This is a genomic window from Frankia sp. Mgl5, from assembly GCF_023242985.1.
GTDB lineage: Bacteria > Actinomycetota > Actinomycetes > Frankiales > Frankiaceae > Parafrankia > Parafrankia soli.
Map to the genome: position 1 here is coordinate 1 of NZ_JALKFY010000679.1, position 52,747 is coordinate 52,747.

The 52,747-nt window shown below is 73.5% G+C and carries 47 protein-coding genes; 24 read left to right on the forward strand and 23 right to left on the reverse strand.

The window, feature by feature from the left end:
- Together MXD62_RS23775 and MXD62_RS23780 are read left to right on the forward strand one after the other, a co-directional pair.
- Positions 1 to 2,265 (forward strand): pyruvate dehydrogenase (locus tag MXD62_RS23775; protein ID WP_248831678.1); only part of this gene is annotated, 2,265 nt, incomplete at its 5' end.
- A gap of 226 nt (positions 2,266 to 2,491) precedes the next feature.
- Positions 2,492 to 3,223: a DUF5701 family protein gene (locus MXD62_RS23780; protein ID WP_248831679.1), complete on the forward strand. Its 732-nt coding sequence runs from the start codon at positions 2,492 to 2,494 to the stop codon at positions 3,221 to 3,223.
- Between the two features lie 232 nt (positions 3,224 to 3,455).
- Here MXD62_RS23780 and fabI read toward each other — a convergent pair whose 3' ends face one another.
- The 3 genes from fabI to MXD62_RS23795 form a co-directional block, all read right to left on the reverse strand.
- Positions 3,456 to 4,229, reverse strand: coding sequence for an enoyl-ACP reductase FabI (fabI, locus tag MXD62_RS23785; RefSeq protein WP_020459827.1), 774 nt, complete (start codon positions 4,227 to 4,229; stop codon positions 3,456 to 3,458).
- Between the two features lie 102 nt (positions 4,230 to 4,331).
- A complete protein-coding gene (locus tag MXD62_RS23790) occupies positions 4,332 to 5,546 on the reverse strand; it encodes a cation:proton antiporter (protein ID WP_248831680.1) in 1,215 nt (404 codons plus the stop codon).
- 24 nt (positions 5,547 to 5,570) lie between these two features.
- Complete coding sequence (locus MXD62_RS23795; RefSeq protein WP_248831718.1) at positions 5,571 to 6,053, reverse strand: cation:proton antiporter regulatory subunit; 483 nt, start codon at positions 6,051 to 6,053, stop codon at positions 5,571 to 5,573.
- A gap of 611 nt (positions 6,054 to 6,664) precedes the next feature.
- Between MXD62_RS23795 and MXD62_RS23800 the strand changes: the two genes are divergently transcribed.
- The gene (locus MXD62_RS23800; protein ID WP_248831681.1) at positions 6,665 to 7,243 is read left to right on the forward strand and encodes a PGPGW domain-containing protein; all 579 of its coding nucleotides are present in this window, start codon (positions 6,665 to 6,667) and stop codon (positions 7,241 to 7,243) included.
- Here MXD62_RS23800 and MXD62_RS23805 read toward each other — a convergent pair.
- Complete coding sequence (locus tag MXD62_RS23805) at positions 7,227 to 7,628, reverse strand: hypothetical protein (RefSeq protein WP_248831682.1); 402 nt, start codon at positions 7,626 to 7,628, stop codon at positions 7,227 to 7,229. The genes MXD62_RS23800 and MXD62_RS23805 overlap by 17 nt on opposite strands.
- 159 nt (positions 7,629 to 7,787) lie before the next feature.
- On the opposite strand from MXD62_RS23805, the gene MXD62_RS23810 reads away from it, so the two are divergent.
- Both MXD62_RS23810 and MXD62_RS23815 read left to right on the forward strand, forming a co-directional pair.
- Entirely contained in the window at positions 7,788 to 9,677 is a 1,890-nt protein-coding gene (locus tag MXD62_RS23810; protein ID WP_112104868.1) for a glycoside hydrolase family 15 protein, read from the forward strand.
- Between the two features lie 73 nt (positions 9,678 to 9,750).
- A complete protein-coding gene (locus MXD62_RS23815) occupies positions 9,751 to 11,034 on the forward strand; it encodes an L-2-hydroxyglutarate oxidase (protein ID WP_248831683.1) in 1,284 nt (427 codons plus the stop codon).
- 3 nt (positions 11,035 to 11,037) lie between these two features.
- On the opposite strand, the gene MXD62_RS23820 is transcribed toward MXD62_RS23815, so the two are convergent.
- A complete protein-coding gene (locus tag MXD62_RS23820; RefSeq protein ID WP_248831684.1) occupies positions 11,038 to 12,048 on the reverse strand; it encodes a 2-dehydropantoate 2-reductase in 1,011 nt (336 codons plus the stop codon).
- 113 nt (positions 12,049 to 12,161) lie between these two features.
- Here MXD62_RS23820 and MXD62_RS23825 point away from each other — a divergent pair, with 113 nt between their 5' ends.
- Entirely contained in the window at positions 12,162 to 13,442 is a 1,281-nt protein-coding gene (locus tag MXD62_RS23825; RefSeq protein WP_248831685.1) for an aminotransferase class V-fold PLP-dependent enzyme, read from the forward strand.
- Between the two features lie 482 nt (positions 13,443 to 13,924).
- Positions 13,925 to 14,560, forward strand: coding sequence for a response regulator transcription factor (locus MXD62_RS23830; protein ID WP_020459817.1), 636 nt, complete (start codon positions 13,925 to 13,927; stop codon positions 14,558 to 14,560).
- A 534-nt stretch (positions 14,561 to 15,094) separates the two neighbouring features.
- On the opposite strand, the gene MXD62_RS23835 is transcribed toward MXD62_RS23830, so the two are convergent.
- Both MXD62_RS23835 and MXD62_RS23840 read right to left on the reverse strand, forming a co-directional pair.
- On the reverse strand, positions 15,095 to 16,027 hold the full coding sequence (locus MXD62_RS23835; RefSeq protein WP_248831686.1) for a hypothetical protein: 933 nt from the start codon (positions 16,025 to 16,027) through the stop codon (positions 15,095 to 15,097).
- A 122-nt stretch (positions 16,028 to 16,149) separates the two neighbouring features.
- Entirely contained in the window at positions 16,150 to 17,112 is a 963-nt protein-coding gene (locus MXD62_RS23840) for a hypothetical protein (protein ID WP_248831687.1), read from the reverse strand.
- A 19-nt stretch (positions 17,113 to 17,131) separates the two neighbouring features.
- On the opposite strand from MXD62_RS23840, the gene MXD62_RS23845 reads away from it, so the two are divergent.
- Together MXD62_RS23845 and MXD62_RS23850 are read left to right on the forward strand one after the other, a co-directional pair.
- A complete protein-coding gene (locus MXD62_RS23845; RefSeq protein WP_248831688.1) occupies positions 17,132 to 19,567 on the forward strand; it encodes a hypothetical protein in 2,436 nt (811 codons plus the stop codon).
- 603 nt (positions 19,568 to 20,170) lie between these two features.
- Positions 20,171 to 20,671 (forward strand): pyridoxamine 5'-phosphate oxidase family protein, encoded by a 501-nt coding sequence (locus MXD62_RS23850; protein WP_020459813.1) that lies wholly within the window; start codon positions 20,171 to 20,173, stop codon positions 20,669 to 20,671.
- A 320-nt stretch (positions 20,672 to 20,991) separates the two neighbouring features.
- Here the strand turns inward: MXD62_RS23850 and pyk are convergent, their stop codons facing one another.
- Positions 20,992 to 22,350: a pyruvate kinase gene (gene pyk, locus MXD62_RS23855; RefSeq protein WP_248831689.1), complete on the reverse strand. Its 1,359-nt coding sequence runs from the start codon at positions 22,348 to 22,350 to the stop codon at positions 20,992 to 20,994.
- A gap of 184 nt (positions 22,351 to 22,534) precedes the next feature.
- Between pyk and MXD62_RS23860 the strand changes: the two genes are divergently transcribed.
- Positions 22,535 to 22,870 (forward strand): hypothetical protein, encoded by a 336-nt coding sequence (locus tag MXD62_RS23860; protein WP_020459811.1) that lies wholly within the window; start codon positions 22,535 to 22,537, stop codon positions 22,868 to 22,870.
- 7 nt (positions 22,871 to 22,877) lie between these two features.
- Here the strand turns inward: MXD62_RS23860 and MXD62_RS23865 are convergent, their stop codons facing one another.
- From MXD62_RS23865 to MXD62_RS23875, 3 genes are all read right to left on the reverse strand, one after another.
- Positions 22,878 to 24,986, reverse strand: coding sequence for an ABC transporter ATP-binding protein (locus MXD62_RS23865; protein ID WP_248831690.1), 2,109 nt, complete (start codon positions 24,984 to 24,986; stop codon positions 22,878 to 22,880).
- 55 nt (positions 24,987 to 25,041) lie between these two features.
- The gene (locus MXD62_RS23870; RefSeq protein WP_248831691.1) at positions 25,042 to 25,776 is read right to left on the reverse strand and encodes an enoyl-CoA hydratase/isomerase family protein; all 735 of its coding nucleotides are present in this window, start codon (positions 25,774 to 25,776) and stop codon (positions 25,042 to 25,044) included.
- Between the two features lie 104 nt (positions 25,777 to 25,880).
- On the reverse strand, positions 25,881 to 26,099 hold the full coding sequence (locus MXD62_RS23875; protein ID WP_020459808.1) for a helix-turn-helix domain-containing protein: 219 nt from the start codon (positions 26,097 to 26,099) through the stop codon (positions 25,881 to 25,883).
- Positions 26,100 to 26,452: 353 nt separating this feature from the next.
- Between MXD62_RS23875 and MXD62_RS23880 the strand changes: the two genes are divergently transcribed.
- Positions 26,453 to 27,949: a hypothetical protein gene (locus MXD62_RS23880; protein ID WP_248831692.1), complete on the forward strand. Its 1,497-nt coding sequence runs from the start codon at positions 26,453 to 26,455 to the stop codon at positions 27,947 to 27,949.
- A gap of 95 nt (positions 27,950 to 28,044) precedes the next feature.
- Here MXD62_RS23880 and MXD62_RS23885 read toward each other — a convergent pair whose 3' ends face one another.
- Both MXD62_RS23885 and MXD62_RS23890 read right to left on the reverse strand, forming a co-directional pair.
- Positions 28,045 to 28,998 carry a cation diffusion facilitator family transporter gene (locus MXD62_RS23885; RefSeq protein ID WP_248831693.1) on the reverse strand — a complete coding sequence of 318 codons (954 nt, stop codon included), beginning with the start codon at positions 28,996 to 28,998 and terminating at the stop codon, positions 28,045 to 28,047.
- Positions 28,999 to 29,111: 113 nt separating this feature from the next.
- Positions 29,112 to 30,725, reverse strand: a complete 1,614-nt coding sequence (locus tag MXD62_RS23890) for an ABC-F family ATP-binding cassette domain-containing protein (RefSeq protein ID WP_071062576.1) — start codon at positions 30,723 to 30,725, stop codon at positions 29,112 to 29,114.
- A 286-nt stretch (positions 30,726 to 31,011) separates the two neighbouring features.
- Between MXD62_RS23890 and MXD62_RS23895 the strand changes: the two genes are divergently transcribed.
- The gene (locus MXD62_RS23895; protein ID WP_248831694.1) at positions 31,012 to 31,566 is read left to right on the forward strand and encodes an HdeD family acid-resistance protein; all 555 of its coding nucleotides are present in this window, start codon (positions 31,012 to 31,014) and stop codon (positions 31,564 to 31,566) included.
- An 87-nt stretch (positions 31,567 to 31,653) separates the two neighbouring features.
- On the opposite strand, the gene MXD62_RS23900 is transcribed toward MXD62_RS23895, so the two are convergent.
- From MXD62_RS23900 to MXD62_RS23910, 3 genes are all read right to left on the reverse strand, one after another.
- Positions 31,654 to 32,385 (reverse strand): tyrosine-protein phosphatase, encoded by a 732-nt coding sequence (locus tag MXD62_RS23900; RefSeq protein WP_248831695.1) that lies wholly within the window; start codon positions 32,383 to 32,385, stop codon positions 31,654 to 31,656.
- A gap of 109 nt (positions 32,386 to 32,494) precedes the next feature.
- Positions 32,495 to 33,508 (reverse strand): SOS response-associated peptidase, encoded by a 1,014-nt coding sequence (locus MXD62_RS23905; RefSeq protein WP_248831696.1) that lies wholly within the window; start codon positions 33,506 to 33,508, stop codon positions 32,495 to 32,497.
- Positions 33,509 to 33,663: 155 nt separating this feature from the next.
- Positions 33,664 to 34,419 (reverse strand): M50 family metallopeptidase, encoded by a 756-nt coding sequence (locus tag MXD62_RS23910; protein WP_020459800.1) that lies wholly within the window; start codon positions 34,417 to 34,419, stop codon positions 33,664 to 33,666.
- A gap of 230 nt (positions 34,420 to 34,649) precedes the next feature.
- Here MXD62_RS23910 and MXD62_RS23915 point away from each other — a divergent pair, with 230 nt between their 5' ends.
- The 4 genes from MXD62_RS23915 to MXD62_RS23930 all read left to right on the forward strand — a co-directional run bounded on the left by MXD62_RS23915 (position 34,650) and on the right by MXD62_RS23930 (position 38,118).
- A complete protein-coding gene (locus MXD62_RS23915) occupies positions 34,650 to 35,372 on the forward strand; it encodes a lysophospholipid acyltransferase family protein (RefSeq protein WP_248831697.1) in 723 nt (240 codons plus the stop codon).
- Positions 35,373 to 35,431: 59 nt separating this feature from the next.
- Complete coding sequence (add, locus tag MXD62_RS23920) at positions 35,432 to 36,520, forward strand: adenosine deaminase (RefSeq protein WP_248831698.1); 1,089 nt, start codon at positions 35,432 to 35,434, stop codon at positions 36,518 to 36,520.
- Positions 36,521 to 36,663: 143 nt separating this feature from the next.
- The gene (locus tag MXD62_RS23925; RefSeq protein WP_248831699.1) at positions 36,664 to 37,293 is read left to right on the forward strand and encodes a hypothetical protein; all 630 of its coding nucleotides are present in this window, start codon (positions 36,664 to 36,666) and stop codon (positions 37,291 to 37,293) included.
- A gap of 87 nt (positions 37,294 to 37,380) precedes the next feature.
- Entirely contained in the window at positions 37,381 to 38,118 is a 738-nt protein-coding gene (locus tag MXD62_RS23930; RefSeq protein WP_248831700.1) for a hypothetical protein, read from the forward strand.
- Between the two features lie 40 nt (positions 38,119 to 38,158).
- Here the strand turns inward: MXD62_RS23930 and MXD62_RS23935 are convergent, their stop codons facing one another.
- The gene (locus MXD62_RS23935) at positions 38,159 to 39,532 is read right to left on the reverse strand and encodes a cation:proton antiporter (protein ID WP_248831701.1); all 1,374 of its coding nucleotides are present in this window, start codon (positions 39,530 to 39,532) and stop codon (positions 38,159 to 38,161) included.
- A 182-nt stretch (positions 39,533 to 39,714) separates the two neighbouring features.
- The gene (locus tag MXD62_RS23940) at positions 39,715 to 40,977 is read right to left on the reverse strand and encodes an alkane 1-monooxygenase (RefSeq protein WP_248831702.1); all 1,263 of its coding nucleotides are present in this window, start codon (positions 40,975 to 40,977) and stop codon (positions 39,715 to 39,717) included.
- Positions 40,978 to 41,244: 267 nt separating this feature from the next.
- Between MXD62_RS23940 and MXD62_RS23945 the strand changes: the two genes are divergently transcribed.
- The 4 genes from MXD62_RS23945 (at position 41,245) to MXD62_RS23960 (ending at position 44,885) form a co-directional block, all read left to right on the forward strand.
- Positions 41,245 to 41,544, forward strand: a complete 300-nt coding sequence (locus MXD62_RS23945) for a hypothetical protein (protein WP_248831703.1) — start codon at positions 41,245 to 41,247, stop codon at positions 41,542 to 41,544.
- A 57-nt stretch (positions 41,545 to 41,601) separates the two neighbouring features.
- Positions 41,602 to 42,522 (forward strand): AEC family transporter, encoded by a 921-nt coding sequence (locus MXD62_RS23950; RefSeq protein WP_248831704.1) that lies wholly within the window; start codon positions 41,602 to 41,604, stop codon positions 42,520 to 42,522.
- 240 nt (positions 42,523 to 42,762) lie between these two features.
- Entirely contained in the window at positions 42,763 to 43,674 is a 912-nt protein-coding gene (locus MXD62_RS23955) for a 3-hydroxybutyryl-CoA dehydrogenase (RefSeq protein WP_308301314.1), read from the forward strand.
- A 47-nt stretch (positions 43,675 to 43,721) separates the two neighbouring features.
- Positions 43,722 to 44,885 (forward strand): acyl-CoA dehydrogenase family protein, encoded by a 1,164-nt coding sequence (locus MXD62_RS23960; protein ID WP_248831705.1) that lies wholly within the window; start codon positions 43,722 to 43,724, stop codon positions 44,883 to 44,885.
- A 483-nt stretch (positions 44,886 to 45,368) separates the two neighbouring features.
- Here MXD62_RS23960 and MXD62_RS23965 read toward each other — a convergent pair whose 3' ends face one another.
- The 3 genes from MXD62_RS23965 to MXD62_RS23975 all read right to left on the reverse strand — a co-directional run bounded on the left by MXD62_RS23965 (position 45,369) and on the right by MXD62_RS23975 (position 46,373).
- The gene (locus MXD62_RS23965) at positions 45,369 to 45,683 is read right to left on the reverse strand and encodes a hypothetical protein (protein WP_248831706.1); all 315 of its coding nucleotides are present in this window, start codon (positions 45,681 to 45,683) and stop codon (positions 45,369 to 45,371) included.
- 152 nt (positions 45,684 to 45,835) lie between these two features.
- Positions 45,836 to 46,129, reverse strand: coding sequence for a hypothetical protein (locus MXD62_RS23970; protein ID WP_248831707.1), 294 nt, complete (start codon positions 46,127 to 46,129; stop codon positions 45,836 to 45,838).
- A 52-nt stretch (positions 46,130 to 46,181) separates the two neighbouring features.
- Positions 46,182 to 46,373, reverse strand: a complete 192-nt coding sequence (locus tag MXD62_RS23975; RefSeq protein ID WP_248831708.1) for a hypothetical protein — start codon at positions 46,371 to 46,373, stop codon at positions 46,182 to 46,184.
- A gap of 484 nt (positions 46,374 to 46,857) precedes the next feature.
- Here MXD62_RS23975 and MXD62_RS23980 point away from each other — a divergent pair, with 484 nt between their 5' ends.
- Both MXD62_RS23980 and MXD62_RS23985 read left to right on the forward strand, forming a co-directional pair.
- Positions 46,858 to 48,966: an NACHT domain-containing protein gene (locus MXD62_RS23980; RefSeq protein ID WP_248831709.1), complete on the forward strand. Its 2,109-nt coding sequence runs from the start codon at positions 46,858 to 46,860 to the stop codon at positions 48,964 to 48,966.
- Positions 48,967 to 49,159: 193 nt separating this feature from the next.
- Positions 49,160 to 49,867 (forward strand): metal-dependent hydrolase, encoded by a 708-nt coding sequence (locus MXD62_RS23985; RefSeq protein WP_248831710.1) that lies wholly within the window; start codon positions 49,160 to 49,162, stop codon positions 49,865 to 49,867.
- A 42-nt stretch (positions 49,868 to 49,909) separates the two neighbouring features.
- Here the strand turns inward: MXD62_RS23985 and MXD62_RS23990 are convergent, their stop codons facing one another.
- Positions 49,910 to 50,641, reverse strand: coding sequence for an alpha/beta fold hydrolase (locus tag MXD62_RS23990; protein WP_248831711.1), 732 nt, complete (start codon positions 50,639 to 50,641; stop codon positions 49,910 to 49,912).
- 137 nt (positions 50,642 to 50,778) lie between these two features.
- On the opposite strand from MXD62_RS23990, the gene MXD62_RS23995 reads away from it, so the two are divergent.
- A complete protein-coding gene (locus tag MXD62_RS23995; protein WP_248831712.1) occupies positions 50,779 to 51,264 on the forward strand; it encodes a TIGR03668 family PPOX class F420-dependent oxidoreductase in 486 nt (161 codons plus the stop codon).
- A gap of 73 nt (positions 51,265 to 51,337) precedes the next feature.
- Entirely contained in the window at positions 51,338 to 51,880 is a 543-nt protein-coding gene (locus MXD62_RS24000) for a hypothetical protein (RefSeq protein ID WP_248831713.1), read from the forward strand.
- Between the two features lie 163 nt (positions 51,881 to 52,043).
- Here the strand turns inward: MXD62_RS24000 and MXD62_RS24005 are convergent.
- On the reverse strand, positions 52,044 to 52,747 hold a 704-nt coding region (locus MXD62_RS24005; RefSeq protein WP_248831714.1), incomplete at its 5' end, for a hypothetical protein.

The following is a 52,747-nucleotide window of genomic DNA, read 5'->3' on the forward strand; positions in this document are numbered from 1 at the left end:
GACGGCGCCGCCGCGGCGGCGCCGTCCACCCGGCGGCCACCGCGCGTGACCGGGGCCGGCAACGTCGGGCCGAACGGGACCATCTGGTCGGCGCTGGCCAGCCGCTTCGCGGGTGAGCGCTTCGACCGTGCCCCGAGCGGCCGTCAGATCTGCCTGATCGATTTCGCGGAGCTGCGTGACTCCGCGGTCTGGGAGGCCGTGACCGACGAGCGGGTCTCCCACCTGGGCGAGCTGTTCTGGGTGGTCCTGGTGACCGGCGGCGCGCCGGCCGACTCCGGTGCGCCGGGGACGCCAGCCGGCCCCGGCCCGGGCGGGCCGCCCGGTGGCGTCGGCGGGCCGGCCCGGGCGGCGCGGATGTTCGAGGCCGCCGGCTGGCAGGTGCTGACCCTGCGCTACGGCCGCCGGCTCGCCGCCCTGTTCCGGGCCCCCGGCGGCGCGGCGCTGCGGGCCCGGCTGGACGCGATGTCGCCCGCCGAGTACCTCACTCTGCTCCAACTGGACGGGACCGAGCTGCGGCGCCGGCTCGCCGGTCCGGGAGCCTCCGGGGCCGGTGTCGACCGGCTGCTCGACGGACTGAGCGACGAGCAGATCCACGATGCGCTGCGCGATCTGGGCGGCCACGACCTCGCGCTGATCATCGACGCGTTCGACGAGGTCGAGGCCGGGCGACCGACCGTCCTGTTCGCCTACACCGGCCCACTGCCCGCGCCCGCCCGCCCGGCCGCGCCGGACACCGCCCCGGCACCACCGCCCACCGCACCACCGCCCACCGCGGCACCGCTACCCGCGGCACCCTCGGCCGCGCTGGTGCCGGCGGGGCCGGGGCCTGGGGCCGTGGCGCCGGGGCGGCCGTCCGCGGCACTGCCCGCGGCACTGCCCGTGGCACTGCCGGCGGGCCGGCTCGCCCAGCACGTGGCGGCCTACCTCGACCGCGCCCCGCAGTCGCTCGGCGCGGCACCTGCGGTGCCGGTCGACGCCGGCCGCCCGCCGACCGGCTGGTGGTCGACGCAGGAGGCCTTCGGTGCCACCCTGCGGGACCTGCCCTCGCTCGCCCCGGAGGCCGCGGCGGCCGTCGTGACGATCTCGACCCGCGACGCCGACCGGGTGCTCACCGGGTGGATCGAGGCCGCCCGCGGCGGTGCGGCCCACAGCGGTGCGGAACCCGTCCGGGGCGCCCCCGTCCTCGGCCGCCCGGCGGGTACCCGCCCCGCCGAACCGGCTGGCCCCGCCCGTTCGCCCGAACCGGCGGGGCTCCCAGGGCCGGCGGGACAACCAGGCCCTGCGGGGCCGGGGCCGGAGGGGGCTCGTTCCGGCGGCGGGCGGCATGTGGCCGGCGGCCTGTCCGCCAGCGCGTTCGGTGGGGTGCTGGCCTCGCTCGGCGTGGCGTGGAGCCGGCTGGGTCTTCCGCTGCTGCCCATCGGGGTGAGCGACGAGATGTCGGTCACCCGGGTACTGCCCGGATGGGCCGCCGGCGGGGCGGCCGACGGACGCTCCCTGCTGACCGTCGCGGACACCGGTGTAGACCCGGTCCGCCCGGGCGGGTGGCGCCACGGCGCGATCGGCGTCCCGGGTATCGCCTGCTGGGAGCCGGCCTTCGCGCAGGACCTGGTCTGGTGCCTGCTCGAGGCGCTGCGCCGGCTCGGGCGCGTCGACGGCGCGTCCAGCCTGATCCGGCTGAGCGCGCGGCCCGTCGACCAGCGGCTCGCCGGGCTGCCCGGCGACGCCGCCGGCTGGTGGCGGCGGCGCGCGGCGGTGCTGGCCGGCGGGTACCGGCTGCGCCCGGGCGAGCCGTCCGCGCCGCTCACCCTGGTCGGGATGGGCGCCGTCATGCCGGAGGTGCTGCGGGCCGCCGACGAGCTGAGCTCCGGGCTACGCCGGGAGATCGGCGTGGTCTGCGTGACGTCCCCGGACCTGCTCTTCGACGCGCTGCAGGCCCGGCGCGGACTCGCCGACGGCGACGACGCCGTCCTCGATGAGCTGTTCCCGCCGAACCGCCGCGGCCCCCTGCTGACCGTGGTCGACGGCGACGCGCGGGCGCTGGGTTTCCTCGCCGGTGTGCACGGCGAGCACGTCACGACACTCGGCTCGGCCGCCCCGATCCCGACCACCCCGGGCCAGACCGCGCAGGTCCCGAGCGCGCCGGCCGATCCCCGCTCCCCCGGTGGTTCCGCCGCCGGCGGCGCCGGCGGCGCGGGCGCCCCGGTGGACACCGCGACCATCGTCGGAGCCGCGCTCGACCTGATCGACGAGGCCGCCGCGTACTGAGCCGCCGCCTGCCGGGCCGGGACGCGTCAGCCGTCGGGAAGGACACCCGGATCGACTGGCTCGACCCGGCCGGCCCGTCCCGACAGCGTCCGGAACCCGTTGGGAACGCTCGGCGTTGAGGGTGGGACGTCCGAGATCCGGCGCCAGGACTGGTGCCGGGAAACGGGGTCGCACACCACCACCGAACCCACCGAAAGCCACCCACCGAAAGCCGAGGGGATGCCGCATGGCGAGCCGCACCGCGACGTTGAGCACCGCCGTGCGAACCGACGAGGTCGACCCGATCACGGAAGGAAGCGGTGGCTGGGCCGATCCACTCGACCGGGCGTTCAACAGGCAGGTAGCCGGCCTGGTGCGGTTGGGGTACCCCGAGCTGGCGGGGATGTCTCCGGCCGACTTCGAGGCGCTCTGCGAGCCGCTGCGGATGGTCGCCCACGCCGCCGTGCCCGGCCCGTTCCGGCCCGCGACCCGGTCGTGGATGCCCTTCGTCCTGGTTGTGTCGGGGGAGCTCGTCCGGGCGGAGGAGATCGTGCCGCTGCTCACGCTCGCCGGCCGCGCCGACACCGGGACCGTCGACCGCAACCACGGCGAGGAGGGCCTCGCGCCCTACCGGCCGCTGCCGGAGCTGAACGTGCCCCACGCGGGTGTGTACCTGCTCACCGACGTCGAGCGCGGGGAGGAGTTCCGCGGCATCCGGCCCGCGGACGCGCTGCCACCGATCCTCGAGCGCGGGCGCTCGCCGCTGACGATCCACGAGGGGATCGCGGTGGTCACCCACTTCCCCGAGGCGCTGGAGAAGAACAACTGCTTCATGCTGTCCGGATCACGCCGGGGCGACCGCCGCGTGCCGGCGATGTGGATCTCGGGCCGGGCACCGAAGCTGGGCTGGTGCTGGGAGGGCAACCCGCACACCTGGCTGGGCACCGCCTCCGCCGCCACCCGCCACGCCGCCCGCTGACCCTCGCCCCTCCTCGCCCTTTCCTCGGCTCCTCGTCCTTTCCGGAGCCCCAGACCCCGAATCCGCTCCGAAACGGCGAGACCGCCACAAAAGGGCGAGGAGGCGAGGTAGCGAGGAGATGACTGAACTGGCGGAATTCCGATGCCCCACCGCCGGGCCGCGGTTTCAAGGCCCCGCGGCCGGGCTGTGGTTTCAGGAGCCGGCCAGGGCTGCGTGGGACGCCGTCCGGAGGTCAGGCGCCGACCGCGTGGAAGCCGCCGTCGACGTGCACGATCTCGCCCGTCGTCGCGGGGAACCAGTCCGAGAGGAGGGCGACGCAGGCGCGCGCCGCGGGCGTGGTGTCCGCGATGTCCCAGCCGAGCGGTGCCCGGGTGCCCCAGACCTCCTCGAACTTGCTGAACCCGGGGATGCTCTTGGCCGCCATCGTGCGCAGCGGGCCGGCAGCGACCAGGTTCACCCGCACTCCGCTGGGGCCGAGGTCCCGGGCCAGGTAGCGGGCGGCGGAGGCGAGCCCCGCCTTGGCGACCCCCATCCAGTCGTAGGACGGCCAGGCGACCGAGGCGTCGAAGTCCAGGCCGACGATGCTGGCGCGCTCGCCGAACAGCGGCATGGTCGCGCGGGTCAGGGACGCGAGCGACCAGGTGGAGACCTGAAGCGCGGTACCGACCTCCGACCAGGCCGCCTCGACGAACGGCTTGCCGCCCAGCACCGATTCCGGCGCGAACCCGATCGCGTGCATCACCCCGTCGAGGCCGTCGACGTGCTCGAGGACCTTCGCGGAGAGCTCGGCGAGATGCTCCTCGTCAGTCACGTCGAGCTCGACGACCGGCGGCTCGGTGGGTAGGCGGCGCGCGATCCGGCGGGTGAGGGACAGGCCGCGGCCAAACCCGGTGAGCACCACGGAGGCACCCTGCTCCTGGGCGATGCGGGCAACACTGAACGCGATGGACGCCTCGGTCAGGACGCCGGTGACGAGAACGCGCTTGCCTTCGAGAAGTCCGCTCATGGAGCGTCATCCTGCCAAACATCGCCGGGTGAATCCCGCCAGCCCGGCCGAGATTCGCGCGCCGGCACCCTGCCGCGGGTCACACGGCCCGCGGCAGGGCGGTCACGCGCCGCGCGCGGTGGCGGGATCCGATGGCCTGCGGGCCTGTGACCAGCGGCGGATCGTTCGCACGACCGGTTCGACGAACCGCGCCGCCAGCGGGCCGAGTACCGCCATCAGCAGGACGTAGCACGCGGCCAGCGGCCCGAGCTGCGGGTTCACTCCGGCGGCGACCGCCAGCCCGGCGATGACGATCGAGAACTCGCCGCGGGCGACCAGCGCGGCGCCGGCGCGGTAGCGGCCCATCGTCGCGATGCCCGCGCGCCGCGCGGCCCACCATCCGGTCACGATCTTCGTCGCCACGCCGGCGAGCGCGAGCAGGGACGCGGCGAGCAACACGGGCGGGATCTCGACCGGATCGGTCTGCAAGCCGAAGAACACGAAGAACACGGCGGCGAACAGGTCGCGCAGCGGCGTCAGCACCTCGTGCGCGCTCTCCGCGACCGGCCCGGACAGCGCGATGCCGACCAGGAACGCGCCGACCGCGGCGGAGACCTGCATGCGCTGGGCGACACCGGCGACGAGCAGGGTCAGCCCCAGCGACCGCAGCAGCAGGACCTCGTCGTTGCGGTCCGCGGTCGGGCTGAAGACGAGCAGGGTGACCTTGTCGCTGTGCCGCAGCGCGACGTACAGGACGGCGACGAGCGCACCCAGCGCCACCGCGACGGTCAGCGAGCCCCGGGCGACGGTGTGATGGGCCAGCAGCGCGGTGACCACCGGCAGGTAGACGGCCATCGCGAGGTCCTCGAGCACGAGCACCGACAGCACGACCGGGGTCTCCCGGTTACCGATGCGGCCCAGGTCCCCCAGGACCTTGGCGATGATCCCGGACGAGGAGATCGCGGTGACGCCGCCCATGACCACCGCCGCCAGCGGCCCCCAGCCGAGCAGGAACGCGGCCGCCACGCCGGGGGCGGCGTTGAGCGTCAGGTCGAGCACCCCGGCGGGCGCCTGTTTTCGCAGGCCGTGCAGGAGTTCCTCGGCGGTGTACTCCAGGCCGAGTGTCAGCAGCAGGAGGATGACACCGATCTCGGCGCCGATCTCGATGAAGTCCTCGCTGGCGCCCAGTGGCAGGACACCGCCGTGCCCGAAGGCGAGACCACCGATGAGGTACAGCGGGATCGGTGAGATACCGACCCGCAACGCGAAGTGGCCTAGCACCCCCAGGACGAACAGGACGGCACCCAGCTCGAGGAAGGTCGTCGCCGTGTCGTGCACGTGTCGTCGGTCGCCCGTTCCCCGTCAGCCCGTGCGCAGGAGCTGGGCGACGGCCGCGGTGTTCTCCGGGGTGCCGACGACGACCACGACATCCCCGGGGTGGAACTGGAAGTCCGGCCGCGGCGAGGCGAGGACCTCGTGGTCGCGGACGACGGCGACGATGGACGCGCCGGTGCGGGTACGCGCCTGGGTGTCGCCGAGTGTGCGGTTCGCGTACGGGGAGCCCGCGGTTATCTCGAGTTGCTCGCCGACGAGCCCGGCGAACGCGCGCGAGAGGTCGGCGAGCTTCTCCACGATGTGCGGAGCGCCGAGCAGCTCGGAGAGCACGTCCCCCTCCTCCGGGGTAAGTGTTATCGACTCGCGGGATGCGTCCGGATCCTCCGCATCGTAGATGACCAGGTCACGACGTCCGTCGTGGCGGCTCACCACGCCGAGCCGGCGGCCCGAGCGGGTACTGAAGTCGTGCCGCAGCCCGATCCCGGGCAGCGGGGTCTCCTCGACGTCCACTTCTTCCTGAGCCTCCGTCAGCACTGACGCGTCGTTCCGGGAGGACGCCGACCGGGCCCGGGACACCCGGTCGGGCACTGACGCGCCCCCGCCGCCCGCCGGGCCCGCCGCCGGTCCCGCTTCCGATCGTCACAGTAGCCCGCCGGGGACCGATCGGCCCTGGTCCGTCCGATCCGGGCACCCGGCATACCCGCGGACCGGCACCGCCCGCCCCGCCCCGGTCCGCCCCGGTCGACCGGACCGGTGACGTGATGTCGACAGCCCTTGTGCCGCCCGTGGGGCCACAAGGTGGCGCAAACTGCAGGTAGACGCAAGCTGCGGGTGAACGTGGTCGGAACCCGGTGTCCCGCCGTCCGGCGGCGCGCCCAGGCGGCGCGCCCCGACAGCGCGCCCCGGCACCGCCCGGACGGGCCGTCCGAAAGCGGGCGGCGGGTTCGCGCGGCAGTCAGCGGGAACGCCGTTCGCACAGCGGGCCGTTGCACGTGCGGAGGACGTGGGCCGCCGGCGGCACCGTGCCACGCGCAGGACCAGGCGCCCGGACAGGCTCCGAGACAGGCCCCGCTCCGCGGGCCCACGACGCAGGCCCGGTTGCGGGCCGGGAAGACGGCATCGTGCTCAATCGAAGCGCACGGCTGGCCCGGCGAGTCGCCCTCACGATCCTGGGGCTGGGGGTGCTCGGCCTCGGCGTGGCGATGCTCGCGCTGCCCGGTCCCGGTTTCCTGGTGGTCGCGCTCGGGTTCTTCATCCTGAGCCTGGAGTACGAGTGGGCCCGGCACCGCTTCGAGCAGGCCCGACAGAAGGCCGCCGACCTGGCCGACCAGGCCGCCGCCAACGCGTGGTCGACGGCGTTCACCGTCGTGTTCGGCATCGGGATGATCGCCGCCGGCATCGTCTGGATCGTCGTCGACACGCTGCCCGCGTCGTCGCCGTGGTCGGGCGGCAGCCTGATCTTCTCCGGGCTGGTGGTGCTCTCGACGATGTTCGTGAGCCTCTGGCAGGCCCGGCAGGCCCGCGAGGCCGGGCTGCCGACACCGGCCGAGCTGATCGAGCAGCGTGAGCACGCCGAGAAGCTCGAGCAGGACGGGGAGTCCGAGCAGGACGGGGAGTTCCAGCACGGCGGGAAGCCCGAGCACGGCGTGAACTCCGCGCCCGCCGAGACGAGCCGGCAGCGGGCTACTGGCCCTGCGTGAACTCGCTGATGCCGACCACCTTCGGCTGGCCCTGCACGCACTTGTAGATCGCCGCCCGGTCGGCCGAGGACGCCTGCGAGATGTCGTAGCGCAGCGGGTAGGCCCGGCTGGTCGCGAGGTTGTTCGTGTCACGCGGTTCCTGAAGCGCTCCCCCGACGGTGGGGCAGGCGGCGCGGACCGCGTCCTTCTCCGCGGCCGTCGCTTCGGGGTCGAAGACCACCACCGCCTCGACCCTGGGCGGCGGGCCGTCGATCACCGCGTACACGCCGAACACGATCAGCCCGACCGTCGCCAGCCCGCCCAGGACCACCGCCGCTCGGCGCCGCGGATCGGTCAGGTACCCGATCGTCTGGCGGATCCAGTGCGGGGGGGCGGACGTCGTCATCAGGCGATTCCTGTCACAGCGGGGCACGAAATCTGGTCCGGCGGGCGCCACGGAGCGGCGTACACCGGGACCCTCAACGTATTCCGCCGGACGGGTCCGTAAGGTGAACGACCTTGTGCGGCACAGCACGGTAGCCGGCCCTGGTAACTAGGAGAGAACGTGCCATCCCTGATCGAGGATTACGCGCTGATAGGAGACACTCACTCGGCGGCGCTGGTCTCCCGCGACGGCTCGATCGACTGGCTGTGCCTGCCTCGGTTCGACTCCCCGGCCTGCTTCGCCGCGCTGCTCGGGGACAACGAGTCCGGTCACTGGAAGATCGCGCCGGTCGAGCCGGTGATCGGGGTGAGCCGCCGCTACCGCGGCGACACCCTGGTGCTCGAGACCGACATGACCACCGCGTCGGGCACCGTCCGGATCGTGGACGCGATGTTCCCCCGAGCGGGGGCGCACGTAGTCCTGCGGCTGGTGGAGTGCCTGCAGGGCACCGTCCGGCTCCGGTCGGAGACCCGCTTCCGGTTCGACTACGGCTCGATCGTGCCGTGGGTGCGCCGGCTCGACGAGCACTCGGTCGCCGCGATCGCCGGCCCCGACTCGGTGACGCTGTGGACCACCGCCCCGATGGAGGGGCACGACATGGCCACCTACGCGGAGTTCAGCGTCTCGGCCGGGCAGTCCGTCCCGTTCTCGCTCACCTGGCGGCCCTCGCACGAACCAGCGCCGGCCCCGCAGGATGTCCGGCGGATGATCTCGCAGACCGAGGCGTGGTGGTCGGACTGGATGGCCGGCTGCACCTACGACGGCCAGTGGCAGCCGGCGGTCCGCCGGTCGCTGATCACCCTGAAGGCGCTCACCTACGCCCCGACGGGCGGCATCGTCGCCGCGGTCACCACCTCGCTGCCCGAGCACATCGGCGGCGTCCGCAACTGGGACTACCGCTACTGCTGGCTGCGCGACGCCACGATCACCCTGCTGGCGCTGCTCGACGCCGGCTTCACCAGCGAGGCGACGGCCTGGCGGGAGTGGCTGCTGCGCGCCGTGGCCGGCGACCCGTCCCGGGTGCAGATCATGTACGGCGTGGCCGGGGAGCGGCGGCTGCCCGAGTACGAGGTCCCGTGGCTGCCGGGCTACGAGAACTCCTCCCCCGTCCGGGTGGGAAACGCCGCCGTCGACCAGTTCCAGCTCGACGTCTACGGGGAGGTCCTCGACGCCCTGCACGTGGCCCGCGTCGCGGTGGCGAACCGGCGTCCCGGCTCGGCCCGTGACGGTTTCCTCGCGGGGATCCACTCCTCCGAGGACGACGGCCGGGACGGCTCATGGCAGCTGCAGACCAAGCTCATGGACTTCCTCGAGACCGGGTGGCGCAAGGCCGACGAGGGCATCTGGGAGGTCCGCGGGCCGCGGCGGCACTTCGTCCACTCGAAGGTCATGGCCTGGGTGGCCGCCGACCGGGCCGTCCGGGGGATCGTGGAGTCCGGGCTACCCGGCCCGGTCGAGCGGTGGTCGGCGCTGCGGGACGAGATCCACCACGAGGTGTGCGCCCGCGGGTTCGACTCCGACCGCAACACGTTCACCCAGTTCTACGGCTCGAAGGAGCTCGACGCGGCCCTGCTCTACATGTCACTCGTCGGCTTCCTGCCGGCGACCGACCCGCGGGTCGTCGGCACCGTCGCCGCCATCGAGCGCGAGCTGATGGAGGACGGCTTCGTCATGCGCTACCCGACGGCCGAGGACGGCGCCGTCGACGGCCTGCCGGCCGGGGAGGGTGCCTTCCTCGCCTGCACCTTCTGGCTGGCGGACAACTACGCGCTGTCCGGGCGGGTGCACGAGGCTCAGGAGCTGTTCGAGCGGCTGCTGGCGCTGCGCAACGACGTCGGGCTGCTGGCCGAGGAGTACGACCCGCGGCTGGGCCGGATGACCGGCAACTTCCCGCAGGCGTTCAGCCACGTCCCGTTGGTCAACACCGCGCGCACGCTCACCGACGCGCTGCGCGGCCGGCCACGCTCGCGCACCGACCGCGCGCACCCGCCGGGCCACTTCTTCGGCTGACCGGGCGGGCACCGGTCACGGACGGTGGACCGGGATACTGGAGCGCAGGTCGACGAGTGGAGGCGGGGCACGGGTGGCGGAGCGGATCGCGGTCATCGGCGGCGGGATCCTCGGGCTCGCGGTGGCACGCAGGCTCGGGCAGGTCGTGCCCGGATCGACGGTCACCGTGTTCGAGAAGGAGCATGACGTCGCCCAGCACCAGACGGGGCGCAACAGCGGCGTCGTTCACGCGGGCCTCTACTACAAGCCGGGCTCGCTGAAGGCGACGCTGTGCCGCCGCGGCGTCGGCCTGCTGCGCGAGTACTGCGAGGCCCGCGGCATCCGCTACGAGGAGTGCGGCAAGGTCGTCGTGGCCGTCGACGACAGCGAGCTGGGCCGGCTCGACGACATCGCGCGGCGGGCGACGGCCAACGGCGTGCCCGACACCCGCATGCTCGACGCCACCGAGCTGCGCACGATCGAGCCGCACGCCCGCGGGGTCGCCGCGCTGCACTCCCCGACCACGGCGATCGTGGACTACCCGGCCGTCGCCCGGGCGCTGCGCGCGGACATCCTGGACGCGGGCGGCGCGGTGCGCACCGGCGCCGAGGTGATCGGCGTGGACGACGGCCCGGCGGGCGTCCGGCTGCGGCTGCGGGTGCGCGGCTCCGCGCCGGTCGCGCCGAACGGGAACCACCACACGGCGGCGGTCGACGGCGGGACGGTCCGGGTGGTGTCGGAGTCGGTCGGCCCGTTCGACCGGCTGATCTCCTGCGCCGGCCTGCACTCCGACGAGGTCGCCGCGCTCACCGGAGAGGACAGCTCGCCGCGGATCATCCCGTTCCGCGGCGACTACTGGCTGCTGCGCCCCGAGCGGCGCGACCTCGTCCGTGGCCTGATCTACCCGGTGCCCGACCCGCGCTACCCGTTCCTGGGCATCCACCTCACCAAGCGGGTGGACGGGGAGATCCTCGTCGGCCCCAACGCCGTGCTCGCCACCGCCCGCGAGGGCTACACGGTGGGCACCGTCGACCGGGGTGACCTGCGGCAGACCCTGTCCTGGCCGGGCTTCCAGAAGATGGCGAAGACGCACTGGCGCACCGGCGCCAAGGAGATACTGCGCACCGCCAGCAGGCGCGCGTTCGTCGCCGAGGCCCGGCGCTACGTCCCCGAACTGCGCACCGCGGACGTCGTGCGGGGCCCGGCGGGAGTGCGGGCCCAGGCGGTCGCGCGGGACGGCAGCCTGGTCGACGACTTCGTCCTCGCCGTGCGCGGACGGGTCGTCCACGTGCGCAACGCCCCGTCCCCGGGTGCGACCGCGTCGCTGGCGATCGCGGAGCACATCGTCGCCGACGCGGTACCCGAACGCACGTCCTGACCGTCAGGGCGTCCCACCCGGTCCCACGGCGGGGCTGGCGCTGAGGGCGGCGAGCACGGGGAGCAGCACGGCGCAGGTCGGCGTGGGCACCCCGAGCCGCCCGCCCGTCCGGACGACCGCTCCGAGCAGTGCGTCGTGCTCCAGCGGGCGGCCCGCCAGCCGGTCACGCAGCATGGACGTCCCCGCGCCGGGCGGCTGGTGGCCCAGCCGGGCGAGCGTGCGCTCCGGGGCGTCCGCGGCTATGCGCGCGCCGGCGGCCCGGGCCACCGAGGCGGTCTCCCGCATGACCGCCAGCGCGAGCTCGCCGACATCCGGGCGGGCGAGCACCTCGAGACCGCGTGCCGTCAGCGCCGTCAGCGAGTTCGCCGCGCTGTTGCTGAGCAGCTTCGACCAGGCGGCCGTGGCGAAGTCGGGGACGAGCCGGACGTCGCCGGGCGGCAGCACCCCGGCGAAGCGCTCGCCCAGCGGGCCGTCGGGCACCTGCAGCACCCCGTAGGCCAGATGCCGGACCACACCCGGTCGCTCCAGCTCGGCGTTGAGGTACACCACCGCCGGCAGGACGGCGTCACGCGGGACGGGTGGGCTGACCCGCTCGGCGTGGTCGATCCCGTTCTGCGCGACCACCACTCCGGTCCCTGCTCCCAGGCCGGCACGCAGCCATCCCATCGCGGCCGGGGTCTGATGGGCCTTCGTGGCCAGCACGATCCAGTCCACCGGCCCGCCGAGATCGGCGGGGTCGCGAACCACCGGCAGCCGCAGCTCGGTGACGCCTCCGCCGGCCGCGGGGCCGGCCCGGACGATGCGCAGGCGGTCGAAGCCGCCGCCGCGCACACAGAGGAGCACCTCGGCACCGGCCTCGGCCGCGCGCGCGGCGAAGTACCCGCCCACCGCGCCGGCACCGACGACCGCGACCCGGCGCCGCCCCGCCGCCGCCGCGCCACGCGTACCGGACGGGCCGGGCGGGAGCACCCGCCCCTGGAGCACCGCGGCGTCCCGCGCGGGCACGACGTCCATGCGCAGAGCCTGCCACCATCTCGCGGGTCCGCCGACCGGTCGGGGCTCACCCGTCCGGTGCCCGGCGGCCGGATCCGGCCCCGGCCCGGCCGGGCAGCTGCGACGCTGACCACATGGAACCGCTCCGGAGGACGATCCCCGCCCTCGATGCCGACCGGGCCCGCCTGAGCCGCGGGCACGTCGTCGTTCCGGAACCCGAGATCGGCCGTCGCTGGCGCGCGGCGCGGGCGCGGGCGGGCGTCGTCCACCTGGACGCCGCCGCGGCCGCCCGGCCGAGCATCGCGACCGTCACCGACCAGACCGACCACCTGCGCCAGGAGAACCTGGTGGGCGCCTACATCGCCGAGATGGAGGCCGCGGAGGTCCTCGCCGGCGCGCGGGCCCGGCTCGCGACGCTGCTGGACCCCGGGCTCACCGCCGACGACGTGGTCTTCCAGCATTCCGCCAGCGCCGGATTCGCCGCGCTCCTGGCCGCCTGGCCACTGCCCCCCGGTTCCCGCGTCGGCGTCGTGCCCGGGGAGTACGGGTCGAACCTGCTGCTGCTGGCGACCCGCGCGGCCCGCGACGGCCTGGAGCTGGTCGAGCTCCCGGTGGACCCGCTGGGCCGCATCGACCTCGACCGCCTCGACCGCGCGCCCGGCCCGGCCCGCCTCGAGGACCTCGCCCTGGTGACGTTCCCGCACGTCCCGAGCCAGCGCGGCGTCGCGCAGCCCGCGGCGGAGGTGGCGGCCCGCTGCGCCGCCGCGGGCGTCGACCTGATCCTCGACGTGGCCCAGTCGCTCGGCCAGGTCGACCTCGCCGGCATCGGGGCGGCCGCCTACGTCGGTACCTCACGCAAGTGGCTGTGTGGCCCCCGCGGCGCGGGCTTCACCGCGGTGCGCCCGGACGTCGTCGACCGCCTCGGCCCCGGGGCGCCCAGCCTCCACTCGGCCCACCCCCACGACCTGCGGGCCCATCCCGCGCTGCCCGCGCGACCGCTGCCGGGCCCGTCCCGGATGGCGGTCGGCGAGGCGGCGGTGGCGAGCCGGGTCGGGCTGGCCACCGCGCTGACCGAGCTGCTGGCCGAGGACCTCGGCGCGATGCGTGACCGGATCACCGCCCTCGCCCGGCACGCGCGCCGCACCCTCGACGGAGTCGCCGGCTGGCGCCTCGGCGAGGAGGCCGACTCCCCCACCGGCATCGTGACCCTGCGCCCACCGGCCGGTGTCGATCCGCTGGCGGTCTGCCGGGCGCTGTACGTCGAGGCCCGGATCCTGACCAGCCCGATCCCGGCCGGCCGGGCACCCGAGCTGACCGCACCGGTGCTGCGGGCGAGCACGCACGTCTACAGCAGCCCCGCGGAGATCGAGCAGCTCGCCGAGGCCCTCGACAGGTGGGGCCGCCCGGGGCCGTGACGGGCCGCCGCCGGCAGCCCGTCAGCCGACAACGCCCGCCGACCCACCGAGACGGACACCGTCAGCGATCACATGGTAACGACGATGACGGACTGTGCTGGCGGCCACCGACAGCTACCGCAACGCTCGCCACCCACGGTCCGTAGTCGAATTCGAGCCACCCGTAAGATCGGCTGGTAGGTGCGACGGCAATGATCGGCCCAGCGCTGCTTCTCCGGTGCGGCGCCCGCCCCGAGACCCGCCACCGTCCGGTCGCGGACGGCACGGTCGGTCACCGAACTGGACCGGAATGCCCGTCGGACCTGATGCGTCCGGGAACCTGTTGGTAACGCCAGGTGCCGGTCTGCTGAAATAGCTGCGTTGCAGGCAAGGTGTCCGGTGGCGTTCCGGTGGGGGGACGGACACGTCACGCGTATGCCCGACGGCGGGCAGAACGGGAGCGACGTGACCCACAGCGCAACACAGCGGGAGTCGACCGCGCGGTGAGCAGGCTCATCTCGGTCGCCGCTGTCGACGACCACCCCATCGTGCTCCGCGGCCTCGCCGACGTCATCGAAGGGCTCGACGGCCTCACCCTTCTGGCCACGGCGACGTCGATCGCCGAGCTGCTGGCCGGCCCGGGCCGAAAGGCGGACGTCGTCCTGCTCGACCTCGACCTCGGCGACGGCTCGGAGGCACCCGACAACATCCGGAAACTCACCGGCATCGGTGCCTCGGTGATCGTCTTCAGCGCGCTCGGCGACCCCAAGGCCGTCCGCGGCGCGATGCGCGCGGGCGCCGTTGGCTTCGTCACCAAGACCGACGACGTCGGCGAGCTGGCCACCGCGATCCGCGCGGCCGGGGCGGGGACCGGCTGGGTCTCACCCCAGCTGGCGTTCATGCTCCTGACCGACGAGGCGCCCGACCGGCCGACGCTGTCGCTCAAGGAGCTGGAGGCCCTGCGCCTCTACGCGACCGGTATGCCGCTCAAGACCGTCGCCCGCAAGATGACCGTCTCCCCGGAGACCGCGAAGCAGTACATCGAGCGGGTGCGGGTGAAGTACCGCAAAGCCGGCCGCCACGCCGACACCAAGATCGATCTCTACAAACGCGCGAAGGAGGACGGTCACCTCGACTGACCGGAGCCGCCCACGTGCCGCGCCCTCAGACCACTCGCATCCCAGCGCACTCGCGACGAATCGCTCGACCAGACGGTCTCCCTCCGAGCGCCGACACGACGCCACCCCATCCCGACGCGCCCTGTGCCACGCAGGGAGCACCCTGCCGCCAACGACCCCACAGCCCCACCGGCAGGACGGGCCCGTGCACCTGTGGGCCGGGCGCAGTGGGCACCGGCCCGGGCGGCCGGTGCCCACTGCCCGGCGCACGCCGGATCCCCGCGTCCGGCGCATGCCTCGCGCCGTCCCTGCCCGATGGAACGCGCGCTTCGGGCCAGCGGGTGTGATCGGACGCCGGCCCCCCGGTCCGAACGTCCCACCCCCCGTCACCCGCTGTGCCGTCACAGAGTCTGCCGAGACGGGGCTATTCCGTCATGACCCCAAAGACATCCTCGGGCTGACCCCCGTACGGGGGTCAGCCAGCTGGGGTGAACCCGCAGCCGCGCGGCGGCATGGACCGCGCCCGCATACCGTCGGCAACCGCCGCTGGGGCGGTCAGTCCTCCGTGACCGCCGCCGGGCGGGCCAGTGGGGTGTAGCGCACGAGCACACCGACGAGGACCAGCACCACCCCGCTGAAGCTGATCACCCACAGGCCGGGACCGAGGTCGGTAGTTGCGTCGAACCCCGTCCCGGAGAGCAGGCCGCCTCGACGGAAGCGGGCGACGTCGACGACGGCCGTGAGGATCAGCATGAGGCCCGCGATCACGGCGAGCATGCGGCCCCAGTCGACACGCCGCCCCGCCAGCAGCAGGCCCGCCACCATCGCGAGGATCCCGAGCACCATCGTGAGCTGGCCGTGCTGGTCGGGATCCGTGCCGTGGATGGCGAACTCCACGATGCCGAACGCGCGCACCGTGGCCCACGTCATCGTCGAGCCGATGACCGCCGCGCCCCCGGCCAGGACCACCAGCGGCGGGCAGAGGATCGCCAGCAGGCGCCGCAGTGAGCGCGCCGGGGCAGCCCCCGGGCCCGCCGGCCCCGGGCCGGACGCTCCCGGCCAGGCGGCGTCCACGACGTCAGCGGCCCGAGGGACGGTCTCGGCGCCGTTGCTCGCCGGGACGCCTGGCGATGTCTCACCCGCGGCCCACCGGCCCCAGACCACCACGGCTCGCCCAGCCTCCGGCTCGGCCGACGGCCTGCCCCAGCGGGGATCGGCGGTGGCCTCTGCCGCGGCCCGCCAGGCCGCCAGGCCCGCGTCGACCCGTGATCTGTCGTCCGGCGTGACGTTCTCGCCGCCGGACGGACGGGCCCACGGGCTCCGCTGCCGATGCTCGCCCACCCGGTCCTCCCGCCGTCCACCACCGAAGCCCTGGTGCCGGTCGGGCCGGCGGGTGGGCGCGGCCTCCCCGCGCCCCGTGACGGTGGTACCACGCGCGGACAGCGGCCGCATGCCGCCCATCGCAACGGCACACGGCCCGCTGGGCACCTCACGTTCTCCATGTCACTTACGATAGAACACATGTTCGAGTTCCGGTCGCGGACGACGTGGTCTCCTCGGCGGGCGCAACGGCGCCGCCGCCGGCCGCGCATGGCCGGTCAGCTGGGCCGCTACCGCCCGGACCGCGGGCGCGCCACCGCGACCAGCGCCACGAGCCCAGCCACCAGAGTCACGACCACGCCGATCTGCGGCCGGACGGCTATCACATCGGCGGAGATGGCCCGAAAGGACGACAGGGACGGCGGTCCCAGCGCGAGATCGAACCCGGAGACGATCACGAGCAGCAGCGCCGACGCCCTCGCGACGAGGAGATCGGCCTCCGGTCCGGCCGGCCCGGCCCCGCCCGCCCGGCGGCCACGGCCGCGCAGCGACGCCAGGCCGATCAGGGCCATCACCAGCCCGGTGACGAGCGTCAGGCGCCCGTCACCGACGGTGATTCCGGTGAACGTGCGGGTCTCGTCCCCGCTCGTCAACGTGCTCCAGGGGAGGAAGGCGGCCACCGCCGCCACCGCCCCGCCGAGCGCGAGGAGGGCCATGTCCCGGCGACCGCGCACCGCCATCGGCGCGGCGGCGGTGCGGTGCTCGCGGCGGGTCTGCCCGGCACGGTTCCCCAGATCCTCCACCGGATCCACCGCCGGGCCGGAGTCCGCGGCCGGGCCGGGGCTCGGGGCCGCCGGCCGGGGCTCCGCCGGTCGTTGCCGATCGGTCGCCGCGCGCTCCCCCGCGGACGGCTGCCCGCGCCCGGTCGTGTCCGAGGTCCGATGCGGCGCGGCGTCGGGTGTCCACGCCGGATCGGCGGACCGGCCGGGATCGTCCGGTCGTTCCGGCTCCGCGGGCCGCCCCGGGTCGGCCGTGCCCGGCGCAGCCGTGCCCGGCGCCGGTCGATCCTGGCGCCGCCGGGTCGCCGGCTCGGCGCCGCGGCCGGTCGCGGGACGCACGAAGCCCGTGGTGGGGGGCGAGTCCGGCGGGATGCCCGGGTCCGCGTCGAACGTCCGCCCGCCCGTCTGCTGCTCGGGCACGGCAGGGGCGCTCGACTCCGCGTCCGGCCCCGATGTGGGCCGCCGGCCGGCCATGCGGCGCAGGTCCACCCGCATGGTCGGCGGATCGAGGGCCTCGCGGGCGGTCGTGGACGGTTCCTTGTGGGTGGGCTTCGCCGTCGGCGTCGCGGATGTCGCGCGAGCGGACCGCGCACCGCCACCGCCCGATCCGGCGGACCGCGCGGTCCCGGTCGACCTGGCCGACTCGGGCGCACCGGCGGGCGCCGCGGCTGCCTCGGACCGCGATGGTGCCGCGGACCGCGACGCGACCGACTGTGACGGCGCCGCGCTCTGCGACGTGGCGGACTGCGACGTGGCGGACTTTGGCGGCGCGGCCGGCGAGGAGGGCACGGCAGTGGACGGCGCCGCGCCCGACGCCGTGCCTGTCGATGCCGAGGATGTCGATGGCCGCCGGTCCCCGAGCGGCGCCGCGGGCTGGTCGGAACCGCCACCGGCCGCCTCGGGGGAATCCGTCGCGCCCGCCGACGCCCGCTCGAACCACGTCGGGCGGTCCTCGCCCGACGTCCGGGCCGGCGCCGGGCTGGACCGCCACGTCGGCGCCACCGGAGAGGCCGGCGAGCCCGAACGCGCGGACGGATCAGCCGACCGCGCCTGGCTCCCCGGCGCCGTGTGCCATGTGGGCGGCCCGGTGGGCCGGGCTGGCGGGACGGGCGGCGTCGGCGGAGTGGGCGGCGCGGGAGGCGTCGGCGGGGTCGGCGGCGTGGCCGGCGGTGTCGGCGGGGTGGGTGGCGTCGGTGGCGTCGGTGGCGTCGGTCGAAGCGATCGGGACGACGGCGTTGTAGCGGACGGGCGCGGAGCGAACAGCGGCCGGGGACGCTGGTCCTCGTCCGGCCCGCCGGTGGCCCGGTCCGCCGGCGCCGACGGGGTCGTCTGGTCCGTCGAAGGCGCGGACGTCCCCGCCGCGGCGCGGGCCGATGGTTCCCTGGCACCGGGCGGACTCGAGCGGTCCGGAGCCACGCCGGGCTGCCCGCCCGGCTGTGCCGGCTGGTTCGGCGCACCCGTCCCGGTGTTCCGCGGAACCGCCGGGGCCCGGCGGGCAGCCGGTGCCGGCTGTCCCTGGTACGGACGCAGGGCGTCCCGCGCCGGGGGTGATTCCGGGCCGGAGCCGGGCTGCCCGCGGCCGGCACCCGTCGCCGGAGCGGGAGGGGGACGCAACGTCTCGGGGCGGTTCACCGATCCCGCCGCCGGGGACGCCGGCCGCAGCGGCGAGGGCCACGCGGACCGCGCGGAGCCGGGCGCCGCGGAACCGGAGGACGGCGTGGTGCCAGAAGACGGCGAGGTGCCGGAGGAGGGCGGCGCGGGCGAGCCGGGCTTCGACGCCGAGGACGGCCTCCCAGTGCTCGGCGCCGAGGCCGGCGTCGCCGGCTTCCCGGAACCCGGCGGCCGAATCGATCCTGGGTTCGCCGGCGCCGCATTCTGCGGCCCCGGGCTCTGCGACGCCGGGCTTTGCGTCCCTGCGCCCTGCGTCCCTGCGCCTTGTGGCCCTGCGCCTTGTGGCCCTGCGCTCTGTGGTCGTGGATTCTTCGACGTCGGTTCCGGTGCGGCCGGCTTGGCGGACGCCCGCGACTTCTCCTGGCCCGCGGACGTGGTGGGCGGCTTCGTCGCGGCGTGCGGCGTCGCCGGCGTCGTGGCCGCAGGCCTGGCCGGCGGCGACGCTGATGTGGCCGACGCCGACGAGGCTGCCGACGTGGCAGGCGTGGCCGGGCCGGACGGTTTCGTGCCAGCCGCTGGCCGCGCCGCCGTGCCCTGGCCGGCGGGCCCGGACGAAGGCGGGCGCGCGGGTGGTCTTGGCGGAGGAGGAGGCATCGCGGGCCTGACCGGCGCCGCGGGTCCCGCGTGTGTGGTGGGTGCCGGGCTACCGGGTGCCGATGGCTTCTCGGGCGTGCCTGGCCGTGCCGGCGGTGCCGCCTGGGGCGATGCCGGCTGCGTCCCACCGCGGGCGGACGTCCCGTCGCGAGGTGGTGGGCGCACACCGGGGCGGGTCGGCGCCACCGGGCGGGACGGGTTCGCCGGAGGCGTCGGTGCGGCTCCCGGCCGTCCGCCGCGCTCCGGCGCCGAGTCACGCCCCGGTGCAGGGGGGCGCCGATCGCCGGATCCCGGTCCGCGGTCGGCGGGCCGGCGGTCAGCCGGGCCCTCGGCGCGTCCGCGGTCGGCCGGTTGGCGGTCGGGGGCTGGAGCGGAAGCGAACGCGGGCGGGCCGCCCGGGCGGGGACCGCCGGATCGGCCACGCTCACCCGGCGGCTCCGCGGCGGGCACCGGCTTCTCGGCCGGGTCGCCCTGGTCGGCCATGCACTCACTCCTGACGCGCAGCGCTTCCATCCGGTGCCCTGACGGACTACCGGCGAACCGGGGCGACGGTATCCGTCCGTGCTCTGACCGACGGAAGGCGGCCCGGGTGAATCGTCCTACTTCGCCCAGGCATGCGAGGGCGGGGCCGGTCGAATCGACCCGCGCGAAGCGGCACGGATGACACGCCGGGGACGTGGTTCGCGGTCGCGCCCGGACGGCGCCGTCGTGGAGCCGCTGGTCGCGCGCGCCGACGCTAACGGATGGGCTCGCGCGGAACAACCCCGCGCCCGCGCGTCGACCCACTTCCGTGCCCGCGCCCGTGCCCGTACACAGGCTTTCCGCCGGAGCGGGCGGCGCGGGGCGGGAACGCGGCGTCACCGCTGGCACGGCCACACGGCCTGACGCACAGGACCTATTACACACAGCAGTGTCACTCAGGCCTCGGCTACCATACCCGCACAGTGTGTCCCTGCCAGGCGACAGGCGTGGCCGACGCGCCCGAGCTCCCAGTTCCTCAGGAGCCTGTTCTGAATCCTGCTTTCGATCCGCGAACCGCGTCCCGACCGGGTATCGGGGGGAGAACCCCTCACGCGATACCGGTACTGGTCGGCGCGCTCCACGCAAAGCGCCGGGTCGATCGTTCCTCCCCCCGCGAAATGACGATCGAGGGCATTTTTCAGAACCGTGACCGGGCGTCCGGCAGCCGGCGGAGCCACCGGCCGCCCACCAGCCGGGCACGCTGTTCACGCTGCACGGCCCACACCCGATGATTGGGAGGATTCCCGTGTCGACGTCCAAGGCCGTCTCGACGGACCTGTCCGTGACCCGGAACTACGTCCGCGACGGCAAAGTGATGCAGATCGCGACGTTGGCGGGTGACGGCGAGCCCGCCGTCTGCAACCTCTGGTACGCGAGCTCGTTCGAACCGGACCGTCTGTTCTTCATCTCCAGGCCCGACCGCACCCACTGCAGGAACATCAGAGCCGATCGCCGGGTGGCCGGCGCGATCGTCACCATCGAGCTCGACGGGCTGGGCCAGGAGGTCCAGGGCGTGAGCTTCGCCGGTACCGCGGAGGAGGTACCGGTGGCGGAGGCCGACGCACTGCTGCCGATCTATCACGGGCGGTGGCCACAGGGCAGCGAGCTGGCGAACGTGGAGATGATGCTGGCGGACGGTAACGCCCACCGGCTCTACGAGATCCGGGTCGACCGCTGGATCCTCTTCGACGAGATCAACCATCCGGACGACCCCCGGCGCGTCATCGACTTCGCCCGGGCGGGCTGACCGGACGGCGGCTCGTCCCAGCCGGCGGCTCGTCCCGGACGGCAACTCGTCCCCGACCACGGCTCGTCCCGCACCGCGGCGGCCCGCGGCCGCAAGCTCGCCGCTCAGCAGTTGTCGTCGTGCCCGGCACCGAAGGTGCAGCACGGGAAATGGGGTGGCGGGCGGCCGCGGGCCACCGGGTCGAAGCCCGGTGGCCCGGCGCTGTTCGCTCCGCCACGGCCGGCGCCACCACGATCGTGCCGTTCCAGCCCGCCACGGGCCACCGATCGCGAGCGACCGGCGGCGGCACTCCCGCGGCGGGCACGGGCCCGCGGGCCCGGTCAGACCGCCTCGCCAATGCGGTGCACCCGCATCATGTTGGTCATGCCGGCGACACCCGGCGGAGTACCGGCGACGACGACCACCAGCTCGCCCGGCCGGCAGTGCCCGATCTGCTGCAGGGCCGTGTCGACCTGCCGGACCATCTCGTCGGTGCTCTCCGCGAACGGCACCAGCACCGTCTCCACACCCCACAGCAACGCCATCTGGCTGCGCACGCCGGGGATGGGGGTGAAGGCGAGGACGGGCACCGCGCTGCGGTACCGGATCAGCCGGCGGGCGGTGTCCCCGCTGAGGGTGTGGGCCACCAGGTAACGGGCGCCGATCGCCTCGCCGACGCTCACCGCCGCCTGGGCGATCGCGCCGCCGAGGGTGCGCGGCGGGGTCCGCAGCGGGGGGATGCGACCGAGATCCGCCTCGGCGGTCTCGATGATCCGCGCCATGGTCGCCACCGACTCGACCGGGTACGACCCGACGCTCGTCTCGGCCGAGAGCATGATCGCGTCGGCGCCGTCCAGCACGGCGTTGGCGCAGTCGCTCGCCTCGGCGCGGGTCGGCCGGGGCGCGCTCACCATCGACTCGAGCACCTGGGTGGCGACGATGACCGGCTTGGCCCGCTCACGCGCCTGGCTCACGGCCCGCTTCTGGACGAGGGGGACGTCCTCGAGCGGCAGTTCGACACCGAGGTCACCGCGGGCGATCATGAGGCCGTCGAAGGCCTCGATGATCCCGTCGAGCTCGTCGACGGCCTGCGGCTTCTCGATCTTCGCGAGGACGGGAACCCGGATCCCGACCTCGTCCATGATCGAGCGGACGGCCGCGTAGTCCTCGGCGGACCGGACGAACGACAGCGCGATCATGTCGACGCCGAGCTCGAGCGCGAAGCGCAGGTCGTCGGCGTCCTTCTCGGACAGCGCGGGCACCGTCAGCGCGGCGCTGGGGATGTTCATGCCCTTGTTGTCGCTGACCTTGCCGCCGATCACGACGGTGGTGCGGACGTCGGTGTCCTCGACCCCGTCGATCCGCAGGTTCAGCCGGCCGTCGTCGACGAGGATGGTGTCCCCGGCGGCGACGTCCCGGGTCAGGCCCGGGTACGTGGTGCCGACCTGTTCCTGATCTCCCAGGACGTCACGGATGGTGACGGTGAAATGCTGCCCGGGCAGCAGGGTGACCCCGCCGTCGGCGAACCTGCCGAGGCGGATCTTCGGCCCCTGCAGGTCGGCCAGGATCCCCACGCTGCGGCCGGCGGCCGCGGCCGCCTCGCGCACCAGGGCGTACGCAGCGGCGTGCTGCTCGTGCGTTCCATGCGAAAAGTTGAGCCGGGCAATGTCCATTCCGGCGTCGACGAGGGCCCGGACCATCTCGGGAGAGTTGGTGGCCGGGCCGAGGGTGCAAACTATCTTGGCTCTTCGTGGCACGGTCAAAGCCTAGGTAACGAACGCCCGGGATAGGACATGGGCCCTGGTGACACACTCGATCCGGCGGTTCTGGGCCACTTAGTCCCGAGAGGTTCTGTGACCGTTTCGCACCCGGGCGTTCGGACACATGCTGCGCGCAAGGGCACAGCAGGCGTACCTTCGCATGGTCCACCCGCAAGAGCGGGTGAAGCGACAGTTACGGGAAAGCTGGCAACGGCGCCGCACGATCCCGGACGTCCAGACCGCGGCATGTTACCGCCCTGAAACAACCTGGAGCCCGGCCATGACCAACAATCCCGCAATTCACCGGCGGCCTTCCGGCGACGTGGACATCGCGCTGCCCCACGAGGCCCTCGAGCCCGACACCGCAGCCACGGACACCGTGTCGCTGGACGCGGCATCCGTGACAACCGGTTCGCCGACCGGCCCGGCCGGTGTGACCTCCGTCGCCCAGGCGGCCTGAGCGGCAGTCAGCGCGCGGCCGGCAGGGCCGCCACCCCGCCGTTCGGCGGGTCGAGGGTGACGCGGGCACCGGAGCTCCAGTCGGCCGGCGGCCCGGTCACCCCCGCGGCGGCCGGGGCACCCGCCTCGCCCGCCTCTCCCACGACGGTGGCGCCGTCCGTATCGGCGTCGTCGTCCGTACCGGCCGCGTCATCCGTATCGGCGGTATCGGCGGCGGCCCGCGACCCCGGCCGCCCGCCGGTCCCGGCGTCGTCCTGCGTGGCGAACTGGGTGTGGTGAAGCTCGGCGTAGAGGCCGCCGAGGGCCATCAGCTCGTCATGGGTGCCGCTCTCGACGATCCGCCCGCCGTCGACCACGAGGATGCGGTCGGCCCGCCGGACGGTCGAGAGCCGGTGGGCGATCACCAGCGACGTGCGCCCGGCCAGCGCCGCGGTCAGCGCCCGCTGCACCGCGGCCTCCGACTCGCTGTCCAGGTGGGCGGTGGCCTCGTCCAGAACGACCACCGCGGGCTCCTTGAGCAGCAGCCTGGCGATGGCCAGCCGCTGCTTCTCGCCGCCCGAGAGCCGGTATCCGCGGTCCCCGACGACCGTGTCCAGCCCGTCGGGCAGGTCACGCACCGCCTGGCCGATGTGGGCCGCGTCCAGCGCCGCCCACATCCGCTCCTCGGTCGCGTCGGACCGGGCGAACAGCAGGTTGGCCCGGATGGTGTCGTGGAACAGGTGCGCGTCCTGGGTGACCATGCCGACCGCCGACCGCAGCGAGCGGCCGCTGACCGCGCGGACGTCGAGCCCCCCGATCCGGACCACGCCGTCCCGGGCGTCGTACATCCGGCCGACGAGTTGGCTGATGGTGGTCTTCCCCGCGCCGGACGGGCCGACGAGCGCCACGAGCTCACCGGGGCCCACCCGGAAGGTGAGGTCGTGCAGCACCGGCTCGGGTGTCCGGCTGTCGAGCACGGCCGTGGACTCCAGCGAGGCCAGTGACACCTCCGTCGCCGCCGGATAGCGGAAGCCGACGTGGTCGAACTCGACGGCCACCGGCCCCGCCGGCAGCTCGACGGCGTCCGGCGCGTCCTCGATCGCCGGCCGCAGGTCGAGAACCTCGAAGACCCGCTCGAACGAGACCAGCGCGGTCATCACGTCCACGTGCACGTTCGACAGCTGCGTCAGCGGGCCGTAGAGCCGGGTGAGGTAGGCGGTGAGCGCGACGATCGTGCCGACCTCGAGGCTGCCCCGGGCCGCGAACGTGCCGCCGACGCCGTAGACGATCGCCGTCGCCAGCGAGGCGACCAGGGTGAGCGACATGAAGAAGATCCGCCCGTACATCGCCTGGGTGATGCCGATGTCCCGGACCCGCCCGGCACGGCGGCGGAAGGTGCGCACCTCGCGGTCGGGCTCGCCGTAGAGCTTGGTGAGCAGCGCGCCGGCGACGTTGAACCGCTCGGTCATCATCGTGTTCATCTCGGCGTTGAGGCCGTAGCTCTCCCGCGTCAGCGCCGCCAGCCGCGGCGCCAGCAGGCGCGCCGGCACGACGAACACCGGCAGCAGCACGAGCGCGACCACGGTGATCTGCCAGGACAGGCTGATCATCGCGGCCAGGACGAAGACGACCGACAGGAGGTTGGACAGTACCGCGGACAGCGTGTTCGTGAACGCGGACTGCGCGCCGAGGACGTCGTTGTTCAGCCGGGTGATGAGCGCGCCGGTCTGGGTGCGGGTGAAGAAGGCGATCGGCTGGCGCTGCACGTGGTCGAACACCTGGGAGCGCATCTCGTAGATCAGGCCCTCGCCGATGCGGGCGCTGAACCAGCGCTGGCCCAGCCCCAGCAGCGCCTCGCCGACGGCGAGAGCCGCGACCACCCCGGCGAGCGCCTGGACGACCCCGGCCCGGCCGGGCACGATCCCGTCGTCGATGATCGCCTTGAAGAGCAGCGGGGTGGCGGCGCCGGTCGCCGCGCCCAGCACGATGAGGACGCCGAAGCCGGCGAGCTGCCGACGGTAGGGGCGGGCGAAGCCGACGATGCGGCGGACGGTCCCCGGGCGCAGGCTGGCCCGCGTCACCGAGCGGTCCCGTTGGAACGAGCGCATCGTGGACCAGTTGTCGACCGCAGTTCTCATGGAGCCTCCGACGCACCGCTACGTGTTACTACGTAACGGTGTAAGCGAGGGTTTGCTAGCCCGCATTCCCGGCGGTCGTGGCCAGGACCCGCGCGAGGGCGTCGTCCTCCGCCGCCCGGCGCTGGATGCCCGACCGCTCGCGGGCGCCGGCGAGCAGCGCCTTCGTCTCCGCGCTGACGTCGGGCGGCACCGCGAGCAGGCGGTCCACCAGGCGGCCGACCTCGGCGTCGAGGTCCCGGCGGGGGACGACGAGCGCGGCGAGGCCGAGCCGGAGCGCGTCCCGCGCACCCACCGGCCTGCCGGTCAGACAGAGCGCGAGCGCGCGGGCGTAGCCGACGGTGTCGACGAGGGTACCCGCAACGCCCAGGCCCGGCACGCGACCGGCCGTGGCCTCGGTGAGGCACAGGGATGCGTCCTCGGTCAGTACCCGCAGGTCGCAGGCGAGGGCCAGTGCCAGCCCCGGGCCCGTCGTCGGCCCGGCGGAGACGGCGATGCTGAGCAGGTCCGGCCGCTCGGACAGCCGGCGCGCGACCCGGGACCACGTGGCGAGGTTCCGCCCGGTCGCGGCCCCTCCGGTGGATGGGCCGGCCGTCGGGCCGGTCTGGTGGCCGACCTCGCGATCGGCTCTGTGTTCGATTTCGTGGCTGGTCTTGTGGTCGACCTTGTGGTCGACCGGAGCCGACAGGCGGTGTACGGCGTTCACGACGACGACACGGACGTCGCCGCGCAGGTCGCGCAGGATGCCGTCCATCGCCGCGGCGATGCCCGGGAGGGTGGGCGTGTCGCCCACCCAACCCGACACATCTTCACTCACAGTGAGCGAGACGCAAGGGCCAGCTGCGAGTACGCCCAGCCCGGCCGCCGCCGGGTCGGCGGCGGCCGGCATGCTCATGGTCAGGCGCTTTTCTTCTTGGTACCCCGGGTCGCGCCCCCACGTCCGCGCAGCGTCGTGCCCGACTCGGACAGGATCCGGTGGACGAACCCGTACGAACGACCCGACGACTCGGCAAGCAGGCGAATGCTCTGTCCGGACTCGTACTTCTTCCGAAGTTCGGCAGCGAGCTTGTCCCGCTCCGCCCCGGTGATCCGGGTTCCTTTCCTAAGCTCGGCCAATGTGGCCCCCTCCGTGTTCGATGATCTGCGAACCGATCTTCACCCAGCTTCGGTGTCCGCGCCACTCGAAGCCCGTGTGATCCATCACACGCGGTGGTGCAGTCGCCGGGACAGCCTCGCACGCGTCCGAGGCGCACGCCGACGAGCCGACTCCGAGCAGTCACATAGCCCCTGACCTGCTACAGCGCGCCCGAAGCCCGAGTTCGACGACACAGCGGCCAGTCTCGCGGTCGGCTGGGATCCGATCGGGCAGGGGCTCCCGCGCGGCGCGTCGAACATCGTCACCGACGGTACATCCGTCTCGGCTCCCCCGCGGGGATCCGCGGGCCGCCGGGACTGGTTACGGTGCATGCATGGTCAACGGCCGGCCGACGAGGGCGGCGCCCTCACCGGCGCGGCTCACACCCAGCGCCCGGCAGGAACCCACGCGGCGCATCCGTACACGCAAGGTGACCGGAACGCTGCCCCGTCGCGCCCCGGCCCTGTCCGCGCTGCGGGCCGAGGGGGTCGATGTCGGGCTCTGGTGCGCGGCGGCCGGGTTCGGCCTGCTCCTCAGCGGGCTCATCGCCGCCACCGACGTGGACCTCGGCTCCGCCGCGCCGTTCCCGGTCGGCTGGCGCACGCCCCACCTGGCGCCGGCGACGCTGCTCCCGGTGCTCGTGGCGATCGTCACCCTGGCGCTCGCCCGCCGGGCCATCCGCGCCCGCTGGCCGCTCCTGCTCCTGTTCGGCTTCGCCGCATCACTGTGCTGGAGCCTCGCCCTGGCCGCGGCGGCCGGCCCGGGCCTCACCGATGGCCTGCGCCCGCCGCCGGTGTACCTGACCGCCGCCGGCGCCGTCGGCGACGACCCGCTCGGCTACCTCGCCGACTGGGTCGCCCAGTCCGTCGACGGGCCGGTGTCCGCGGCACAGGCCGGCGCGGCGGACCTGCCGCGGGCGCCCTCCAGCCTGCTCACAAGCCATCCGCCCGGCCCTGTGCTGCTCGTGTGGGGGCTGGACCAGCTCGGGCTCGGTGACCTCGCCGACGGGGCTGACGGGGCCGGGAGCGCGGTGCCGCTCGGGCTGGCGCTGACGGCGCTGACCGCGCTGGGCGTCCCGCTGGTCGCGGTCGCGGTGCGCTCGCTGTGCCACGAGACGGCGGCGCGCCGGGCCGTCCCGGTGCTCGTGCTGACGCCGTGGGCGCTGTGGGCCGCCGCGTCGCCGCGGGCCGTCGCCATCCTGCCGGCGGCGGCGGCGGTCGCCGTGGGGGTGCTCGGGTGCGAGCCGGGCCGGCGATGGCGACTGTCGTGGGCGCTGCTGTCGGGCCTGCTGCTGGGGGTGAGCGGCCTGTTCGACTACGCCGTGGTGTGGCTGGGCGTCGCCGTCGCGGCCGCGTACTTCGTCCGACGCCAGCCGCTGATGAACGTGTTCACCGGGCTCGGCGCGCTGCTCCCGCTCTGGCTGTTCTTCGCCTGGGGCTTCTCCTGGCCGGACGGCCTCACCCGGGCCCGGGTCGACACCGGGCCCGCCACGATGCTGGCCTGGCTCGCCCTGGACGCCGTCGTGGTGCTGCTGGCCGGCGGGCCGGTGCTGGTCCGCGCGCTGCGCCGGATCCGGCTGACCCCCGGCTGGCCGTTCCTGGTCGGCGCCGGCGCCGCGGTGCTGTTCAGCCTGTGCGCGGGGCTGGCCTGGGGTGGGGTGGAGCTGGCCTGGCTGCCGCTGGCGCCGTGGCTGGCGGTGGCGGCGCTGGCCCCGCGCCCCCGCCCGGACGGACCGGGTGACACGGTGCGCGCGGGTGACCTTCCGGGCCTGCTGATCGGGACGGGCGCCCTCGCCGCCATCGTCCTGCGGATCTTCCTCGGGAACGGCTGAGCTGCGCGGACCCGGCCGGAGAACGCGCCCGAACGCCTCGTGGCCCAGGCGGGCTCGGCGATCAGATGGGCTCGGCAATCAGGCAGGCTCGGCGATCAGGCCGACTCGGCGGCGGCGGGCGGCACCGGCTGGGCCACCTCGCCCCGCGGCATGTCGGGTTCGAGGTAGACCCGGCGCGCGGTGGGCACGGCGGCGCGCAGCAGCGCCTCGGCCTCGTTGATGGCGGCGGCGACCTGGGCCGTGGTCAGATCCGGGTCGAGCCCGATCTTGGCCGCGACCAGCAGCTCGTCCGGGCCGAGGTGCAGGGTCCGCATGTGGATCACCGTGGTGACCGCCGGCGCCGAGCTCAGCGCCCACCGGATCGCCTCGACGGTCTGCGGGGTGGCGGCCTCCCCGACCAGCATCCCGTAGGTCTCCAACGCGACGATCACGGCGACGGCCAGCAGCAGGATGCCGATCGCGAGGGTTCCGGCGGCGTCCCAGAGCGGTTCGTCGAGCAGCAGCGTCAGGCCGACACCGGCGAGGGCGAACAGCAGCCCGCACAGCGCCGCCAGGTCCTCCAGCAGGACGACCGGCAGCTCCGGGGACCGCGACTCCCGGATGAACTGCCACCACGACCCCGTGCCCTTGGAATGCCTCGACTCCCTGATGGCCGTCCGGAACGAGAAGCCCTCGAGAACGATCGCGATGGCGAGGACCACGATCGCCACCACCCCGCTCTCCAGCTCGTGCGGGTGACGCAGCTTCTCGACACCCTCGTAGACCGAGAACAGCCCGCCCACGCTGAACAGCACGATGCCGACGAGGAAGCCGGCGATGTAGCGGGAGCGCCCGTAGCCGAAGGGGTGCTCCTCGTCCGCCGGCTGGCTGGCGTTGCGCTGCCCGAGCAGGAGCAGCGCCTGGTTGCTCGAGTCGGCGACGGAGTGGATCGACTCGGCGAGCATGGACGACGAGCGGGTGAAGAGGAACGCGACGAACTTCGCGACCGCGATGCCCAGGTTCGCGAGCAGTGCCGCCACGACCGCCTTGGTGCCGCCTTCTGTGCTCACGCGCTCCCGCTCTCGTCCCCGTGGATGTCTCCCGCGCGCCCGAGGGCGCCCGGACCGAGCGCCCAGTGTGTCAAGGCGGCCGCCTCCGCGCGCCGTCGGGTACTCCCGTGGTATCAGGCCAGCGTGACGAGATCGGCGAGGTCGGGCGACCAGGTGTCCTCGACGCCGTCCGGCAGCATCAGGACCTTGTCGGGGCTCAGTGCCTCGACCGCGCCCGGATCGTGCGTGACGAGGACAACCGAGCCCCGGTAGGTGCGCAGCGCGCTCAGGACCTCGCCACGGGACGCCGGGTCGAGGTTGTTCGTCGGCTCGTCGAGCAGCAGCACGTTGGCTGAGCTGCACACCAGGCCGGCCAGGGCCAGCCGGGTCTTCTCACCGCCGGAGAGCGTCTCGGCGAGCTGTTCGACCGCGTCCCCCCCGAACAGGAAGGCGCCCAGGATGCGGCGCAGGTCGACGTCGGAGGCGGTGGGCGCCGCGGCGCGCATGTTGTCGAGCACCGTGCGGGAGGTGTCGAGCGTCTCGTGCTCCTGCGCGTAGTACCCCAGGCGCAGGCCGTGCCCCGGGTGTACCTCGCCGGCGTCCGGGGTCTCCTGGCCGGCGAGCATGCGCAGCAGCGTCGTCTTGCCGGCGCCGTTGAGGCCCAGGACCACGACCCGGGTGCCGCGGTCGATCGCCAGGTCGACGCCGGTGAACACCTCCAGCGAGCCGTAGGACTTCGACAGGCCGGTGGCGGTCAGCGGCGTGCGGCCACACGGAGCCGGATCGGGGAAGCGCAGCTTGGCGACCCGGTCGGCGACCCGGACCTCGGCGAGGCCGGAGGCGAGGCGCTCCGCGCGGCGGTCCATCTGGTGTGCCGCGCGCGCCTTGGTGGCCTTCGCCCGCATCTTGTCGGCCTGGGCCCGCAGCGAGTCGATCTTCTTCTCCGCGTTGGCCCGCTCCCGCCGCCGGCGCCGCTCGTCCTGATCGCGCTGGGTGAGATAAGTCTTCCAGTTGACGTTGTAGACGTCGAGCGCGGCGCGGTTGGCGTCGAGATGGAAAACCTTGTTCACGCTCTTGTCCAGCAGGTCGACGTCGTGGCTGATGACGATCAGGCCGCCGGAATGGGCGCGCAGAAAGTCACGCAGCCAGGTGATCGAGTCGGCGTCGAGGTGGTTGGTCGGCTCGTCGAGCAGCAGTGTCGCGTCGGAGTTCCCCGAACCGGCGAACAGGATCCGGGCCAGCTCGACGCGGCGGCGCTGGCCACCCGAGAGCGTTCCGATCTGCTGGCCGAGAACTCGGTCGGGCAGGCCGAGCGAGGAGCAGATCCGCGCCGCCTCCGCCTCGGCGGCGTACCCGCCGAGCATCCCGAACCGCTCCTCCAGCCGGCCGTAGCGACGCACCGCGGTGTCGCGGGCCGTCTCGTCGACGAACTCGGCCATCTCGAGCTGGAGCTTCTCCATCTCGCGCAGGATCACGTCGAGGCCTCGGGCGGCGAGCACGCGGTCGCGGGCGGTGTCGGCGAGGTCGCCGGTGCGCGGGTCCTGCGGCAGGTAGCCGATCTCGCCGCGGATGTCCACCTTGCCGGCGAAGGGCAGGGTCTCCCCCGCGAGCGTCTTCAGCATCGTCGTCTTGCCGGCGCCGTTGCGACCGACGAGGCCGATACGGTCACCCGGCTGCACCCGGAACGAGACCGGCTCGATCAGTGTGCGGGCTCCGGCACGGAGCTCGAGCTCGGACACGATGATCATGAGGGTCGGCCTCTTTCGTACATCGGATTCGTGCGCGTATCAGGTGTCAGCGGTTGGCCACCACGACACCGGGGTGCCTGGGAAACGCCCGCCTCACGACGCGGCAGAGGTCATGTCCTCCAGGGTACGGGCCGCGGCACCGCGCCCGACGGGCGTCCCGCGCCAGACGGTCGGTGACTACCGCCGCGCGGGTGCGCCCACCAGGCGTTGCGGGTACGCCTTTCCCAGGTCACGGGCACGAGCCCCGGCTCACGGACGCCTTCGGGCCAGACACGGGGAGGTCACGATGACAACCACGTACCGACAGAACCGGGAGACGCAGCGCCCGAGCTCGCTGTGGTCGGCCCTGGTCATCCTCGGAGTCGCGGTCACGGTCCTGGGGTTGCTGCTCATCACCAATCCCTTCACCACCGTCGGCGCGCTGGCCGTCATCGCCGGTGTGGCTCTTCTCGTCTCCGGCATCACCGAGATCGTCTCCGCCGTACGCACCGAGAACAGCAGCTCCGCCATCTTCTTCGGCGCGCTGACCGCCGTCGCCGGCGTGGTGATCCTGCTGTGGCCGGGGGTGACGCTGCACGCGATAGCGGTGGTCGTCGGTGCGGCCCTGATCGTCGCGGGGGTGGTCCGGGCACTGCTGGTGCTGGCGAGTCGGAACGGCCAGGCCGGCCGCACCGGAAGCGTGGCCCGTGGCCTGCTGATCGCCGCGCTCGCCGTGGTCCTCGGGGTGCTGGCCCTGGCCTGGCCGTCCTCGACCATGGTGGTGCTCGCGGTGCTGTTCGGCATCCAGCTCGTCGTCACCGGCGTGACCGAGGTGGCACTCGGCCTGGCCCTGCGTCCCTGAGCAGCCTGCTCGCCCCTTGATTTCCTTCTCGCCCTCTCCGAGCGAAATCCGCCGCCAGCGACCCCCGAAACAATGGTCGCCCCGGGCTCAGCCCAGGATGCGCTTGCGCCAGAGTTCGACGGCCTCGGGCCGGGCGCCGCGGTCGAGGAACCAGCCCTCCGGGCCCTGCGGGTGCCCGTCGATGATGGCCAGCACCTGCTCGACGGCGTCCACCGAGACCTTGGTGACCTCCTTGTCGACGACCCGGCCATCGGGGAGGATCGCGTGCCCTCGCAGGCGGCGCAGCACGCCCGGCATGTTCTCGCCGGTAACCAGGTAGTCGGCGACCACCTGCTCCGGGACGACACCGGCCAGGCGCAGGAGGAGGGCGACGACCACACCCGTGCGGTCCTTGCCGGCCGCGCAGTGCACCAGGAGCGGACCGGGGGCCTCCGCCGCCAGGTCGAGGATCTCCACCAGCCGGGACGTCGCGATGTCGAGCATCGCGGCGTACAACGTGCGCAGGCCGCCCGCGAGCGCGTCCGGCGGCAGGGAGTCGCTGACCCGGCCGGTCTCCTCGCCGAGCAGGGGCATCACGTGGATCTCCGAGCCGATCAGGGACAGCGGGTGCGGGGAGCTCCCCCGCTCGACCGCGGAGCGCAGGTCGACCACGGTCGGCGGGGGCCAGGTGAACTCCGCCGCCGGCCGGGCGTCCTCGACCCGGTGCATCTCGCTGCGGTACAGCACGCCCGTGTTGGTGACGCGGCCGTCCGTGGTGGTCATGCCGCCGACGTCGCGCAGGTTGGCGAGCCGTTCCGTGGCGAGGTCTTCTGTTCCCATCCGATGTCCTCCCGAGAGCGCGGTGCACGCAGGGTCCCGGCTGCCTCCGTCGGGCGGGTGGCCGGGCCGGGCGGGCCAGACCGGGCCGGGTCAGGCCCTGGCCCCGGTGTCATCGCCGCGCGTGCGGACCCACGCCATCCTCGCCGAAGAGGCCGACCTCATGTGGGGCGATTACCCCCACACCGGGCGGCGGCTCGGCGACGGAGGTCGGCCCGGCGACGGACGCCGGCTTGGCTACGGGCGTCGCCCGCCCGGCCCGCCGGGCCCGGGACGGGCCGGCGGTGGCCGGCGGACCGGCAGCGGCGGCCGCCTCCTCCGGGTCGACGTCGACGGGGTCGACGAGGTGACGGCCGGTGTTGCGGACGCTGCCGACCTCGGGTGAGACCGGGTGCGCGGCGAACACCCCGGCCGGCGCGGGCCGCAGGATCCCGGCGAGCGCCTCGGGATCCCGCAGCGTCGGGTCGATCCAGCGGGACCAGGCCGGGCGCGGCACCACGACGGGTGACCGGTCGTGGATGAACTCGATGCCCGCGGCCGCGTCGGTGGTGAGGATCGTGAACGTGGTCAGCGGCTGCTCACCCTTCGACCAGACCTCGTAGAGCCCGGCGAAGGCGAACAGGCCGTCGGCCCCCGGGTGGCCGGCCGGATGGATGTAGTAGGGCTGACCGCGGCGCGAGCCGCCGGGCCGCCGCCACTCGTAGAAGCCGGTGGCGGGAACGAGGCACCGGCGGGCGGCGAACGCAGCGCGAAACGCCGGCTTGGACGCGACCGACTCGGCGCGGGCGTTGATCAGGCGGCTGCCGATCGCCGGGTCCTTCGCCCAGAACGGGACCAGACCCCAGGTGGCCAGCCGCAGGACCCGCCCGCCGCCCGCGGCCCGCGGCCCGCCGCCCCCGCCTGTCTCACCAGCCTCGCCGCTTTCGCCGGCCCCGCCGGTGCCAGCGCCAGCCGCCGGCTCACCGTGCCCGGCGCCGCCCGGCGGCCGACGCGCGACGACGATCGGCATCACCGTGGTCGGGGCGACGTTGTAGCTCTCCGTCACCCGGCCGCCCGTCTCGTCCGCCGCGGACATCGCCGCGGCGAGATCGTCGGCGCTCAGAGTCTGGGTATACCTGCCGCACATGTCTGAGCAGTCTTCCAGCTCCCACCGACACTTCCGGCCAACCAGCACCGGCCCCCGCCGACGGGCGACCAGAAGGGCCGTCCAGGAGAGCCGTCCACGAAGGCCATCCAGGAAGACCATCCAGGAAGACCGGCCAGGAAGGGTCGCCGGGAGGATCAGACGACGAGCGCGGCCGCCGCGGTCGCCAGGCAGCCCAGCGAGAGCAGTCCGAACGCGCCGACCCAGAAGGCACCCGGCAGTCCGGTGAGGCGGGCGAGCTGGTCCGGGTCGGAGTCCCGGGCGCGCCGCTGCCGCCGCTGTCGCTGGACCTCGATGATCGGCCGCACCGCCCCGAGCAGCAGGAACCAGGTCGCGTAGGCGGCGAAGCCGGCCTGGACGTCGTCCGCCGCGAACCACGAGATCCCGAGCACGACGACAGTGCTGACCAGCACCGACACGACACCGAAGGCGTTGCGGACGACCACCAGCATGACCAGCAGCAGCGCGACGAGGATCTGCAGGAGCAGGCTGATCCGCCCGGTGGCGAGCAGGCCGGAGGCGCCCAGCCCGAGCAGCGACGGCGTCGTGTAGCCGGCGGCGACGGTCAGGATGACCCCGGGCCCGGTCGGCCGGCCCGAGGACACCGTGACGCCGGAGGTGTCGGAGTGCAGGCGCACCCCGGCCAGGCGGCGGCCGGTGGCGACCGCGGCGAGGGCGTGCCCGCCCTCGTGCGCGATCGTCACGACGTGACGGGCGGTCGGCCAGGTGCGGCCGCTCGCCACAGTGAGCAGCGCGACGACCCCCGTGAGGACGAGGATCCAGTGCGCGGGGGCCGGCTGCGCGTCGAGGCTCCGGCTCAGCAGATCGGACGTGGCTGCCCCTCTCCTCGTCGCCGGTGGATCGTCGCCGGCGGACGGACGGTACGCCGCCACGATCGTCCCGCATGAGCCGCCCGGGTCCAACGCCCCGGTATGGCATCGTCCGTCGGCTCGCCGACAGCACGGAGCCGGACGGGGCGCAGCCGGACGGGGCATCCGGTAAATGCACGACTCGCGCCGCCCCGTGGCGCACGATGGGTCCGCGCACGCCGGGTGGCGGGCGGCGGGCGGCGGACCGCGAGGCACCGATCTGACGGCATACCGATCTGGGGAGGATTCGCGGCATGGCGGAGTACGTGTACCGACCGGTCATCCATACGGCGATGGGGCTCTTCCGCGCGTTGCGCCTGCGGCTGGACATACGTGGCGAGGAGAACGTGCCGGCCGGCGGCGGGGCCATCGTGCTGATCAACCACGTCTCCTACCTGGACTTCGCGCTCGCCGGGGTTCCCTTCTGGCACGCGCGGCGGCGCATGGTCCGGTTCATGGCCAAGAAGCAGGTGTTCGACCACCGCGTCAGCGGACCGCTGATGCGTGGGATGCACCACATCCCGGTCGACCGGGCGGCCGGGGCCGGCTCGCTGATCGCGGCGGTGCGCGCGCTGCGCGAGGGCGAGCTCGTCGGGGTGTTCCCCGAGGCCACGATCAGCCCGAGTTACTGCCTGGCGCCGTTCAAGTCGGGCGCCGCCCGGATCGCCGCCGAGGCCGAGGTGCCGGTGATCCCCCTGGTGCTCTGGGGCAGCCAGCGGATCCTGACCAAGGGCCGCCCCCGCGACCTGCGCGCGGCTGTCGGCACGCCGGTCTCGATCACGGTCGGCAAGCCCGTCCCGTACTCGGAGCTGCCGGACGCCCGGACCGGCACCGCGCTGCTGGAGCTCCGGATGGGCGAGCTGCTCGACGACGCGCAGCGCCGCTACCCCGCGCCCCCGCCGGGTGAGTCCCCCTGGTGGCTGCCCGCCCATCTCGGCGGATCGGCGCCCGAGCCCCCCGCCCGTCCCGCCGGCTGACCCGCGGCCGGCTGCGGAAGAATCGTGGACGGACCCGCAGCACGGACCGGAGGACAGACGTGAGCGACCCCGTGACCGGTCAGGTCACCGACGAGGTGACGGACGAGCAGTTCGTGGACGGGCTGCCCAAGGTGGAGCTGCACGTCCACCTGGAGGGCTCGATGCTGCCGGCGACCCTGCTGCGGCTCGCCCGCCGCCACGGCGTCGACCATCTGCCGACCGACCTGGACGCCCTGCGGGCCTACTACGAGTTCCGCGACTTCGACCACTTCATCGAGGTCTACCTGGCCGCCGTCCAGGTCCTGCGGGACGAGGAGGACTTCCGCCTGCTCGCCCGGGAGACCGCGCTCGGGCTGGCCGCGCAGCGGGTGCGCTACGCGGAGATCACCTTCACGCCCTTTCTGCACGTCCAGCGCGGCATCGACCCCGCGGTCGTGTTCGCCGGTGTGGAGGCGGGCCGGCTCGACGCGGAGCGCGAGGCCGGCATCCAGGTGCGCTGGATCACCGACATCCCCGGCCTGCCGGGGACGGACAACGTCGCCTCCGGCGAGCGCACCCTGGAGCTGGCCCTGGCCCATGGCGGCGAGGGTGTGATCGCGCTGGGCCTGGGCGGGCCCGAGGTCGGGGTGCCGCGGCCCCAGTTCGGCCCGGTCTTCACCGCGGCACGGGACGCCGGCCTGCACTGCGTCCCGCACGCGGGCGAGACGACCGGGCCCCGGACCATCTGGGACTCGCTCGAGTACCTGCACGCGGAGCGGATCGGGCACGGGACCAGCGCGCTGGGCGACCCGGCGCTGGTCGAGCACCTGCGCCGGCACCGCATCCCGCTGGAGGTCTCCCCCACCTCGAACCTGTGCACCGGGGCCGTGGCCAGCTACGGGGTGCACCCGCTGCCGGAGATGATCGCGCAGGGCCTCCAGGTGAACCTGAACAGCGACGACCCGCCCATGTTCAACACGACGCTGCGCGCGGAGTACCTGCACGCGCTGCGCTCGCTCGGGCTCTCCCGGCAGCAGGTGTTCGACGTGGCCGCCGCGGCGGTGGAGCACTCCTTCCTGCCGGCGGACGGCAAGGAGCGGCTGCGGGCCGAGTTCACCGCGGCCGCGGTGGATCTCGGCGTCCGCCCCGCGGCCCCCGCGGGGGGCTGAGCAGGGCCCGCCGGGGCCTGGCACGCGCCTGGCGGAGCCCGGACAGGCGTTGCGGGAACGGGCGTCCCGCGTTTATGGGGTGGGCCCACGGGTACCGCAGCCGACGTCGTTGGTGATCAGCCGATTCGTACGGAGGTCACGCCGTGTCGGCGCTGGGATGGTTCCTGCTGGTCCTCGTTCTCGTAATCCTGGGCGTGGTCCTCGTTGGCGTGCTCGGGGGTGCCCGGCTGGCCCCGGGCGGTTCCGGCCGGGCGCTGCGCAGTCGTTTCGGGCCGGAGTACGACCGTGTGGTGGAACACAGCGGCGGGGATCGCCGCGCGGCCGAACGCAGGCTCGCCGAGGTGGCCCGGCGGCGCGACGAGCTTGACCTCCAGCCGCTCGACGAGCCCGCCCGCGCCGGGTATCTCACCCGCTGGGACGCCGTCCAGGCGCGGTTCGTCGACGACCCCGCCGACTCCGCCCGCCAGGCGGACCGGCTCGTCGTCGAGGTGATGCGCGCCCGGGGCTACCCGGAGTCGACCTTCGACGAGCGGGCCGATCTGATCTCCGCCGAGCGGCCCGAGCTGGTCGCCCCCTACCGGGACGCGCACGCCCGCGCCGAGGCCCCGGCGGGCGGCCCCGACACCGACGGCCCCGACACCGAGGAACTGCGCACCGCCCTGGTCCAGCTGCGCGGGCTCTTCGGATGGCTGGTCACCGGCGAGACGGAGCCGCGGGACCAGGACGCCCGGAGCTCCCCGGCCCTGGCCGGGCCCCCGCGGCAGCGCACCTGACGGCTCGGACGTCCCCCGCCGCCGGCAACGGCCCCGGGCGGGCCTGGCGCACGACTCGGCCGAGACTCCAAGGCAGGAGGACCCGCAATGAACGCATTCGACGCACGCGAGCCCGAGATGGGACCGCCGTCCGGGGAGCGGACCACCGACGGCGGCCCGTCCGCCCGTTCCACCCCCGGCCCGGCCGGCGCGCCCGCGGCCCAGACGGACCGAACGGCCCAGGTGGACCAGGCGGATGACCGGGTTGCCCCGGCGGCTTCGACACCGCTGGGCACGACGGCGCTGCCGGGCACGGCGGCGGAGCCGGGCACGGCGGCGGAGCCGGACGCCTCGGCGTACGCCCTGGTCGGCGACGAGCCGGGGTTCACCACCGGGACGAGCGGCCCCGCGGCACCGCCGGACGCCGTCCGTGACGAGCCGGGCGACGGTGATCCGGCCACGGCCGGCCGCCCGGCCCCTGCCGGCTCGGCCCCTGCCGGCCCGACTTCGACTGGCCCGACCTCCGCCGGCTCGGCGCCTGGCGGCCCGACATCAGCCGGCTCGGCAGGTGCCGGGCCGACGGCCACCGAGGCCACCTCGTCCGGCGAGCCGGAAGGCGCGTGGCGGCAGGTCCTGATCGACTTCGTCGACCATCCCCGCCAGGCGGTCGAGAAGGCCGACCGGCTGGTGGACGAGGCGGTCCGGTCGCTGACCGACCGGATCGGCCGGGAGCACTCGGGGCTGCGCTCCGCCTGGCACGACCACGGTGAGCCGTCGACCGAGGACCTGCGCAAGGCGCTGCGCGGCTACCGGGAGTTCTTCGAGAAGATCCTCAGCGCCCGCTGACCCGCGGGTCAGCGGGCGCTTGCCGGGGGCTGGCCGCTCCTCAGGGGCGTTCGGTGTCGAGGCCGCGGGGCGCCCCGACGGAGCGGCCGGCCAGGTCGAGCTCGCGCAGCTGCTCCTCGGCGGTCTGCTCCACCCGGCGCATGGTCGCCCGCAGGATCGGCGGCGTCATGATCGACGTCACGACCGCCACCAGGACGATCACGGTGTACGTCGCGGTGGAGAGGACGCCGAGGCGCAGGCCCGTGCCGGCCACGACGATCTCGATGACGCCGCGGGCGTTCAGGCCCGCGCCCAGCGAGAGCGCCTCCCAGTGCCCCAGCCGGCTCGCGCGGGCACCGATGTAGGCACCGGCGAACTTGCCCAGGATCGCGAGTCCGAGGATCACGACGGCGGCGAGCGCCACCTCCGGCCGGGTCAGCGCGGTCAGGTCGATGCGCAGCCCGGCGGACGCGAAGAAGATCGGCGCGAGCACGCCCATGACCATCAGGCGGAGCGGTTCGAGCCGCCGGATGTCCAGAGTCGGCGTGGACCCGAGCAGGATGCCGGCGATGAACGCGCCGAGGATCGCCTCCAGTTTGAGAGCGTGCGTCCCGGCGGCCGCGGCGAGGATGAAGACGACCGCCACCGCGATACCGGAACCCGATCCGGTGCCGCCGGTGTCAGCCGTTTCAGCGGACGGCCCGGCAAGGCCGCCGGCGGCGACGGCCAGCCGGGCGAGCGGGCGGCCGACAACGAACGCCGCGGCGACGACACCGATCACGCTGAGCACCGGCCACGCGATGTCGCCGCCGCGCACCCCCGTTGTCGCCATCGCGGAGACCACCGACAGCAACGACCAGCCGACCGCGTCGTCAACCGTGGCGGAGGCGAGGATGAGCTGGCCGACGTTGCGGTGCAGCAGCCGCATGTCGTGCAGGATCTTGGCCGCGACGGGGATCGCGCTGACCCCCATGGCCACCCCGAGGAACAGCGCGAACTCCCCGCGGTCGGCGCCGTCCGCCAGCAGCGACTCCGGCAGGAGCAGGCCCGCGCCGATGCCGAGCCCGACCGGCAGCACGAGGCCGGCGATGCTGATCCGCGCGGCGGTGGCTCCCCGCCGGCGGACCATCCGCATATCCATCTCGATGCCGGTGAGACCCACCAGGAGGATCACGCCGATCTGCCCCAGCGCGTCGAGCAGGTGCATCTGGTCGGGCTCGGCGGGCAGCAGCCAGCCCGAGAACTCGGACGCGACCGCCCCGAGCAGCGATGGGCCGACCACCACGCCCGCGAGCAGTTCACCGACCACGGAGGGCAGCCCGAGTCGGATGGCGAGACGACCGAGCCCCAGCGCGAGGCACAACAGGACGGTCACCTGAAGAAGAAAAATGAGCAATGAATGATGGGACAACGAGGCCACCGGGGCCGCCGTCACGAATGACGTCTCCGTCGCGTTCACTGCGCCAGCCCCCGCCGCCACGTAGTCGTTTCAGCTCGCCGTCCACCGGGTGAATCAGGTGCGATGAGGTTAGCGCCCAGCCGAAGATCCCGGGCCCGACTGACAAGAATCGGGACCTCCGGGAAGGCGGTGATGGATTTCGGTTCGGGCTTGCCGCTTCAGCCCGCCGAAACGCGATCGGGCAACGCATCGACCTCCGACGCAGCGGGCGCAACGGCCTGTGGCGAAGCGGCCGCTGGCGCGGCGGCCGCGGCGCCGCCCCCGCCATAGCGGGCGACGAGCCGCGCGCGCCGCGCGGGGTCGAGATTGGCCCGGGTCACGTCACCGCCGTAGTGCGCGGCGACCCTCGGATCCATGACTCGGAACCAGAACCGGGGGAACAGCGATGTGACGATCATCGAGCCGTATCCGGCGGGAAGCTGCGGAGCCGAGGCGAAGGACCGCAGCGACTGGTAGCGCACGGTGGGGTGCGCGTGATGATCGCTGTGTCGGGGCAGGTGGTACAGCGCGAGATTGCTGATGACGTCGTCGCTGTTCCAGCTGTGCCGTGGGTCGACCTTCTCGTACCGGCCGGCCGCGGTCCACTCCCGCGCCAGCCCGTAATGCTCGATGTAGTTGACCGACTCCAGCAGGGAGAAGCCGACGACCGCCTGCAGCACGAGGAAGGCGAGCACCGCCGGCCCGAACGCCACCGCGAGAACCCCGAACAGCACCACCGTGTAGCACCAGGCGGAAAGCACCTCGTTGCGCGGCGACCAGGGTGAACGACCACGCAGACGCAGCCGGGCCGCCTCGAGCGCCCAGGCCGACCGCAGGCTGCCGACGACCGTGCGCGGCCAGAACCGCCAGAAGCTCTCCCCCATCCGGGCGCTGGCCGGATCCCGCGGCGTCGCGACGTGGACGTGATGGCCCCGGTTGTGCTCCACGTAGAAGTGCCCGTAGGCGGCGGGCGCCAGCATGGCCTTCGCGAGCCGGCGCTCGACCCGGGCGCGCTTGTGGCCCAGCTCGTGCGCGGTGTTGATGCCGATCCCGGTGACCGTGCCGAGCGCGAGGACGACCGCCACCCGCTCGATCACCGACAGGTCGCCGCGCGTCCACGCCCAGCAGCCCATGAGCAGCGCGATACCGGCGAGCGGCAGATAGAGGTAGGTGCACCAGCGGTAGTAGCGGTCGGCGTCCAGCGCCTCGCGGGTTCCCTCCGGGGCGCCGACCGGGTCCTTCGGGGTCGTCGCGTCGAGCACGGGCAGCAGCACGAACACGAAGGCGGGCGTGAGCCACCAGGGCAGGCCCGACCCGGTGCGGTGCCAGAGCCCGAACGAGACGATCGGCAGCAGCGGCGGCAGCAGCGCCGTCAGCCACATGTAACGCTTGCCGTCGCGCCAGGCGACCCCGCCCGGGCCGACGAGCACCGGCGCCGTCATCTGCCGCCCTCCCAGCCTGCCGGGCCCGCCTGCCCGGGACCCGGCCTCGTCCGCCCGAGCAGTGTCACATCCACCACCGGCAGGAACAATCGACCCAGGTGGAAGGCACCCGGCGGCCACCGGCGGTTCACCGACCGGTCCCGCCGGGACACCCCGGCGGTGCAGACTGGCACCGTGAGGCCGCAGAGCGAACCGCCGTCCAGCCCGACGCCCGGACCGCCGGCCGTGCCGGTGGGTGCCGTGCCGGAGGTGGCAGGGCACGGGTCGATGACCGATGCTCCGCCGTGGATCGGCGGTGTCACGATCGGCACGCTGTTCCTCTCGGCGGCCGTCCTCATCACTTACACGCTCCTCCCACTGCCCGGGCAGGAGTCCCTCGGTGATCTGAACTACGTCGTCGCCGGGCTGCTCTTCGCCGGCCACATCACCTTCACCCGCCTCTACCGCACCCGGCTGGCCCGCCCGGCCAGCGGGAGCTCGCCCCACCGGCCGGGCCACGACCCCGACGGAGCGGGCCCATCGGCCAAGCCAAGCCGACCGGAGCCCTCCGACGCCCCGGCCGAGTGACGCAGGCGACGCGTGCGAGGCGATTTCGGCCGGCCTGCGGGCTGAGACGATGCGTCGGTGTCCGCCCTGGTCGTCGTATTTGTCGGCCTTGTCGCCGGGGTGGTGGCGCAGCGCTCGTTCCAGCTCCCTGACGACGCCCCGCGGGCGCTCAACATCTGGCTGCTCGACGTCGCCCTGCCCGCGCTGACCCTGCACGTGCTGCACGGCGTGGAGATCCCGTCGAACGTCGCGATCGTTGTGGCCGCCCCGTACCTTCTGTTCGCCGTCACCGTGCTGATCTACCTGGCGGCGGCACGGCTGATGCGGCTGCCGCGGGAGGTCGTGGTCGCGCTGGTGGCCGCGACCGCGGTGGCGAACACCTCGTTCGTCGGCATCCCGATGGTCACGGCGTTCTTCGGCGAGCAGTGGGTACCCGTCGCGCTGCTCGCCGACCAGCTCGGCTCCTCCCTGCTGCTGAACACCGTCGTGCTGGTGCTGGTGACGGCCACCGCGGGCGCCGCGTCGACGCCGCTGGCGGTGGCCCGCAGGGCGTTGGCGCGTCCCTCGCTCATCGCCCTGGTGCTGGCGCTGGCGCTGCGCCCGGTGGGCTTCCCCGCCTGGCTGGACGAGGCCCTGGCCTCGGTCGGGGCAACGCTCACCCCGCTGGCCCTGTTCTCGGTGGGCCTGCAGCTGCGGCTGCCGGCCGTCCGCCGGTGGCGGCGTGAGCTGACCCTGGGGCTGGTGGTGAAGCTGGCCGTGGCGCCGGTCGTGGTCCTGGGCTGCTACGCGCTCGCGGGCGCGCTCACCGACCCGGACGTCCTCACCGACCCGAACGTCAGGGTGGCGTTGTTCGAGACCGCCATGCCGCCGATGGTCGCCGGGGCGATCATCGCCAACCGGCACGGCCTGGCGCCGCCGCTGCCGAGCCTGCTCGTCGGGGTGGGCGCTCCGCTGTCGGTGCTCACCCTCGCGGTCTGGTCACTCCCGCTACACCCGTAACGCCGGATCACCGGATGGCCGCAAGCAACTACAAGGGCGTCCTATAGTTGGATAGGGAGGCTATCCAGAGGTCGCAGCCGCCGCACGGGCAGACGAGACTCCTCCACGGGCGGCAGCACGCGGCGGTCGCCTGGAGGCGGCGTCGCCCCGAGACCGCTGTCCCCCGGGGACGGCGGTCCGCCGGGCGGACGCACCGCGCACGGCGCCAGACACGAGCAGCACGAGAACGGAGGCGGCCACGTGGCCGAGACCCAGGCGGAGCAGGTACAGACCCCGAGCGAGACCCCGGCGGCCGGCGAGATCCGGCGGATCGGCGTCGTCGGATGCGGTCTGATGGGCTCCGGAATCGCCGAGGCGTGCGCCCGGGCGGGACTCGACGTCCTGGTCCGGGAGGTCGACGCCGGCGCTGTCGAGGCCGGCCGCCGCCGGATCACCGCCTCGCTGGACCGCGGCACCCGCAACGGCAAGCTCCAGGAGGCCGACCGGGACGCGGCGCTGGCCCGCCTGTCGTTCACCACCGACCTCGGCGACTTCGCCGACCGCCAGTTCACCGTCGAGGCCATCGCCGAGAACGAGCAGGCCAAGACCGAGATCTTCGCCGCCCTCGACAAGGTCGTCGCCGACGACTCCGCGATCTTCGCCTCGAACACGTCGTCCATCCCGATCATGAAGCTGGGGATGGCCACCAGCCGGCCGGACCAGGTCCTCGGCGTGCACTTCTTCAACCCGGTGCCGGTGATGAGGCTGGTCGAGCTCGTCCCGTCGCTGCTCACCTCGGAGCAGACCCTCGCCCGCGCCCAGGCGTTCGTGACCTCGGCGCTACACAAGGAGGTCATCCGGTCGCAGGACCGAGCCGGCTTCGTGGTGAACGCGCTGCTCGTGCCCTACCTGCTCTCGGCCATCCGGATGCAGGAGTCCGGCTTCGCCTCCGCGGAGGACATCGACCTCGGCATGGTGCTCGGCTGCGCCCACCCGATGGGGCCGCTGCGGCTGATCGACCTGATCGGGCTCGACACGGTGAAGGCCGTCGCCGAGTCGATGTACGAGGAGTTCAAGGAGCCGCTGTACTCGCCGCCGCCGCTGCTGCTGCGGATGGTGGACGCCGGCCTGCTCGGGAAGAAGACCGGGCGCGGCTTCCACAGCTACGCCTGACCCACCTGACCATCGCCAGGACCAGCTAGGACGAGGACGGCACGGACGTGGACCCGAACTTCGACACCTACCGGCTCACCGACACCCACGTCGCCGTGCGCGAGGCGGTGCGCGATCTCGCCGAGAAGGAGATCGCCCCGTTCGCCGCCGACGCCGACGAGAACGAGCGCTATCCCGTCGAGGCCCACAACGCGTTGGTCCGCTCCGGGTTCAGTGCCGTACACATCCCGGAGGAGTACGGCGGTCAGGGCGCCGACTCGGTGACGACCTGCATCGTCATCGAGGAGGTCGCCCGGGCCTGTGCCTCCTCGTCCCTCATTCCGGCGGTCAACAAGCTCGGCACCATGCCGATCCTGCTGTCCGGCTCGGAGGACCTGAAGAAGCTCGTCCTGCCCTCGATCGCCAGCGGGGAGGCCACCGCCTCCTACGCGCTCTCGGAGCGGGAGGCCGGCTCGGACACCGCCTCCATGCGCACCCGGGCGCAGCTCGACGGCGACCACTGGGTCCTCAACGGCACCAAGACCTGGATCACCAACGCCGGCGAGTCCCTCTGGTACACCGTCATGGCCGTGACCGACCCGAACGCGGCGAAGCCGGCCAACGGCATCTCGGCGTTCGTCGTCCGGGCCGACGACCCCGGCTTCGAGGTCGGCTCCAAGGAGCGCAAACTCGGCATCAAGGGCTCCCCCACCCGGGAGATCCACTTCGTCAACTGCACGATCCCCGCCGACCGGATCATCGGCGAGCCCGGCACCGGCCTGCGCACCGCCCTGGCCACCCTCGACCACACCCGGCCCACGATCGGCGCCCAGGCCGTCGGCATCGCCCAGGGCGCGCTGGACGCGGCGATCGGCTACGTCCGCGAGCGCCGCCAGTTCGGCCGCGCGATCGCCGACAACCAGGCCGTCCAGTTCATGCTCGCCGACATGGCGATGAAGATCGAGGCCGCCCGGCACATGGTGTACGTGGCCGCGGCCCGCGCCGAGCGCGGCGAGCCGAACCTCGGCTTCATCACGGCCGCGGCGAAGTGCTTCGCCTCGGACGTCGCCATGGAGGTGACCACCGACGCCGTCCAGCTCTTCGGCGGCGCCGGCTACACCCGCGACTTCCCGGTCGAGCGGATGATGCGCGACGCGAAGATCACGCAGATCTACGAGGGCACCAACCAGATCCAGCGCGTCGTCATGTCCCGCGCCCTGCTCAAGGGCTGACGAACCCGCGTTTCCCCTGGCAGCAGCCATGACCTGGGCCGCCAACCGATCATGGGGTGGCGGCCCGGATTCCCGACTACCACCGGTCGATCATGGCTGCTGCCGAGTGTTTGTGGACATAGCATGGATTCGATCAAGGGTTGTCCCGCGCCGGCCCCACCGTGCCGGTGGGGGCCGCCCCGTGCAACTGGGTGTCGGTGTAGGACGAGGACCTCGCTGCTGCGGCTAGCCACCCCTGGCGTAGACGCCGCCGGGCGAGGGCGGCACGGGACAACGAGACCGCGGGCACCACAAGCCACAGAAGCATCGGCAGAACGGGGCGATGCCCGGCCGGCGACAGAAGCCAGAAGGCCGCGACCGTGCCCAGGAAGGCGAGCACAGAGATCCACCCGACGCGGGCCGTCCGGACATCGTTCTGGTGGCGGGCCCGACGAGCCTCGACCGATGAAGATCTACCACACCCCGCTGCGGTGAGGACCGCAATCAGTTCAGGCCGGCCGCCTCGTCCTGACCGACGATGCACCGGGCGTAGGTGTGCAGCAGCACCGCGACCGAGTGACCGGCCCACTGGGCGATCTGTGTCGGGGCCACTCCGGCGTTCAGCCACTCCGACACGGCAGCGTGCCGAAGGTCGTACGGGCGGTGCGCAAGTGGCGAGATGAACTCGGCCGACGACAGCGCCCGTTTCCGCGCCTTCGCCCGCACCTTCCGATGACGGTCGTTCGTCACCGGTCCCCCGGTGACGCCCCGGAACAGCCGCCCGTCCTCGGCGGTGCCGAACTCGTCCAGATGCCGCACGTAGAGCGTCACAAGCAGCGGGTGGATCGGTACTTCTCAAGTGTCCCCCGCTGCCCGGTGCTTTAGTTGGCGCGCGGAGCGGGTGCCGTGGCCGGTCCACCCCCAGCCGGTGGGTGCGACGAGCGGGTGCATGTCGCCCTTCAGGGCGGCGGTTACCGGCTCTTGTAGATGTCGTGGGTGCCGATCCGCAGCCAGCGGACATGCGGGCCGTCGCGGCCCGGAACGGGCTCGCCGTACTCCCACAGGGCCCGGCCGTCCTTCGCCCACCGCAGTTCGAATACGCCCGGCTCGGAGCGGAAGCCCTTCACCCCGAGGCTTGGGTGGAACTGGCCCGCCTCCAAGCCTTCACGGAACAGTGCGACCGCGCGGCGGAACGCTCGCCGCTGCTCGGGAGTCAGCCGCGCGTACTCCGCCATGAAGCGGGCCACCTGCTCGTACGTGGGCACGTGGTCACGATAGTGCGGTGATCGCCTGCACTGGTGAGGAGGTCACGGCTACTCAGCTTGCCTTGGGATGCTCCTCGGCGGCCAGCTGGTCGAGGAGGGCATCGAACGCGGCGTCGGACAGGCAGAGGACGGTACGGCCCGCCTCGACATCCTCGTGGGCCTCGTCGATCGCGCGCTTGGTGTCGACGTCGGGTTCATCAACCCACTCGTGTGGCTCAGGGTAGGGCTGCGCCGCTGGGTCCATGGTCAGCCTCCCTACCGATGCGCGCCGCACCAACCTAACCGTAGCTTCATCCATGATGGCTGACTGTGGCAGCCTGGGCGACCCCAAGGGGCCAGCGTGCCCGGCCTGGGCACCGAGGGCGGTCCCGGGGGGCGGAGTTCGGGCCGGAATCGAGCCTGCGTGGACATAGCGTGGATTCGGCAGGCCCCGCCAGGTGCACGGCGCTTTAAACACGCAGGTAGAAGGCATGATCAGCCCGATTTAGCCAAGATCACGCGATCTACGAGGGCACGAACCAGATCCAGCGCGTCGTCATGTCCCGCGCCCTGCTCAAGGGCTGACGAACCCGCGTTTCCCTGGCAGCAACCATGATCCGGGCCACCCACCGATCGAGGGTAGGCGATCCGACTCCCCCGGCAGCCACCTACCACCGGCTGGCCATGGCACGGTCAACGCACTCGCCCCCGAGCGAATGTATATAGCGCAGTGTGGATAAATGCTTGCTATGAGCATCAGCGGGGGGCACGGGGAGGCACAACGCCCGTTCTGGCTGATAGCTGGCGGCGCAGCCGTGGCCGTCGGCTGGGCGGCGGGGCTGGCCGGGCAGGGTGGCTGGGCTGCCGTGCTAATCGCGGTCGGAGTGCTACTGCCGGTCGCGGCCTTTCTCGCGGACAGGGCCTTCGCCCGTGCCGGGGGCCTGGACATCGAGAGGGTCGCCGACCGGCTCGCTGACCTGGTGCGCGATCAATGGGACACCGAAGCGACCCGCCGCGGGGTGGGCGGCCCGCCGCTGGAAGTGTTCTGGCGGGCCGCCGACGCCGACCTGGTCCACAGCTGGCCCAAGCTGCGACAGGAGGCCGTGGATGGACGAAACGGACCGGTATCCGGCACCCCGGGCAGCGGGCCGGGCAGCCTCGCCGGTAGTGGCGCGTTGCTCGCGACCTACGACCGCAGCCCCTGCGGGCGGCTGGTCGTGCTCGGCGAGCCCGGGGCTGGCAAGACGGTCCTGCTGGTGCGGTTCGTCCTGGACCTGATCGGCCGCCGCCAGGCCGGCGAGCCGGTGCCGTTGCTGGTCCCGCTGGCCTCCTGGATCCCCGACTGGCAAAGCCTGTACGGCTGGCTGGAAGACCAGATCCTGCTTGAGTACCCCCACCTGTCCGCCGTCGACGCGGCCACCGGTGACACCCGGGCTGGAGCGCTGCTGCGCGCCGGGCTGATCCTGCCGGTCCTCGACGGGCTGGACGAGATCCGCGCCGGCGGCACCGACCAGGCTCTCGCCTCGATCAACGACGAACTCCCCGGCGACATCGGGCTCGTGCTGAGCTGCCGCACCGACGAGTTCCGCGCAGCCGTGCATCCCGACCCCGACCAGCGGCCGATCCACCTCGACGGCGCCGCCGGCATCCACGTCCTCCCCCTCACCTCGACGGCGATCAGGGGCTATCTGCTGGCCGGCGCCGGCGGTGACGGCCCACTCCGATGGGCACCAGCCCTGACCGCTCTGGCTGACCCGACCTCGTCCGTCGCCCAGGCGCTCACCACCCCGCTGACCGCCTTCCTCGCCAGCACCGCCTACAACCCACGGCCCTGGGAGTCCAGCCTGGGCCTGCCCAGTCCCACCGACCTGTGCGCCCTGCCCACCGCGGCCGCCGTCGAACAACACCTGCTCGCCGGGTTCATCCCCGCCGCCTACCGGCCACACCCCCACCAGCCGACCCGCTGGACCATCAAGCAGGCCACCCGCTACCTGGCCTTCCTCGGCCATCACCTCGCACACCGCCTGCACACCACCAGCCTCGCCTGGTGGGAGATCCCCGGCGCGACCCCCGGCACCTACCGGGTCCTCACGGTCGGGCTCACGGGCGGGCTCGCGACCGGGCTCACGCTCACGCTCACGGCCGGGGTCGTGGCCGGGCCCACGGCCGCGCGCACGGCCGCGCGCACGTTCGGGCTCCCGTTCGGGCTGGCGGCCGGGCTGGCGGCCGGTCTCGCGTTCGTGCTCGCGGGCGGCCTCGGGTATGCGCCTCCGGCGCGGACCGCGCTACGACTACCTCGAGGTCCCGTTCTTCTGAGTGGGCTCGCGGCCTGGCTCGTGGTCGGGCTCCCGATCGGGCTCACGGACGGGCCTCCGGCCGGGCTCACGGTCGGGCTGATGTGCGGGCTCACGGTCGGGCTCGTGGGCTGGGTCGGGCTCGACGCCCCTGTGAATACACAATCGAGCGCCGAACCCAGGTACACCCTGAGCCAGGACCGCACGAGCGCCCTCGTGAACGGACTCGCGTTCACACTGGCGGGCGGGCTCGCGGTCGGGCTCGCGTTCGTGCTCCTGGCCGGATTCATGGCCGGACTCGCGATCGGACCCGCCTTCGTGATCGCGATCGCCCTCGCGATCGGACTCTCCGCCGGGCTCGCGGGCGGACTCGCGATCGGGCTCGCGTCAGCATGGGGACGACTTGGGCTGGCCCGACTATGGCTGGCCGCACGCGGCCAGCAGCCCCTGCGCCTCGTCACTTTCCTCGAAGACGCCCACGCCCGCGGCGTCCTGTGCCGGGCCGGCGCGGTGTGGGAGTTCCGCCACGCCGACCTCCAGCGCCACCTCGCCGGCCCGCCCTGAGGCGCGCACCCCCGCCGGAGGCTTCGCCGCGGTCCGGATGGCCCGCGCCCGGTGGCCCCGGTCGGCTGCCCTGGTTGTCGGCCTGATGACGGGATGGCACTTTGGCGTGTCACGGGCGTTGCGCCCGGTGGACCCGCTAGAGTCCACCGGTGCTGATCATCGGGGTCCTGGTCGTCGGGGTTGAGCTGCCGTGATGGGGCAGACGCACGTGCTGAGCGGAGCGGTGGTCTGGTTGGCCGCCGTGCCGGTCCTCTCGCGGGAGGAGTGGCTGGGGTCGTACGCGCTGTCGCTGTCGTCCCAACAGGTGATCGCCGGCGCGGTGGTGGCCGCGGGCGCCGGGCTGCTGCCCGACATCGACCATCCCTCCGGCCGGATCGCGAACACCCTCGGGCCCGTCACCAAGATCCTGTGCCGCTGGGTGGGCCGGGCCTCCGGCGGGCACCGGCACGCCACCCACTCGCTGCTGTTCGCGGCCGCCATGGGTGCGGTCATGGGGCTGCTGGCCACCCATTTCCAGTACGGCTGGTGGGCGGCGCTGTACATCCTCGTGGGCTTCGGGCTGCGCGGCCTCGGCCTGGACTTCGAGGGCCACCCTTTCTGGTCCGGGCTGAAGGACTGCGCGGCAGCCGGGGCCGCCATCTACCTCATGCACGGCCTCGACATGAGCTTCGCCGGTTACGCCGTCGCCATCGGCTGCCTCGCCCACCTGCTCGGGGACTGCCTGACCCCCAGGGGCTGCCTCCTGCTCTGGCCGGTGAACTGGCGGATGGAGACGGTCCTGGTGCCGAGAACGGACGGCCGGGTCGAGCGCCTGGTGGTGGTTCCGCTGCTCACCTGCGCGGCCGTCGTCCTGACGGCCCGGGTCCTGATCGGCGATCATCCGATCAGTTGGCTCAGCTGACCCGCCCGCGGCCGAATCCCGCGCGCCGCTAGAGGCGCGGGACTACGCCTTCCCGGACGCGCGCCGAACCGCCAACTGGACAAGCCCGGCGAATTCCGCCGGTGCCGTGCGATGGGCGAAGTGGTCGCCAGGAAAAGTCACGAGCTCGACGTCACGCACCACCGCGCTCAGGTACTGCCGCATCACGACGACGGGGAAGCTCTCACTGAAGCCGTACACGACGGGAATCTCCAGCGCGGCGATGTCGTACGGCGGTGTCGGCGCCCGGGCCGACCGTTCCTCCGTGACGAACGCGCGGGCCTGCGGCCGGAGCCGAAGCCGCGCCTCGGCGCTCATCGCGTCGTATTTCGCCCCGAGCATCAGGCGCATGCCCGCGTCCTCAGGGTCCTCGCTCCACAGCATCTGCCGCATGCGCCGGTCGTCCCACCCCGACACCCACGCCAGCACCGTCTCGTAGAGCACCACGGCCGCGACGCTCTCCGGCGCCCGCACCGCGGCCCCGGCGGCGATGACCCCGCCGAACGAATGGCCGACGACGACCGCGCGGCGGCCGTCCAGAACCGCGACGAGATCCTCGATGTGGCCGTTCACGTCCACCGGTGCGCCGGTCGCGTTCGTCGACGTCCCGTAACCGCGGCGGTCGTACCAGCGCATGCGGCACTGGGACGCGAGCAGGTCGACCACCCGGGAGAACGAGCGCCCGCTGTCGAGAACACCGTGCACGAACACCACGAGCGCCTCGCCCTCGCCAGCCTCCGTCACGGCCAGGTCCATGACAAGGACAGTAGTAGGCCTGGTGCCGACGCCGCGGCGGCGGTGCACCCGCACGTGCGCCGCCGACCAGGAACATCCCGGCTGGCCGCCAGGCCGGACGCACCGGCCCATCGGAACGGCTGGCTATGGTGAGTGCCGTGAACCTGGACGAGGCCGAATGCCGCGTTCGCTTCGCGGCGGCACGGGTCGCCCGCCTGGCAACGGCCGGCGTGGACGGCCAGCCGCATCTGGTGCCGGTGACGTTCACCCTGGACGACGATCAGGTCGCCATCGCCGTCGATCACAAACCGAAGCGCTCGACGGCCCTACGGCGGCTGGCGAACATCGCCGCCAACCCGCGAGTCAGCCTCCTCGTAGACCAGTACACAGACGACTGGGACGGCCTGTGGTGGGTTCGGGCGGATGGCCGCGCACGAGTTGTCACGGACGGCGATGAAGGGGTGAAGCGGGCAGTGGCGATCCACCACCTGGCGGCAAAGTACGACCAGTACCGGGCCGTCACCCCGACCGGACCAATTGTTTTCGTCCAGATCGAGAAATGGCAGGGTTGGGCGTTCACAGCCCGCCAGAGGGTCCAAGGAGTCGATGGCGCGCCGGAGAGGAGACGTAGGCGCCCCCGCTAGGAACCCCGCCTCGGCACTGCGGAGAGCCGGGTACTCCCTCGCGGGGGGACGCGGTTCCGACTAGTCTTCGATCATGGTTGAGTCGCGGGAGGCAGGCAGCGGCGGATCGCCGGCCGTGGCCCCCGAGCACCTTCTGGCCCCTCGCCAGCGGATCGAGGCCGCGGCTGCCGCGGCCCTGGCCGAGCTGCCACCCCATGGCCGGTGGATCACGGTGACCGTCGAGGACCCGGACGAGGACGACCTGGTCTACGCGCTGGCACTGGTGGTGCGGGACCGGACGACCGCGGCCGAGGTCGCCGCGTATCTGGGGGTTCCCGTCACCGAACCCGAGGTCATCGGCTGGGCGAGCGAGTGGGCCGTTTCGGCGCGTTACCGGGGCAGTGCGGCCGGCACATCCGTGAGCCCGACGACCGACCCAGTCGAGCTGGCAGTCGATCTCGCGGACTGGCTGCAGACGTTCCTGGCCGACGACTTCATCTCAGACCCCGTGCCACCGTGCCCCGGCCATCCGCACCCGATGCGGCCGGTGGTACACGAGCGGAAGCCATGGTGGACGTGCCCCCGGGACGGCGGGCTCATCAGGCCCTGGCCGGCCCAGGTCACCGACCAGAGCTGACGCTCGAAAACGTCGCCCACGAGATCGCGGGCGGCGGACAGCCCAGCAGTCGAGCGATGTCCCACACCCCACAGGTACGAGCACGCGGAACCGTGTCAATCGGTGAGGCGCCGCCGGCCGGCCGGCGGCGCCTCACCGCGTTTGCGCTGAATCCAGGCAGCTTCTATACCGCCGCAATTAGGCAGGCCGTCCTAACCCGCGATGCAACCGGAAGGGGCGCGGGAGTCACCGGCGGCGGGGTGGTGATCACGGTGGGCTGCTCCGACTGCTGAGCCCCTGCCCACGGGTACTTGTGCTCGTGGTGCTTCGAGTTGTACCAGAGCACCTTCTCGAGAGTAATCTTGATCTTCTTCTTCACCAGATCCTTGTAGTGGCGGTCGTAGCCACCGGCCGGCTGGTAGGCGGCGGCTACGTCTCCCGCATCGTCCCCGTCCTCCACATAACCGTCGGGCTCGTCACCGTAGGACTCGCCGCCGTAGGACGGCCAATCCTTCTTCTCGTGGTCCTTCTTCTCGTGGTGCTTCTTGTCCTTGCCGTCGTACCAGACGACCCGCTCGTAGCTGAAGGCGTCCTTACGCTTCGAGACATCCTTGTGCTTCTTGTCGGGCTTCTCGCGGAGGTCACCGGAAGCCAGCGCCGCGTCGGCGACCTCAACCGGGTCGACAGCACCGACCACACCGGGAACCAGCGGCGTGTCGACGAGCTCAGCCGGGTCGCCGGAGCCGGCCGGGGCACCGGGAACCGGCAGCGGGGCGGCGAGCTCAGCCGGGCCGTCGGACTCGTCACCGTCGGACTCGCCGCCGTAGGACGGCCAATCCTTCTTCTCGTGGTCCTTCTTCTCGTGGTGCTTCTTGTCCTTGCCGTCGT

Coding starts and splice junctions, on each gene's coding strand:
- MXD62_RS23780 (WP_248831679.1), top strand. CDS start 2,492: ATGGCGAGCCGCACCGCGACGTTGAGCACCGCCGTGCGAACCGACGAG.
- fabI (WP_020459827.1), bottom strand. CDS start 4,229: ATGAGCGGACTTCTCGAAGGCAAGCGCGTTCTCGTCACCGGCGTCCTG.
- MXD62_RS23805 (WP_248831682.1), bottom strand. CDS start 7,628: ATGACGACGTCCGCCCCCCCGCACTGGATCCGCCAGACGATCGGGTAC.
- MXD62_RS23820 (WP_248831684.1), bottom strand. CDS start 12,048: ATGGACGTCGTGCCCGCGCGGGACGCCGCGGTGCTCCAGGGGCGGGTG.
- MXD62_RS23825 (WP_248831685.1), top strand. CDS start 12,162: ATGGAACCGCTCCGGAGGACGATCCCCGCCCTCGATGCCGACCGGGCC.
- MXD62_RS23840 (WP_248831687.1), bottom strand. CDS start 17,112: ATGGCCGGCCGGCGGCCCACATCGGGGCCGGACGCGGAGTCGAGCGCC.
- MXD62_RS23845 (WP_248831688.1), top strand. CDS start 17,132: ATGGTCGGCGGATCGAGGGCCTCGCGGGCGGTCGTGGACGGTTCCTTG.
- pyk (WP_248831689.1), bottom strand. CDS start 22,350: ATGGTCCGGGCCCTCGTCGACGCCGGAATGGACATTGCCCGGCTCAAC.
- MXD62_RS23860 (WP_020459811.1), top strand. CDS start 22,535: ATGCTGCGCGCAAGGGCACAGCAGGCGTACCTTCGCATGGTCCACCCG.
- MXD62_RS23865 (WP_248831690.1), bottom strand. CDS start 24,986: ATGAGAACTGCGGTCGACAACTGGTCCACGATGCGCTCGTTCCAACGG.
- MXD62_RS23880 (WP_248831692.1), top strand. CDS start 26,453: ATGGTCAACGGCCGGCCGACGAGGGCGGCGCCCTCACCGGCGCGGCTC.
- MXD62_RS23890 (WP_071062576.1), bottom strand. CDS start 30,725: ATGATCATCGTGTCCGAGCTCGAGCTCCGTGCCGGAGCCCGCACACTG.
- MXD62_RS23895 (WP_248831694.1), top strand. CDS start 31,012: ATGACAACCACGTACCGACAGAACCGGGAGACGCAGCGCCCGAGCTCG.
- MXD62_RS23900 (WP_248831695.1), bottom strand. CDS start 32,385: ATGGGAACAGAAGACCTCGCCACGGAACGGCTCGCCAACCTGCGCGAC.
- MXD62_RS23905 (WP_248831696.1), bottom strand. CDS start 33,508: ATGTGCGGCAGGTATACCCAGACTCTGAGCGCCGACGATCTCGCCGCG.
- MXD62_RS23915 (WP_248831697.1), top strand. CDS start 34,650: ATGGCGGAGTACGTGTACCGACCGGTCATCCATACGGCGATGGGGCTC.
- MXD62_RS23930 (WP_248831700.1), top strand. CDS start 37,381: ATGAACGCATTCGACGCACGCGAGCCCGAGATGGGACCGCCGTCCGGG.
- MXD62_RS23940 (WP_248831702.1), bottom strand. CDS start 40,977: ATGACGGCGCCGGTGCTCGTCGGCCCGGGCGGGGTCGCCTGGCGCGAC.
- MXD62_RS23945 (WP_248831703.1), top strand. CDS start 41,245: ATGACCGATGCTCCGCCGTGGATCGGCGGTGTCACGATCGGCACGCTG.
- MXD62_RS23975 (WP_248831708.1), bottom strand. CDS start 46,373: ATGGACCCAGCGGCGCAGCCCTACCCTGAGCCACACGAGTGGGTTGAT.
- MXD62_RS23980 (WP_248831709.1), top strand. CDS start 46,858: ATGAGCATCAGCGGGGGGCACGGGGAGGCACAACGCCCGTTCTGGCTG.
- MXD62_RS23985 (WP_248831710.1), top strand. CDS start 49,160: ATGGGGCAGACGCACGTGCTGAGCGGAGCGGTGGTCTGGTTGGCCGCC.
- MXD62_RS23990 (WP_248831711.1), bottom strand. CDS start 50,641: ATGGACCTGGCCGTGACGGAGGCTGGCGAGGGCGAGGCGCTCGTGGTG.
- MXD62_RS24000 (WP_248831713.1), top strand. CDS start 51,338: ATGGTTGAGTCGCGGGAGGCAGGCAGCGGCGGATCGCCGGCCGTGGCC.